Source organism: Haloglomus irregulare, assembly GCF_007421925.1.
GTDB classification, from domain to species: Archaea; Halobacteriota; Halobacteria; order Halobacteriales; family Haloarculaceae; genus Haloglomus; species Haloglomus irregulare.
Window position 1 is genome coordinate 55,214 of record NZ_QMDX01000011.1, and the last position, 57,206, is coordinate 112,419.

The window sequence follows — 57,206 nt, forward strand, 5'->3', positions numbered from 1 at the left end:
CTTGGCGGCCATCGTTTCGGCGAGGTCCATCGCGACCCTCAGGTGCTCGTCGGTGGGCGCGACGCGGTTCACGAGCCCCCACTCGTGGGCCGTCTCGGCGTCGATGAGGTCGCCGGTGAGGAGCAGTTCCGTCGCGCGCTTGCGCGGGAGTGCCGCCAGCAGCGGGACGGCCGGGCCCATGCAGAACAGACCGACCTTCGGTGCCGTCGCGCCGAGCATCGTCCCCGTGGCGGCCACCGCGAGGTCACAGGCCGCGACGAGTCCGATACCGTTGGCCGCGGCGTGACCGTGCGCGGCCGCGACGACGGGCGTCCCCAGTTCGTGGATGGTGTGGAACGGCCCCTCCATCCGCGCGACCCACTCCTCGTGCTCAGCCTCGCTGGCGTCGGGGTCGTACTCCGAGAGGTCGATGCCCGCGGAGAACGCGTCGCCGGCGCCATCGATGACGATGGCGCGGACGTCCTCGGTCCCGTTGAGGTCCCGGAGTGCCTCGTCCAGTTCCGCCGCGAGGCCCGTGCTGAACGTGTTCATCGCCTCGGGTCGGTCGAGCGTGATCCGGCCGACGTGGCCCTCCTGTCCGACGGTGACTGCGTCGTAGCCCGAATACGTGCCGGTGCTCATGTGCCGCACTATCGACGGGATGTGACTTAAATTCGGAGGCTTCCCGGCGTCCGGACAGAGGACGCTGACCGGCCGGCGCCGTCGATATACCGCACCGGGCGAGGGCGAGCGCGGGGGCCACCCGGGGGGGAGCTCTCAGAAGGTGGCCAGCTCCCCGTCGATGACCCGCTCAGTGATGCTCGTGACGTCCGCGAGTTCACGATCGATGATGCGGGCCACGTCGGCCTCGATGTCGGCGACGGAGACGCCCTCTGCTGTGACGAGCGAGGCGTCGGCGACGTGGGGGTCATCGATCGGTTCGCCGATCTGACTGAGCAGGCGGACGCGGATCTCCCGGATGCCGGTCACCTCGTCGACGACGCTGCGGGCGATCTCCGTCGAGAGGAGGTTGTAGATCTTCCCGATGTGGTTGACGGGGTTCTTTCCGGAGGTCGCCTCCATGCTCATCGACCGGTTCGGGGTGATGAGGCCGTTAGAGCGGTTCCCGCGGCCGACGGAGCCATCGTCGCCCTGCTCGGCGCTGGTGCCGGTCGTGGTGAGGTAGATGGAACCCTCGTCGTAGTCGTCGGCCGTGTTGACGTGAACGCGGACGTCGCGGTCCGTGATATCCGCCGCGAGGTCGTGCACGTACCCGCGGATGCCGGAGACGACGTCGTCGTATGCATCGAGGTCCGCGACGTAGCTGTCGACGACGGCGGCCGCGACGGTCACGTCGATGTGGTCGTCCTCGCGCTTGCCCATCACCTTGATATCCGGGCCGACGGCCGGCTCCTCCTCGGCGTACGGGCCGTTGAGCCGTCGCTCGGTCTCCAGCACGACCTGCTCGGTCTCCGTGAGTGGGGCGTGCCCGACGCCGAACGAGGTGTCGTTGGCCATCGGCATCCGTCGGCCCTCGTCGTCGAAGACGCCCTGCAGGTCGCCGCTCCCCTCGCCCAACTTCACGTCGACCACGACGTCCGTCCCGAAGGCGAGTTCGGGGAACTGCTCCGCGAGGTAGTCCCGGGCGGCACGGAGTGCGATGGTCTCGGTCGGGATCTTCCGTCCCCCGTACTCCTTCGTGGCTCGACCGGTGATGAGGAGGTAGATCGGTTCCAGAACCTCGCCGCCGCCGAAGGCGGGGGCCGCGTTCCCCGCCACCAGCTGCGTCTCGTCCGTGTTGTAGTGCAGCACCTCGCCCACCCGGTCGAGATACTCGCGGGCGAGCGCCCCGGAGACGGCCTCCGCGATGCCGTCGCAGATCGAGTCGGGATGGCCGAGTCCCTTCCGCTCGACGATCTCCACCTCCTGGTCCTCCACAGCGCGGCCCACGACGGGCTCAACACGGATGTTCCGGTCGGTCATTGTCTTCCGGTATCCCTGGGGCAGTCGTATAACTTACGGAAACATCGGACCGCGAATTGATTACCGCTGGGCATCACACTGGCCGTTCGGGGTCGTCTGCCCCGTCGTCGGCCAGCAACAGGCCCAGGTAGGAGGTCCGGATTCCCGCGTCCGGGTCGAGGCCCAGCTCCTCCATGACCGCGACGGCGCCCTCGCGTGCGGTCTCGACGTTCCCGGCGTCGGTCTCGGTCTCCACCTCGACGAACTCGCCGAGCCCGTCGACCCGGTCCAGCGTGACGGTGTAGTCCTCGAACTCGTGGAACCGGCGGTCCTTCTCGACGGTCGCGGCGGGCTCGAACCCGAGCCCCGAGAGGATGCCCTCGGCCGCCGCGTCGTCGGCGACGACGGTCTCGTGCTCCCGGCGCGTCTTGGACTCGGCCTCCACCAGCGGCCCCTTGTAGGTGAGTTTCGTCGTCGCCTCGCCGCCCCCGTCGCCCCCGTCGCCGTCCGCGGGAATGGCGGTCTGTCGCCGGAGCCGGAGCGCCTCGTCCGTGCTCGCGAAATCCCGATGCGGGGCGTCGTAGTAGGTGTCCACCTGGCGCACCCGGCCGGCGTCGGTCGCGCCGACCGCGGCCAGTCGCTCGCGGACCCGGTCGTGGTCCGCGCGGACCTTCAGCTCCACTTCGTACATGTACGAGGGGAACGGGGCGGCCGGCAAAAACACCCCGGTGGGGCCGGGCGCCGAAGGAATCGCGGGCTGCAGGCCCGAAACGTGACCGTTAAGGGTGCGTCGGGAGTCGGTCGTGCCATGAGCGACGAATCCGACGAGACCGTCGAGGAGACGGGAGCCGAGACCGAGGCCGAGACCCCCGAGGACGCCGCGGCCGAGGCCGACATCGACGCCGACGAGGCGTCCGGGGAACCCGCCGAGGGGCTCCAGGAGGGCGACTTCGTCCGTATCGACTACACCGCCCGGACGGTCGAGGGCGACCAGCTGGTCGACACCACCGACCCCGAGGTCGCCGAGGAGGAGGGCGTCGGGGACCAGGGCACCTTCGAGCCTCGCGTGGTCGTGCTCGGCTCCGGCCACCTGTTCGAGTCCGTTGAGGACGCCATCATCGGCCACGAGGTCGGCGAGTCCGGCTCCGTCGTTATCGGCGCCGAGGAGGCGTTCGGCGAGTACGACGAGGAGCGCGTCCGCACCGTCTCCGCCGACAAGATCGACGAGGACGACCGCTACCCCGGCGCCCGCGTCCAGATCGACGGCGAGCAGGGCGTGCTGGAGACCATCATCGGCGGCCGCGCCCGCGTCGATTTCAACCACCCCCTCGCCGGCGAGGAGATCGAGTACGACTTCGAGGTCCTCGAGGCGGTCACCGACGAACTCGAACAGGCACAGGGCCTGCTCGGGATGTTCCTCGACATGGAGCTGGAGATGGACCTCGAGACCGACGAGGTCGAGGAGACCCGCGTCGAACAGCCCGACGAGGACGGAGAGGCGTCGGAGACGCCTCAGGCAGGCGGCGAAGCCGTCGACGCCGATGATGATGCCGAACCCGAGACGGTCACGGAGACCGTCGAGAAGCGCACCCTCTACGTCGAGTCCACCCCGCAGCTCGGGATGAACCAGCAGTGGATGATGCAGAAGACCCAGATCGCCCAGGAAATCATCGACAAGACCGACGTCGACCGCCTCATCGTCCAGGACGTCCTCGATGGCTCCGGCGGCATGATGGGCGGCATGGGCGGCATGATGGGCGGCATGGGCGGCGGCGCGCCCGGCGGCGAGGACGTCGACGAGGCCGACATCGAGGCCGCGCTGGAGGAGGCCGACATCGACGCCGACGAGATCGCCGAGGAGATCGAATAGCGCCGTTTCGGCCTCGGTGGCCTTCGGCCGCCTGCGGGCACCGGCCGGCTATCTGATCGCCGGCGGAGCCGACGGTCCGCTCGGCGGGAGGCCGCTCAGTATCCCGGCACTCGGGCGCTGCGCGCCCTCGTGCCGGTGAGACCGCGCTCACTCCGCCCGCGCGGTACGCAAACAGGAGTCGCATTGGCGGGCGCTTCGGACTTCGACTTCCTCTTTCCCCTCGAGGCGGTATATCAGTAGTATAGGCCATACATGATATGTAACTGCCGCGTAATCCATCAGTACAGTCCTGAGCGGAACTACATCGAGAATAAGATTTCAATCGTAGAGATAACCCCCCGATGCCTGTCGCGCGGACGCCGCTGGCGGGAGGTCGTCCCGCGGCCCGTCGAACCCGGAGCGAGCGCTATCGCGGACTTATCGCCTGATGTCGCCGCGCAGCTCCTCCTTCAGGCTGGAGAACTCCGCCACGCGCTCGGCGTGGGCGTTGTGCTGGTGGATGGACTCGTCGTTGGACTGCTTCATCGTCACGATGGCGTCGTCGGGGAGGTCGAAGCGTTCGACGGTGCCCTCGGCGAGCGACCGGACGCAGTCCTCCACGAACTTCGCGTTCGAGTGGGACTCGTAGGTCATGTGGTCCTCGTCCGGCCGCTTGGCCATGTTGTAGATGCGGGCGGACATCGAGTCCCGGGCCACGTCGATGAGGTCCTCGAGGTCGACGTCGGGGGACCCCGCGCTGCGGACCGAGAGGGTGGCGTGGCCGCGCTGGGAGTGACCCGGCTGGGGTACCTCCTCGAGGAACTCGTCGATGACGTCATCGTCGACCCGGAGGCCCTCCAGCGTCTCGCGGGCCCGGGCCTCGCTCATCCCCTGCGAGCAGGGGCAGACGGTCATCCCGGTGACGGTTGTGCCGATCTCCTCGTGGGTGCCGTCGCCGTTGGCGGTGGCGGCGGCGTGGATGTCGGCGGTGAACTGGGTCTGCCGGTCGCTGGCCGGCGTCGCCTCGCGCTGGACGTACTCGGCCTCCATCTGCACCTCCGCGCGGGAGGTGTATTCGTGGCGGCCGAGCAACCGCTCGGCGACATCGCCACAGACCTCCTCGACGCGGACGTGCCGGTCCTCGAGGGCCTCCTCGATGATCTCGTCGACGACCTCCATGTTCCGGCTCATGTCGATGCCCTTCCGCCACTTGGGCAGGTCGACGTACACCTCGAACTCGGCCATGAGGACGATGGGTCGGCGCTCGGCCCGGTCGAGCTTCACCAGCTTCTCGACACCTGTCACACCTACGCGGTTCAGTCCCACGCTCACCTCCGGACGCGACGCCTGCACGTCCGGGAGTTGCTGACTCATTAAAGCTCCTGAGGGGCGGGACGCTGTTAGCACTTACGACACCGGTGGTGCTCCGGCTCGGTTCCGTCCGGCGATTCGCCGCGAGCGGCCTCGATCCAGCCCCCCGAGCGCCGCGAAGAGGTCGAGCGGCGGCCCGGCCACCCGAAGCGGCTCGCTCGCGCGGCGGACCGTCGCGTCGCTGTCGGCGCCGAGCACGAGGGACGGCATCGGCGACCGCGCGCACGTCTCCGTCAGGACGAGCGCGTCAGCGGTAGGGTGGACCAGTGGGCTGCCCTCGCTGCGGTCGTAGGCCGTGCTACCGGCCGGCGTCGCGGCAAGCATCCCGTCGGCCTGACCGCCGGCGTACAGCGAGCCGTCGACCCGGATCTCCAGACCGACGCCGTTCGTGCGGCCCCGCTGGGGCCCCATGACACCGATCTCGATGAGTGCCGGCGCGAGCGACCAGCCCTCGCCCTCCGCGACGACGCGGGGGGGTTCATACACCGCGGGGGCCCCCGGTCAGGGATCTCCGAGTCGACGCCTCTGACCGTGTCGACGGCCTCCTCCGGCGGAACGGCGTCGAGGAAGCCGACCTCGGCCAGGATGACCTACAGCATCGGCGTCGTCCCGGCATCGCGTGCGGCGAACAGGACGGTGCCGTCGCCGCCGATACTCACGACGAGGTCCCGCTCATCCATCCGGTCGACCGGCATACCCGTCCCGGGTCCATCGCCCGCCTCGGCGGTGGCCCCGTCCGGCGCGACGGCCGCGTTCGGGACGGCCCGCGGACCCGCTCCGCGAGTTCGGCCGCTCGCGGGTTGTCGTGCCGGACCACGATGCCGAGGCTCGTGCGACGCCGATTCGACCACCGCCGATAGTACCCCCGCGAGACGCCGCGCGGGGGTCGGGGGTCCGTTCGCCGGGCAAGCTATATGCGTAGCGACAGTAGAAGACATCAGTATGAGCGCTCGCGTCCACTGTGGGGGGCCACCGTGAGCGACGACGGGGACGACGACTGGTTCGAGGGCGGCCTCGATGAGGAGGCCGCGTTCGAGGAGGGTGGTGCCGCCGGAGATGGGGGGCCGGGCAGCATGCCCGGTGGCCCGGGGGGTGGCGAGGAGCTGTTCGAGGAGGACTTCGCGTCGGCGTTCGAGGGCGGCTCCGGCAGCGGCTTCGACGAGGAGTTCGAGTCCGACATCCCCCGTATCGACCTGGGAATCGAGGGGCTCGACGAGATGATTCAGGGTGGCGTCCCGGAACGGTCGCTGCTGGTCGTCATCGGGTCGGCCGGGACCGGGAAGACCACCTTCGGCCTCCAGTTCCTCCAGCAGGGGCTCCAGGAGGGCGAGCGCACGGTCTACATCACGCTTGAGGAGTCCCAGGACGCCATCGTCGAGGCAGCCACCGAGAAGGGGTGGCCGTTCGAGGAGTACCTCGAGGACGACCGGCTCGCCATCGTCGACCTCGACCCGGTGGAGATGGCGAACTCCCTCACCTCCATCCGCGGGGACCTCCCCCGGCTCATCGACGATTTCGAGGCGGACCGGCTGGTGCTCGACTCCGTCTCACTGCTGGAGATGATGTACGACAGGCAGCCCGACCGCCGGACGGAGGTGTTCGACTTCACCAAGGCGCTCAAGCAGGCCGGCGTCACGACGATGGTGACCAGCGAGGCCGACCAGGACAACCCATACGCCTCCCGGCACGGCATCATCGAGTACCTCACCGACGGCGTCTTCGTCCTCCAGTACGTCCGCTCGGAGTTCCGCGAGACCCGGCTGGCGGTGGAGATACAGAAGATCCGGAACGCCAACCACTCCCGCGAGACCAAGCCGTACGAGATCACCAGCGAGGGGATCTCCGTCTACCAGCAGGCGAACATCTTCTGAGTCAGTCCCGCCGACCGACGACCCGTGACTGCGTGTGCTCGGGGAACAGCGCCGCGACACGCTCGGGCCCGTGTTCGTCGCGGATGACCGCCCGGATGGCGGTCTCGTAGTCCCCCTTGGCCAGCTCCTCGCTCGGGCCGACAGCGACCTCGAGTCGGGCCTCGGCCAGCCGGTCGACCGCGGCCCGACCGAACCCGCGCAGCGGCACGAGGTAGTCCAGTCCGTGGCGGTCCTCGAGGCTCCGGACCGCCGGCCGGTCGAGCCGCGGGGTCCGGTCGTCGCGACGGGTCCCGTCGGCGACGGTCGGGCGGACGTCGGATGCCGCGGCCACGGCCGACTCGGCGACCGCCTCCAGCGCCCGCTCGTGGACCGACTGGATGGCGCCCCGGGGGAAGCCGTCGGCCACCACTCGCTCGGCCGCCCCCCGGACCACGGATTCGGGGACGGAGACCACGCGATGGGGGAGGCCGAGCGCGTCCGCGGCCTCGTGACCGTGTTCGGTCCCGTCCGCCACGCCGCGGCCGGGCGCGGGCGCCGCGTCGACGCCGAACCCGACGGTGACGAGGGTGACGTCGTAGAACCGTTCCAGCAACAGCGCCGCCAGCGCCGAGTCCTTGCCGCCGCTGAAGAGGACCCAGACCGGCGGGTCGGGACCGTCCGCCCGGTCCGTCGGTGGCACGCTACCGCCGCTTGATGTCGAAGCTCTGCTCCTCGGGCTTGAGCTCTTGGAGGAGCTCCTTCATCTGCTCCTCGTCGATGCGGCCGTTGAGGCGGCCGGAGCGGTGGAGGGCGACGACCTGCTGTTCGACCTTCTCGGCGAACTCCGGCTTGCTCATCCGGATGGTGTTGAGCCGCTTGCGGGCGCCGTCAGTGAGTGCCTTCCGGAGCATCGCCTTCTTCTGGGCCTCGGCCTGCTGGCGCTGTGCCTCGGCAGCCTCCCCCTCGGCCCCGCCCTGACCGCCCTGCTGCTGCTTTAGCTCCTCCATCTTCTTCTGTCGCAGCTCCTCGATGTCTTCCTCGTTACCACTCATGGGCTCACGTTATGCCGTTCGCAGGAAAACCGTTTCGCCGCGGTGAACTGTCGGTGCCGCCCCGCGGACGGACGCGGAGCCGTGGCCGGCTCACTCCTCGCGCTGGCGCTCGCGCATCCGCTGACGGGTGAACTGCGGCGTCGCGCTGACCGTCCGGTTCCGCCGGAACGACCAGACCACCAGCGCGAGCACCACGGCGGTCCCGCCCGCGGTCAACAGCAGTATCCGGGTGCCGACGACGTCGCGGAAGCCGTACGCGAGCGCGGTCATGACGACGCCGGTCGTGGCGAGGAGGCCCCCGAGGACCCGGTAGGCCAGCCGCCGGGCGACACCGCCCCCGTCCCGTACCGTGGCGGTGGCCTCGACGCTGCCGCTCGCCAGCCGGTCGAGGGCCCGCTCGGCGCCCGTCGGCGCCTGGAACAGCGCCAGCGCCACCCGGCCGGCCCGGTCCAGCCCGATCTCCAGCAGCTGTCGGGCGGACTCCCGGCCCTGCTCCTCCCGGATGTAGTCCGTCACCACCTCGATGAAGTCGAACTCGTCGTCGAGCGTGTAGCAGACCCCCTCCAGGATGGTCGAGGCGCGGACCATCAGCGCCAGGTCGCGGGGGAGCCGCATCGGGAACTCCCGGAGGGTCCCCTGGAACCCCTCGACGAGTTCCCGCACCTCGTTGACGTCGATCTCGCCGCCGCGGAGGTTGTCGAAGGCCAGCTGCATCCCGGCGCGCATGAACGCCCGGTCGGCGTCCGGGTCCAGCGCCCCCATCCCCTCGAACGCGTCGAGCACGCCCTCGATATCCTCGCTCGCGACCGCGACGTAGAACTCGAACAGCTCGTCGCGCCGCCGCTCGGAGAGCGTCCCCGTCAGCCCGAAGTCGTAGAACACCAGGGTGCCGTCGGCCTGGACCGCCAGGTTCCCCGGGTGCGGGTCCGCGTGGAAGACGCCGTCCTCGAGTATCATCCGGATGTACGTCCGGAGCAGCCGCTCGGCCAGCTCCGTCGTGTCGACGCCCATCGACCGGAGCGTCGAGACGTTGGAGATCTTCGTTCCCTCGACGTACTGGGAGACGATGACGCGGTCGGTCGTCAGCCCGGCGACGACCGGAGGGATGCGAACCCCCGGGTCGTCGGCGAAGTTCGCACGGACCAGTTCCTGCCGGCGCGCCTCGTGGGCGTAGTCCATCTCCTGGCGGATGGTGGCGGCGTACTCGTCGGCGAGGTTCTCCAGGGTGAACCGCTGGCCCGGCGGGGCCAGCCGCGTCACCAGCGGCAGCAGCGTTCGGATGATGCGCAGGTCCGCCTCCACTCGCGGCCGGACGCCCGGACGGAGCACCTTCACGGCCACGTCTGTCGGGCCACGCCCCGCGGCCCCGCCCTCGTCGAGTCTGGCGACGTACACCTGGCCGATGCTCGCGCCGCTGATGGGCTCGCGCTCGAACGCGGCGAACACCTCGTCGACGGGGCCGAGTTCGCCCTCCAAGACCTCGCGCGCTTCGGGCCACGGCGCCGGCGGGACGCGGTCCTGGAGCGCGGCCAGCTCCTCGACGTACGCCGGCGGAAGGACATCCGGGCGGGTCGACAGCATCTGACCGAACTTGATGAACGCCGGCCCCAGGTCCAGCAGCGTCTCGCGCAGCTTCCGCGCCCGTCGGCGGTCATCGGCCTCCGTGCGCTCGCGGCCGTCGCCGAACAGGAGCCACCGGCGACGGTCCCGCAGCAGCGCCACCGCGAACGGGAGGAAGGCCCCGAGCACCACGAAGAGCCGGTAGAGCGAGCGGAGTCGGGTCCGCAGTGGGAGGGAGTCGTCGCTGACGCCCCCGACGAGCTCCGGCTCGGGCAGTTCCGGGTCGAGGCCGTCGCTACCCGTGTCGACGCGTTCGCCCGGGCCACCCGGCGCGTCCGCCGCACTGCTCACACCCGGAGTCGGGTCCGGCGGCCGCATAAAGGGCCTGTTCGACCCATGACGGCGGTCGCCGCCTGGCCGTCAGTACCTGCGGCACCCGGGGCCGTCCCCTCCGGATGCACCGATGGGACACAGGTCCGGAACGCTCAACTTCGGTGCCCCCGCGACTGCGGATATGGCCGCCACCGAGCGGTTCGATGTCGACCTCAGTCCCCAGCGGGCGTGGCTCGCAACCCTCGCGGTCGCGGTCCTCACGCTCGTGGCGGGTGCCGTCGCACTTCCCCGACTCGTCTGGGACCGCTTCCTCTGGCACTACTTCTGGGGCCCCGTCCTCGCCGACGCGCAGGGGGCCCGCTGCGCGGTGATGACCGATGCCGGCCCGGAGCTGCTGTTCCAGGAGGCTCGCTGTTCGGCGGCCCGCAACGCCGGCAGCATCGTCGCGGAGCCGGGCTACACGCTCGTCTCCGAGGCCGGCTACGCCGTCACACTGGTCTTCTTCCTCGTCGGCGTGCTCTACCTGCTGCGCGGGCTGGAGGTTGGGGAGACGCTCGACCTCTTCTTCGCGCTCACCCCGTTCATGTTCTTCGGGGGCGCGCTCCGCGTCGTCGAGGACGCCAACGACGCCGCGCAGGGGGCCGAGGTCGCCTCGCTGCTCGCCTACCCGGCGAACACGCTCATCATCAGTCCCATCATCTACTTCACGGTGTTCGGCATCACGCTGGCGTCGCTCGTCGCCGGCGTGGCCCTGGAGCGCCGGGGCCGACTGCCGAGCTACCACCGGTTCGTGTTCGGCGTCGGCACCGTCGTCCTGCTCGTCACCGCCGGCTTCCTCTTCTGGTTCGTCCCGACGTCGCTGGCGGATGTCGTCCCCGGCGCGGGGGTCTACCCGCTGATGTCGCTCGTGACGCTCGGTCTCGCGGCGGTGCTCGCGGTCGTCATCTACGCCGGCGCCGAGCGGTACGCGCCGGTCATCAACGAGGGGACCGGCCGCGTGGGGCTGGTCGTGCTCTTCGGCCATGCCGTCGACGGGGTGGCGAACGTGCTGTCGGCGGACTGGCTGGGCGTCATCGGCGTCCCCGTCAACTACGGCTCGAAGCACCCGGTCAACCGCATCATCGTCGACGTGACCGAGGGGGTCCAGCCGGAGTGGCTCTCGGCCGCCATCGGCACCTCCTGGCCGTTCCTGCTGGTGAAGCTGGTCGCGGCGACGGCGGTCATCTACGTGTTCGACCGGACCATCTTCGAGGAGAGCCCGCGCTACGCGGTGCTCCTGCTCGTCGCCATCCTCGCAGTCGGGCTCGGCCCGGGGAGTCGCGACATGCTCCGGGCCACGTTCGGCATCTGAATCCGGTACTCAGGCCGTCTGATCCGCCATGGCGCCGTCCGCCAGCGGGAGGCGGACCTCGACGACCGTGCCGCCGCCGTCCCGTTCGCCGACCGACAGCTCGCCGCCGGCACGGGTCACCACCCAGTTGACGAGCCAGAGCCCGAGCCCCTGGCCGTGCCGGAGCGGCGTCTCCCGGCCCTCCTCGAGCGTCAGCCGCTCCATCGTCGGGAGCCCGGGGCCGTCGTCGGCCACCCGGAGCAGCCCCATCGTGGCACCGTCGTCGTCCGTCCGGGCGACGGAGACGCGGGCGACGGAGCCATCGGCCGTCCCCTCGGTCGCCTCTGCCGCCTGGCAGGCGTGTTCCAGCACGTTCTCGACCAGCTCCGCGACGGCGTGTCGCAGACCGGTGCAGGCGACCGGCACCGGCCGCCCTCCCACGTCCATGGTGACGTCCGCGTCGGCGTCGTCCAGCAGCCGGCACTCGCGTCGGGCGACCGCCCGCAGGTCCGTCGCGTTGGGGTCGCCGTCGCTGGCGACCACCTCGCGCACCGCCCGCGCGGTGTCGCTGATCTCCAGCAGGTTGCGGGCCCGCTCCCGGATGCGCCCGGCGGCCCGAGCCGCGTCCCCGTCGCCCGCACGGCCGATGGCTCCGGCCTCGCCGAGGACGACGTTCATATCGTTCCGGAGGTTGTGCCGCAGCACCCGGTCGAGGACGTCGATGAGCTGCTGGCGCTGGTGCCGATCGGTCACGTCCCTGACGACGCAGACGAACCCGTCGTCGAGCGCGGCGAGCGAGAGGTCCTGCCGGAAGGTCGACCCGTCCCGGCGGCGACCCTCCGCCTCGCCACGCCAGGAGCCGACGGTCCGAACCGCCGGCATCGCCTCCTCCGCGAGCCGCCGGTGTTCGGTCCCGTCGTAGAGTCGCGACCAGTGCTCCCCGACCAGCTCCTGGCGGTCGTACCCGTAGAGCTCGGCGTGGGCCTCGTTGAGGAACAGGTAGTGGCCGTTGTCATCGAGCAGCGCCATCCCGTCGATGGCGCCCCGCATCGCCGCGGAGTGCTGTTCGAGTGCCCGCCGCCGCTCCGTCGCCTCACGCACCGCACCCCGGACGGCGACGACCTCGCCGTCGCGGGTGACCGGCTCCGCGTTCATCTCCGCCCAGAGCGGCTCGTCCCGGCTGAACCGGAGCGTGATCCCGCGCACCGTCTCACCGGATAGGACGGCGTGGAACGCCTCGAACGCGTCCTCGAGGTCGGGGTCGGTGATATACCGCTCGAAGGAGGTGCCGACGACCGTCGACTCCGACTCCCCGGTGAGCCGCTCCACGCCGCCCGTGACCGCCGCGACCGTGCCGTCGGGCTCGAGTCGGAACGCGTAGTCGACGCCCAGCTCGGCCACGGCGTCCATCTCGATCTCTTGATAGCCGTCGAACTCGGCCGCGTCGCTCCCCGAAGCCCTCGTCTCCGGCACGCCGTCCTCCGCCGGTGTCATCGGCGGGGATTACCCCCCGGGTCGGTATTAATGCCGGGACCACTCCAGCGGACCAATGCCGCAATACCGGGTGGAAGGACCGGTCGCGTCCCTCAACCCGATACCCCCCACGACCGACGGTGGGAGATATCCGGTCATTTACCAACCAGTTCAGGGGAAAGGGTGTGGTGCGCGGTCGAGACGGGGGTCGCAGCCGAAAGCCGGCGGTACCGACCGCGCCCGGTCACCGAAGTACGGGGTGCCGGTGAACAGCGGCTGCGCCCCAGGGACCAGCACCCGGACGGCCTCGAAGCCGAGGCCCGCGACGTCCCGGGTCGTCAGTCTCGCGCCGTATGGCTCGAGCCCCGCATCGGTCACCCGCTCGACCAGCGCGTCGAGTTCCGCCGCGCTGGACGGCGGGTCCGCGGCCCCGACCGACCCCAGCGGGACAGTGGTCTCCGGGTCGTGGAACGCCCGGACCCCTCTGGGCAGGTCCGCCGCGCGCGCCACCGTCGGCTTCTGCTCGGTCGCACCCTGGCGGCCCATCCCCCGCAGTTCCAGCCAGTTCTGGACCGCCTCGGCCAGCGCGTCGCGGGCGGCCGCCCCCGGGTCGAGGTCGGCGGCCATCCCGGCCGCGAACCGTGGCCAGTCGCCGCCCTCGCGGTGGACCGCGCAGGCGACGACCGGCACGTCGACGTCCTGGGTGAGCAGGACGGCGGTCGTCTCCAGTCCCTCCGAGCGGGCGCGTCGGCGGAGCGCGTCGAACTCGTGGAGCGGACCGTCCGCCCCGCGCGCCGCGTCCGCCTCGACCGCGAGCCCGAGCGGCTCGTACGTGGAGTACCAGGCCAGCATCGCGGCGTCGCGCTCGATGGCCTCGTAGAGACCCGACAGCAGCGCGTCGACCCCGCTGCCGAACCCCAGCCCCGTCGTGATGGCCGGACGGTGGCGGGCCCCCTCGGGCGGCGGGAAGACCACGAACTCCGCCGGTAGCCACGCCCGCTCGCCGCTCGCGAGGGCCTCGCCGGCGACCCACGGCACGGGCTCGCTCGGGTCGGGCCGCGCCCAGTCGCCGTCCGCGGGGTCGGGGCGGACGAACCGCTCGGGCGGGACAGCCCCCTCGACCGCCGCGGGCGGCGCACGTTCGAACCCGTCGGTCCGGTAGGCGGCGGCGGCGTACCGTTCCAGCCCTTCGCCGATCGCCTTCCCGAGCGCCGCGTTCCAGTCGGCCGCGACCCCCGCCGCGAGGCCGTCGGTCCGGCCGTCGCCGAACGGGATGGCCGCCAGCTCCGCGAGGTAGTACGGCGCCGGGAACGACTCGGCCTCGCTGACCTCCCGGACGGGGCCGACCCGCCGGTCGACGGCCCGCTCCAGCCGGTCGACCGATTCGGCGAGCGAGCGGTCGAGGGGCTCGCGAACGAGGTCCGGCCCCGGCGAACCGTCCGCGCAGGCGCATCCGGGCACCGGGAGCACACGACGCTCGGCGTGGGGAATCTCCACGACGCTGCCCAGCGCGACCGTCCCGCGGCCCGCGACGAGGTCGGCGGCCGAGCGCCCGGCGAGCGCGCCCGCGAACCGGCTCGTCGCCGCGCCGACATCGGTATCGCCGGTGCCCCGTGTCGCGTCCTCGCCAGCCCCGGCTGCCGCCCGCGTCCGGAGGCAGTCGAAGCAGGCCGTCCCGGGGCCGAACCCCCCGACCGCGGCGTCGACGTCGGGGAGTCGCTGTCCGCCGACGCCACCCAATTCGACCGCTAGCCACGGCGTGCCGGCGTCGTGGCTCTCCCCGGTCGCCGCGTCGAACGTGTCGGCTCCGACGGTCCCGACCACGACACCCAGGTCGGCCGCCGCGAGGTCGTCCGCCTCCGTGTGGGTCACGGTCGCGTCCGTGTCCGCGAGCGCGGCCGCGACCGCCTCGGCCGCCGGCCCCTCGCCCGACAGATGGACTTCGGTCACGGCGCCGCCCCCATCCGTCGCGTCGGCCCGGTTCGCTCGTACATGGGCCACGAGGGGACCGGACGGGACCTGTCGTTTGCGGTCGCGGGCGGCGGCCGGGCCCGCCCGGCCTTCGAAAGCGGTATCAACGAACCCGGTAACGTCCGGGTATGAGCGACGACGAGGAGACGGAGGCGCCCGTCATCGAACTCGGCGAGGGGGCCGAGGTGGCGGGTGCGCCGCTGGCCCGCGTGAGCCACCGGCTCCACTACGGCATCGAGCACAGCGAGGTCCTCCGGCGCGAGGGCGACACCGTCATCCGGACGCCCGACGGTCCCCGCGAACTCGGCGACGTGCTGGACGCGGTCGACGCTACCTACTTCCAGACCCGCAACGCGTTCGAGGCGGCCGTCCGCGGCGTCATCGGTACCGGTCCCGTCCCGACCGCGGAGGACTGACGGCCGGACGGGTCGCGCACAGGCCCTCGGAACCGTTTTCGCCGTCCCCGCCGCAGACCCGACATGGCACTTCCCATCGATCCGACCCAGTTCGACGCCGAGGACATCGGCGAGAAGCGCACCACCCTCCACATGGACCACGAGGAGGCCATCGAGCACGTTCGCGAGGCGTTCACCCGGGAGGGGTTCGGCGTGGCGACGGAGTTCTCGCCGAGCGAGCTGCTCAACGGGAAGATCGACGCCGACCGGGACCCCTACCACGTCCTCGGCGCGTGCAACCCGAACATGGCCGACCGGGTGCTGGACGCGAGCGACGGGCGGGCCGGCGGCCTGTTCCCCTGCAACGTCGTGGTCTGGCAGGAGGAGCCCGGCGTCCAGACCGTCTATCACGTCTCCATCATGAAGCTCGCCCGGCTAGCCGGGATGGCGCCCGACGACGAGGTGATGGCCGACATCATCGGGGACACGGGCGAGCTGGTGGAGGCCGCGTGGGCGAACCTGGACACCGCCGAGTGACCACCGTTCTCGGAGGGTTCCGGTCGTATCGGGATACCCCCCGGTCGACAGTATCCGTGCGCTGGATGCGGGAATCGAGTTCAGCGGACCCGTGCCCTGCTTCGACTGCCCGGTACGGGCCGTCGGTCGGGCGAGGGGGCGACTGTAGCGATGCCGTCGATTCGGGCGACGACAGCGACGATGGCTGGGTGCTGGATTCCTCCCGCGTAGAGCGGTCGGCGGCTCGCAGGTGGGCTCCAGTGGCATCCGTGCCGACGAACCGACCGGCCCGTCCCCACGCGGGACCGAACTCGATACCGGTGATCTCGAACCGGGTTCCACCCCCGGCGCTGTCGGTCAGATCAACGTCCCAGCCGTGGGCCCGTGCCACCTGTTCGACGATACTCGGCCCGAATCCGGTCCCGTCCTCGGTCGTCGAGTGGCCCGCCTCGAACACGTCCTCACGCTCGTCGTCGGGGATACCGGGGCCGTCGTCCTCGACGTAGAAGCCGGCGTCCAGCGCGCCGACGGTGACCGTCACGTCGTTGTCCCCGTGTTCGACCGCGTTCCGGACGAGGGGCTCCAGGAGCTGCTGTACGCGGCCCCGGTCGGCGCGGATTCGCCGGTCGACTTCGGAGACGAGTGTCGCCGCTGCGGTCGTCACGTGTCGCCGACACGCCTCGACCGATTCCAGCCCGTCCGCCTCCTGCCCGCTGTGGACGAGCCGCAGCAGGTCCTCGACCAGCGTGTACATCCGGTCGTGTGCGTCGGCGACGGCGGCCAGATGCTCGCTGGAACACTCCTCGCGGGCCAGTTCCAGATGTCCCCCGGCGACGTTCAGGGGGTTCCGCAGGTCATGTGAGACGACCGAGACGAACTGGTCCGGCTGCTGGTTCCGGCTCCGTAGCGCCCGTTCGCTCCTCCGCAACTCGGCCCGCCGTGCGATGGCGTCGAACGCGGCAGTCGCGTTCGCCCCGAGGACACTGATGGTCTTCCGCTCGTGGGCATCGACCGGCTGGAGCGGGCGAGGGGACGCAGAGGAGCCCGTAGTCCCCGGGTGGGACGAACAGTTCGGTCCGGAGCGTCGTCCCCTGTGTCGGTTCCCGATCGATCGTCGACACGTCGGCGTGGTACTTCGTGGAGCTGTTGACGAACGCGGGCTACGCCAGGCTCCCCGTCGCGAGCGGCGGGAGGTCCTCGACGGCCGTCTCCAGCTGCTCCGTCCAGACGACGGGTGGTAGCTGGTCCCCGTCGCTACCGATCCCGTGGACCGCGCGTCCAAGCCGGCCGGACCGTTCGCCCGGGCTGTTGTCGACCGTGTCCAGTCGACAACGTAGAGGGTGTCGCCGATGATGGCGAACAGGAGGCGCAGACTCAGCGAGGATGACGAACCCTGGACCAGTGGGCGGTTGTGCGAGTGCGAACGTCGGGGCGGCCATGACCGCGTGAGGGCGAGTGGGCCGTCAGTCGAAGTCCGAGAGGGTCACCGGACCGCCGTCGCCACTGCCACCACGGGAGCGGTCGCCGCCGGGGTCGGCGCGTGCGGGCCCATCCCCGACCACCCCTTCCGGTGCGGTGTCGAAGTCCGTGAGCGCGGACTGCAACCCCGCGACCATCCCCGAGTTCCGACGGAGGGTGTTCATCGGGATGGGGAGTCGGTCCCCCACCTCGCGGACGGCGTCGTGGAAGGTCTCGGCGACGCCTGGCTGGCCGTCGCGGAAGGCGTTTCGGACGGTCTCGCGGACCTGCCAGACGCCGGCAGGGCCCCAGTAGTCCGCTGTGACGTGGCGGAGGACGAGCACCTTCGCCTGGCGGTCGCGGTCCCGGAGATGCTCCAGGACGCCCAGGCGGGCGGCGTAGTAGGCGCCGGAGGTCTCGTCGACGTAGCTGGTACGGCCCTCGAACCCCTCGCGGTCGGAGGCGATGCGGTAGCCCCGGTCCTCGTGGGGGTTCCAGACGCTGCCGGGGGCCTTCATCTCGACGAGTTCGAACTCCCAGTCACCGGGGGCCAACAGCACCCAGAACCGGTTGCCGAGGAACTCGTTGTACCAGACCTCCACCTCGTCGACGGTGTTGGCGTTGCCGAGGCCGCCGCGCAGGAAGCCGCCGATGGTGTCGTCGACCGCGGTGATGGACCAGCGCGTCGGCACCATCCTCCGCTCCTCCGTCCGCCCGAGCGCGCCGGCCGAGAGGATGGTCTTGACCTCGTAGACGTCGAAGCCACGGTTGTAGAGGTAGCTCATCGCACCCTCGGCCTTCCAGTCGTCGTCCTCCAGGGTCTTCTCGACCGCGCGCGGTACGTGAGGGTTCTCGGTCAGTTCGGCGTGTTCGGCCTGCGCGCGAGGGCCGGTCGGCGTCGCGATGTCGTCGAAACCGACGTCGAGGTCCAGGTCGAGCGGGCCGTCCAGCCCGACCTCGACGTCGACCGGGCGGTCGGCGATGGCGACCTCGCGCTGGACGCCGGTGAAACCGGTCCACTCGTCGGCGACGTGGACGTTCGTGCGCTTGGTCGAGTTCAGCAGGTTCGTCCGCGCCTCGAACACGTCCTCGATACCGAACCCCTCGCGGTACCAGTGGCTCCCGGTCTCGTAGCGGGCGGCGTTTTCCCCGTCGCCGACCGGCGCGAGGACGCCCGTGGAGACGTCCGGGTACTGGCTTCGCCCGACGAAGATGGACGGCGAGGTCGAGCCGAACAGGGAGTCGCCCTGGACCACCTCGTCGAACCGTTCCTCGACCCCCTCGAGGTGGTCGGTGATGGCGTAGGACTTCTCCTCGGCGAGCTGTCGCTTGAGCGCCTGCGTGCCGCCGTCCAGCCCGTCCATGAACTCGTCCAGGCGCATCAGTTGGCTACCCGAGCCTGGGACCGGCAGCCGCTTGAATCGTTCGACGGGGGCGACCCGACCCCGGTATCGTGGCTGGTCGAGGTGCGAGCGGCGACGGCGAACCTGTGGGCTCAGGCCGCGTTCTCGTAGGCGCTCCCCAGTCGCTCGATGACGCGGTGCATCGGCAGCGGGACACCGGCGTGACGGGCGGCGAGCGCGAGCGGGAACACGAGGATGCCGAGCAGGATGCTGAACTGGTACAGGACGAGCAGCGTCGCACGGCGTACCGTATCTATCATCTGGATAGCTGTTGGGGTGGGTACTGACGTATAACCCTTCCTACCGCCCGGATGGGACGAACCCACCGCTGTCATGCGGTTTTCGCGATTCGTCCGCGACCGGGCCGCGCGGGCTCGCCCGACCCTCGAGGCCCGAATCCACGGGGTGAGGGAGCCGACACGTTCGCATAACTTATCCCGATGCTCGTGATGAGGTGTCCCGACGTGTGCGGGGCATTCGTGGCCGTGGACGGTCGGAATCCGGCCCCGGCGCGCGAGCCCTCCGCCGCTTCAGACGGGGAAGCCGACGTAGAGGATGCTGGCGGCGCCGACCCCCGCGCAGAGCAGGAAGCTCGCGCCGAACCCGACCGCGTTCCAGCGGAGCACCTTCCGCCCGTCGAGCGGGCCGAAGGGGATCATGTTGAAGCCCGCGAGGACGGCGTTGAGTGTGACACCCAACTGGCCGGCCTGGAGAAGGAAGCCACCGTCGGCGAACAGGAAGACGGGGAGGAAGAGGCCGGCGAGGACGACGTTCGTGAGCGGCCCAGCCAGCGCGATGCCGGCGCTCTCGCGGGGCGTGATGCGGCCGCTGTGGTAGACGGCGCCGGGGGCGGCGAAGAGGAAGCCGACCAGCGCGGCCGCCAGTGCAAGCCCCAGCATCGTGTAGTCCGCACGGAACTCCGCGGCCTGGCCGAAGCGTATGGCGACCACCTTGTGCGCCAGCTCGTGCAGGAGGAACCCGACACCGGCGGTCAGCAGCGACAGGACGAGCAGCTCGACGAAGAGGCTCGTCCCGACGAGGGCCAGCAGGCCGACCGGGCTGAGGCCGGCACCGGAGGTGACCAGCAGGAACAGCGTAAAGGCCATGCCCAGCGCGAGCCAGGCGATGAGGAGGTCGCGCGTCTCGCGGGCACTGAACCTGATTCTGCCGACCCCGGCACGCGCCCCGCGACGGCCGCGGCTCACAGCAGCCCCCCGGCGATGAGGTCGACACTGTTGCGCGCCCCGGCCAGCATCAGGCGGACGATCTCCGCAGTGCCGCCGATCTCGGCGAACAGGAACGGGATGAGCACCGTCGCGAAGAGGATGCTCCCGACGAACGAGCCGATGTTGGTCGCGGCCACGATGACGATGAGCTGGAACAGCGGCACGTCGAGCATCCGCCCGAGCAGTTCGGGAACCGGCGTCTCCGTGTCGTCGAGCAGGTCGTTCAGGGTGCCGATGTCCGCGACGTTGACCGTGAGGTAGCGGAGCTCGACGTAGCCGGCGAACCAGCCCGGCGCCAGCAGCGGGTTGACCGAGGTGAGCCAGGCGACGGCGCCACCGACGCCCGCGCTGGACCAGTGTGCGCCGGCGAGCTTGGCGAGCCCGAACGAGAGCAGCCCGTTGACCAGGAACCAGGCGGCGAACAGCCGGACCAGCAGGCCGCTGGAGGCGCCGGGGACCCCGGTGTACGCGGCGGTTGCCAGCAGCACGAAGAACGCGAGAAAGCCCAGTGTGAACAGGTAGCCGAACAGCTTGTAGACGGAGAACCGCGAGGACTCCTGCCGGCCGACGAGCTCCGCCATCGGGGGCAGTGTCTCGGGGGTGGCGAGGTAGTCCTCGACACCGGCCTGGTGACCCGCGCCGATGACCGCGACGACGTGGTTGCCCGCGTCCCGCAGCGCGACCAGCTTGTGGGCGATGAAGGCGTCTCGCTCGTCGATGAGCGCCTCGGCGCCGCCCGGCGAGAACCGGCGGAACTCCTCCATCATGGCCGTCACGACATCCGTGTCGGTCAGCTCGTCCGGGTCGAGCGTCTCCGCGGTCGTCGCCTCCTCGGACGGTGCGGTCGCCCGGAGCCCGACCCCGAGCACCAGCGCCGCACCGAACCCCACGAGCGCACCCGTCAGGATGGCGTCGGCAACGCCCGGGAACGGCGTGCTGGGGGGAACGAGCGGCGCGCCCCCCACCGCCCCCGCAACCAGTGCAGCGAACAGCCCCACCGTGGCACCGACCGTGGCGCCGACGGCGAACGGGTCGGCGACGCCGAAGGCGAGTCCGCCGAGCAGTCGCAGCTTCTCCAGCGACGACAGCCGGGCCCAGAACCGCTGGATGGTCACCTGGATGTCACGGTCGACCAGTGCCACGTCGATGCCGAGCGCCTCGCTCGTCTCGACCGCCGCGAGCATCTCCGCGCCCGGCTCGACGTCGAACCGGTCGCCCAGCCGCGTCTGGACGTACGAGAGCATCCAGTAGGCCAGGAACTGGAAGACGGTGTTCCCCTGGAGCAGGTCCGCCGCGTCGAGGTCGTCCGGCGTCTCGCCCTTCAGCTGACGGAACCGGCCCTCGTCGAGCTCGACGGCGACCACGTCCGGCCCCTCGGCCTCGATGACGCGCTCCACCTCGTCGACGCTCTCCTGGGAGACGTGTGCGGTCCCGACGACCCGCACGCTCCCCGCACCCGCGTGCTCGGCGTCGCCGGCGTCGTCGGCGACGGCCCCGTCACTCATGTAGCCAGTTCGCGAGGCGAGCCGCTTACACCTGTCGGAGTCGCCCCTGCCCTCCGTGCCCCGCCGGTCCGGTGGCGACGGACGGCGGTTGGGTAGAATCGACAGTCGGTGGGCAGGAGTTTTAACTCCTCCCGCGGAATCCTCCTTGCAATGGAGCCGCCATTCGGACTCACCGCTACGGGTGATTACACGACATGACGACTGTGCTCATCGTGGACGACGAGCCGAACGTCGTCGAGGCGTACGGGCTCTGGCTGGAGGACGAGTACGACGACGTCCGGATGGCGACCGGCGGGCAGGAGGCACTGGACGCCATCGACGGGACGGTCGACGTGGTCCTGCTCGACCGCCGGATGCCGGAGGTCTCCGGCGACGAGGTGCTGGCCGGGATCCACGAACGCGACCTGGACCCCCGGGTGGCGATGGTGACCGCCGTCGACCCGGACTTCGACATCGTCGACATGTCGTTCGACGCCTACCTCACGAAGCCGGTGACGAAGCCGGACCTCGTGAAGACGGTCGACCAGCTCCTGTCGCTGGAGGAGTACGAGTCGGGCGTCCGCGACCAGTTCGCGCTCGCCGAGAAGCGCGCGGTCCTGGAGACGGAGATGACCGAGGCCGAACTCGCCGAGAGCGAGGAGTACCAGGAGCTCCTCGAGGAGCTGGACCGGCTCGACGCCGAGACCGGCGATAGCGCCAGCGAACTGAGCCACGACTCCTTCGCGGCCGCGGTGCGGGACCTCGTCGACGAGTAGTCGGCGACGGGCTGCCTGTGTTGAATCGCGGACGCACGGCTCCGGGAGAAGAATCAAAACGGGCTGAGAGGGATTTGAACCGCGGTCGGACGTGCTCACTGTGTTGCGCGCGACCTCCCTGATTCGAATCCCTCTGTCCGGTTCGTCGGTCTCTCACTCCGTTCGAGAACTCCTGCACGGGCTGAGAGGGATTTGAACCGGAGCAAGACGTGCTCGCTCACCGCCTTCGCTGTGCGCGACTTGCAGGGTTCAAATCCCACTCATGCCGGCTCCCTCACCACCTCGCTGTCGCTCGGTGGTCCGGTACACGGGCTGAGAGGGATTTGAACCCTCGACCGTCTGGTTAAGAGCCAGACGCTCTGCCTGGCTGAGCTATCAGCCCTCACCTGATGTAGCGAAGTACGACGCTAAAGGGTTGCGCTTCCCGGTGGTTCCGCGGCGTTCGAGCGGAGCCTGGACGGCCGCGCCGGCGGCCGATTCCTGCCGTGACCGGGCGCAGCATGACCCACGGTCACGAGGGGCGCGGCCGAGGGCGGGGTTTTTATATCCCGACACCGGACTCCCGCGCACAATGAGCAGCGCCGTCCCGATGGCCTCGATGTCTACCTACGCCATTCTCGGGTGTGGGAGCGTGGGCCACGCCGTCGCCGAACAGCTGGAATCCGAGGGGAAGGACGTCCTCATCATCGACAACGACGAGGGCCGCGTCGAGGCGCTGCGCGACCAGGACCTCGACGCCCGGACCGCCGACATCGCCGAGACGGACGTGGCCGAGGTCATCGCCGACCGGGACGTGGTGCTCGTCATGTCCGCGGACATCGAGGCCAACAAGACCGCCGTCCGGCACGTCCGCGAGCGCGGCGGCGACCAGTTCATCGTCGTCCGTGCCTCGGACCCCGTCACCGCGGACGAGCTCACCGAACTCGGGGTGGACGTGGTCATCAACCCCTCCGAGGTCATCGCCGACTCGGCGCTGCGGGCACTGGAGACCGGCGAGCTGGAGCACCGCGCCGAGCGGCTGGCGGAGGTGCTGCAGGGCGGCGAGCGGCTGGCCATCCTGGCTCACCGGTCGCCGGACCCAGACTCGATCGCGAGTGCGGTGGCGCTGCAGGCCATCGCCGAGTCGCTGGGCGTGGAGGCGGTCATCCGCTACGAGGGGGAGATCGGCCACCAGGAGAACCGCGCGTTCGTCAACCTGCTGGGTATCGACCTATCGCCGCTGGCCGAGGACGACCTCTCGGCCTACGACACGCTCGCGCTGGTCGACTACGCCCGCGTGACGGAGTACACCCTCGACCGCCAGCCGGACATCCTCATCGACCACTTCGAGCCCGAGCTGGAGTACGACGCCCGGTTCGCCGACGTGCGGCCGAACGTCTCCTCGACCTCGACCATCCTCACCAAGTACATCCAGGAGTTCGACCTCAACCTGAGCGAGGAGGTCGCCACCGCCCTGCTGTACGGCATCCGCGAGGAGACGCTGGATTTCAAGCGTGACACCACGCCGGCGGACCTGACCGCCGCCGCGTACCTCTACCCGTTCGCCAACCACGACACGCTGGAGCAGGTCGAATCGCCCTCCCTCTCGCCGGAGACACTGGACGTGCTCGCCGAGGCCATCCGCAACCGGGACGTCCAGGGGTCCCATCTCGTCACGAACGCGGGGTTCATCCGCGACAAGACCGCGGTCTCGCAGGCCGCACAGCAGCTCCTCAACCTGGAGGGCATCACCACGACAGCGGTGTTCGCGGTCACCGACGACACCATCCACCTCGCGGCCCGCTCGAAGGACATCCGGATGAACATCGGTGCGGTCCTCTCGGACGCTTTCGGCGGCATCGGCGAGGCACGAGGGCACGCGACCGACGCCACCGCCGAGATCCCTCTCGGCATCTTCACCGGCCTGGAGGGCGACGGTGCGAGTCGTGATACGCTGCTGACGCTGACGGAACGTGCGGTGAAGGCGAAACTGTTCGAGGCGATGGGCGTCGACGTGGAGATGGAGGGGAACGGCTCGGAGTCGTCGAACGGCGGTTAGTGACTGGCTGCCAGCGGCTCCTCCTCCCCGTTGGTGCCGTGCATCCGCTCGACGATGTCGTTGACGAGGATGACGTCACCGACCGACCGGACCCACCGGTAGGGGAGGATGACGCCGCGGCTCCCGTTGACCTGTTCGTTGAACAGATCGTAGTTGAGCTGCGTGAGCGCGAGCCCGGTCACGGTCCGGCCGTCCACGTCCAGGCGCAGGTCCTCAACCTGGCCGACGAAGACACCGTCGTTGGAGTACACCTCGCGACCGACCAGCGTCGTGATCTCCTGTGGTTCCTCGGTCATATGCGAAGGCGCTCGGTGTGCCCGGTCATCAAGCTTCCCCGCGCGTCAGACGCCCGTCACCCGGCGGTCCGACGGGGTCACGAGGGATGGGCGGGACGAGGGGACGTACGACCGGCTGCCACGGCGCCCGAACGGCCATTCGCGGGGGGTGAGACGGCGGGCGGTTGTTAGGGGCGAGGCCAGCCGTTCCGGTCGCTCCACCTCGTCGGAGGCCGGGGGCTCCCTCGGCACTGGGGGCCGACGAGCGCGGCCCCACCCAGTCCGACGCGGACGAGGACGACCGCCAGTATCGCGGCGTTCCGGCGCACGGGCGGGGGTGTGGCCGGGGAGATCATAACTCGTCGCCCCGGACCGGTGGGTTGCCCGTCGATGCGAGCCCTGGACACGACCCCGAGGTTATTAAGCCGTTAGATGCCCTCCACCGTCGTATGAGCGAGACGAACGAGGGCGACGACGACCTGGAGGAGATCCGCGAGCGGAAGCGCGAGGAGCTGCTGTCCGAGGACGGCAACGGTGGCGGCGGGACGACGGACGAACCGATACATATCGACGGCGCCGACCACCTGGAGTCGGTGCTCGCCGAGCACGACGTGGTGCTGGCGGACTTCTACGCCGACTGGTGTGGGCCCTGCAAGATGCTCGCCCCGACCATCGAGGAGATCGCCGCGGAGGAGGACACCACGGTCGTGAAGATCGACATCGACGCGAACCAGGACCTGGCCCAGCGGTTCGGCGTCCGCGGCGTCCCGACGGTCCACCTGTTCCGCGACGGCGACCCCGCACAGGAGTGGGTCGGCGTCAAGGAGAAGGGTACCTACGTGAGCGCCATCCGCGCGGCCTGACGGCGCCAGCGGCGGCTCAGGCCTCGCCGAGGAAGCCCGCGACCCGCTCGATGACCTCGTCGGGCCGCTCCCGGGGGGGCCAGTGCCCACAGTCGGGGAGCACGACGCATTCGCCATCGGGCGCGAGGTCGGCGGCCCGCTCGGACCACGCCGGCGGGAAGACGTCGTCCGCGGCGCCGTGGAGGAAGAGCACCGGCTGCTGGAGCTCCGGGAGCAGGTCGACGTAGGTCGTCGCGTAGCCGCTTCGGGTCACCTCGGCGGCCCGCCAGCGCCGGAAGGCGTGGCCCGGGTCCGGGCGCTGCAGCAGCGCCGCGAAGGCCGCGTGGACGTCCTCGCCGATGGTCGCAGAGTCCGCGACGAGCCCCTCGAGGCTGGCCCGGCGGAACCCCTCCGAGCGCCGGAGCAGCGCGACCGACAGCCGGTTCAGCGCCGGCACCTGCGCGACCGCCCACGAGAGGCGGCCGCGCGGGAGTTCCGTCCCCAGCCCGAAGCTGTCCAGCGCCACGAGCCGCTCGACGCGGTCGTCCGAGAGTGCCAGTCCCAGCGCCACCCCCCCCCGCCCAGCGACAGGCCACAGCAGTCGACCCGCGAGACGCCCAGCGCGTTCAGGAACGCCCGCATCGTCTCGACGTGGTAGGCCGTCGAGTAGGCCGCCACGGGCCGGTCGCTCCCGCCGTAGCCCGCGAAGTCGGGCGCGATGACCGGTTGGTCCAGCGCCGCGGCCAGCGGCTCGATGACGCCGCCCCAGGAGAGCCGCGCGGCGTCGATGATGCCCCCGTGGAACAGGAGGACGGGCGGCCCGCCGTCGGGGGTCCCCGGGTCGGCCCGCAGGTAGTGGATGCCGACCCCGTCGGCGGTCGCCCGCACCTCGCGCAGTTCGGTCACGACCGTCTGCTGGGACCGGGACCACTTGACGGTTGGAGTCGCCCGGCGAGGGCCGGGTATCCCACGTACTTCGTCCGTTACTCGGTAATGTCTCCTCTCTGATCAGTATCGGGGCTTTCGCCACGAAATCGGATCGGAAACGAACGGGCGTGCAGTTGAGCGTCCCGGCGGAGGAGCAGTCCATACGGACCCGAGTGACCTGCGCGTACTGGCGACGGACGCGGTGGTGTCGACCGACGGCGGGGTCGTCCGCCTCCAGCGCGACCGCCCGCCACACGAGGGCGAGTGGGTGCTGCCCGGCGGGCTGGTCGAGCGAGTGCGCCCGGGCGGCCTGCGCCCGCGAGGTCCGGGAGGAGGTCGGGCTGACGGTTCGTCCGGTCTCGTTCGTCGGCCTGTTCGACGCCCTCCGCCGGGGGCCGCGCGGCAACGGCTCGGCGGCGTACCTCTGCGTGCCGCGGGGGGACGCGGAGCCGACGGCCCGCGAGGAGCCCCGTCGGGCCGACACCACGACCCCGAGAGCCCGCCCTCGGAGGCGGTCGTGTCGGCTGGCCCGACACAACGACGCCGGTGGCGGACCAGCACGCGGGCGCCGTACCCGCGGACGAGGGGGCCGACACGAGGTGGCTCCCGACGGCGCCGGTCGCCCCGGTCAGGAGTACGTACATACCACACCGCAGGGCCCGCACCGTGTCGGGTCGGTTGGCAGTCCTGTCCCCGGCGACCGGACGGTCGACAGGCCGGCCGGGTGCGGGAGCGGGCCGAGTCGGACTGCCACGAGCGAAAGCGGACCGTGGTCGTCAGTCGTTGGCCGTGGCGGCACCCGTCGTGGCGACGTCACGGCCCTGGAGCTTGCCGATGCGCCAGCGCAGCGCGAGCACCGCGCCGAACCCGGCGACGAGCAGTCCAGTCACCACGTAGAGCGCGTTCGTGTACGACCCGGTGGATTCGAGGACGACCGAGGCGAGCTGCGGACCGGCGACGCCGGCGAGGCCCCAGGCGGTCAGCGCGTAGCCGTGGATAGCGCTGACCTCCTTCGTCCCGAACAGGTCGCTGAGGTAGGCCGGCAGGCAGGCGAAGCCGCCGCCGTAGCAGGTGATGACCAGGAACATCAGCCCGGCCAGCACCCAGACGCCCACGACCTGTGGCATCACCGCGAACGCGACGACCTGGATGAGCATGAAGACGGCGTAGACGGTCGTCCGGCCGATGTAGTCCGACAGCGAGGACCAGAAGATGCGACCGCCGCCGTTGAAGATGCCGATATACCCGGTGATGAACGCCGCGGTGGTCGCGGTCGCGCCGCCGATCTGCTGGAGCATCGGCGAGGCGAACGCGAGCAGCATGATGCCCGCGGTGACGTTGATGAAGATGATGAGCCAGGTCATCCAGAAGCGCGGGGAGGTGCGCGCCTCGGCGGCCGTGAACTCACGGAGCCCGGAGAGGGCGCTTTTGGCCTCATCCTCGGCGTTGTCCACGTCCTGCATCCCCTCGGGGACCCAGCCCTCCGTCGGCTTGGCGAGGTAGCTCGCGCCGGCGGTCATCAGCACGAAGTAGAGTGCGCCGAGGCCGTAGAAGGCCATCGCCACACTGAACTCCTGGATGAGGAAGTTCCCGAGCGGCCCCGTCAAGAGGGCACCGGCACCGAAGCCCATGACCGCGAGTCCGGTCGCCATCCCACGTCGGTCCGGGAACCACTCGACAAGCGTCCCGATGGGGGAGATGTACCCGATGCCGATACCCATGCCGCCGATGACGCCGAACGTCGCCAGGAACAGGGGCAGGTTCCCGAGTTGCACGCTGAGTCCGGACCCGACCATCCCGAGCCCGTACAGCACCGCCGCCGCGAGTCCGGCCTTCCGCGGCCCGTACTTCTCGACGTACTTGCCGAGGAAGGCGGCAGTGATGCCGAGGACGAACACGGCGATGGAGAACGCGAGCGTGACCGTCGACGTGCTCCAGCCCTGTGTCTCCTGCAGTGGTATCTGGTAGATACTGTACGCGTAGATCGACCCGATCGACAGGTGAATCGATACTGCCGCCAGCGCGATGAGCCAGCGGTTGCGGTTGGCTTTTACACCGGACATTACAATTACCACCCAAAGAATACTGGATCTTCAAGTTTCCCGAAGGTTCGAGCCGAACCGGATTATAAATCATGTCAAAATCCGCGTGAGAGAAAGTCGGTTTATCAGGAACGATCGGCCTCTCCCGGTTCCGGTTCCCCGTCTAGCGTAACTGGTTTAGGAGGGTCGTCCATGAGGATATGCCGTGCCAGAGCCACGCCAGTCCGTCCTCCGCGTCGACCTCACGGGACGGACCGTCGAGCGAGCGCCCGTTCCCGAGTCCTGGCGGCGGCTGTTCCTCGGCGGCAAGGGGCTGGGTGCCCGCTACCTCTACGAGGAGCTCGAGGCGGGGGCCGACCCGCTGGGACCGGCGAACCTCCTCGGGTTCATGCTCGGGCCGCTCTCGGGGTACCTGCCCGGGGAGACCCGGTACGCCGCGGTCACGAAGTCGCCGCTGACCGGTGGGTTCCTCGACTCGTACGCCGGCGGCGAGTTCCCCGCCAGGCTCGCGGGGACACGGCCGGGGTGTCTCGGCCTCCTCGTCACCGGTCGCGCCGACGAACCCGTGACGCTCCGGGTCACGCCGGACGAGTGTGCCGTCGTCGCCGCCGACGACCTCGTGGGGGCCGACGCCGAGGCGGTCGCGGCCGCGTTCCCGGACGCCGCGGTCGCCTGCGTCGGGCCGGCCGGCGAGGCAGGTGTCGCGTACGCCACCATCGCCTCCGACGGGGGAGACCACCACGCGGGCCGCGGCGGCGCCGGGGCGGTCATGTTCGCGAAGAACCTGAAGGCGGTCGTCGTCCGCGGCGACCCGCCGGAGCCGACCGGCGACCTCGCACGCCTCCACGACCGGTACGCGGCGACCTACCGCGACCACGACACCGGTCGGTGGCTGGCGGCCGGCGGCACCATCGAGAGCCTCGACTTCGCCGAGGAGACCGGCCTGCTCGCCGCCCGCGGGTGGCAGGAGAGCGGGTTCGACGGGAGCGAGGCCATCGGCATCGAGGCGGCGGAGGCGGCCGCTATCAGCCGGGAACACCCCGACGGCGACCACCCCGGCGGGTTCAGGGTGCCGGACGACGACGGCGGGACGGTGCCGCGCGGGGCCGTGCCGATGACCCTCGGCGCTGGCCTCGGCATCGACGACTTCGAGGCGGTCGCGCGGCTGGGCGGCATCTGTGACCGGCTCGGGATGGACGTCATCAGTGCCGGGAACGCCGTCGCGTGGGCCATCCGTGCGGACGAGGCCGGCCACGTCGAGGCCGACCTCTCCTTCGGCGACGTGGACGGTGCGGTCGCGCTGTTGGAGCGCATCGCCAGCCGTGCCGACCCGCTGGCCGACGCGCTGGCCGACGGCGTCGCGGCCGCCGCCGAGACCCACGGCGGCGGGGGTCTCGTCCCGACGGTGAAGTCGATGGCAGTGCCGTCCTACGACCCGCGGCGGGCGGGGAGCATGGCGCTGGCGTACGCGACGAGCGACCGGGGCGGCTGTCACCGGCGTGCTCGCCCCTTCGAGGAGGAGGTCTTCGAAGGGGAGTGGTCGCTCGAGCGCCAGGTCGCCGCGGTCACGACCGCACAGGACGTGCGGTCGGTGCTCTGGAGCCTCCCGGCGGACGACTTCCTCGGGGAGACGTTCGAGGACCTCGGCGCCGAGTGGCTGAGCGCGGTCGGTCTGGAGTTCGCGCCCGCGGAACTGTACCGCCTCGGCGAGCGGGTCTGGACGCTCGTGCGGCTGTTCAACGTCCGGGAGGGGGTCACCCGGGCCGACGACAGCCTCCCGGCGCCGTTCCGGGAACCCATCCCCGGAACGGGCGGTGCAGAGGCGCGCATCGACCCGGACGACTTCCAGTGCGGGCTGGATCGCTACTACGCGGCACGCGGTTGGGGCGTCGACGGCAGGCCGTCCGCGGCGGCGCTCGACCGCCTCGACCTCGCCGACGTGGTCGACGAGGCGACCCCCGTCGCCGAGACGCCGCTTTCGGAGGCGTGAGCGGTCCGGCGACCGGACCCGGTCAACGCAGTTGCATCTCCTCGGCGCGCGCTGCTGCGAGGTCGGTGATCTCCTCGACACTGCTGTCCGAGCGGTCCGCCAGGACGCGGACCAACATTCCGAGTTGGACGGCGGCCGCCTCGCGCAGTTCCTCCGCCGCCTCGGTGTCGTTCCCGAAGTAGTACTCGTGACGGCCGTCCTCGTGGACGAGGCCGGCGTACACCGACCGGAGGTCGCCGTCGGTCATCGCCTCGGCCGCCTCGGTCCTGATCTCCTCGAAACGCGGGTTCGCCATCGTCGGTACGCAGTCGGGCGCGCCCCCTGAACACTTCGGTCGTAGGGGACGGGCCGGACTTGCCTCGATTTGCAAGCCGAAATCACGTGAAAACTACTGGGATCCACGGTCGGACGCCAGCCACATTTTAATATCCCTCAATAGTAAGGGGAAACGATGATTACCGACGAGGGAGCGACCGCCCGCTCCGTCGTCGTTCGCGTCGCGGCCGATGTGGCCGCTGGCGACGGCGACATCGTGGCAGAGGCCGCCCGCAACGCTGCCGACTCGGTCCCGGTCGTCGAGACCGGTCCGACCGGTATCGCCGGCGTCGAGCCGCTGGTGTTGGCGACGGTCACGGGACGGACGGCCTTCTACCCGGCCCCGGACAGGGCCACGGTCCGGGAACTGGTCGACGTCATGGAAGCAGGCGACCTCCCGACCGCCGACGCCGCGGCCGTCGTCGGCCACGAGGAGGGGGCCTCGTCCCTGCCGGTCCCGGACGACGGGGCACTGTCGGTCGGCCGCCGGGCCGTCCTGGGGCCCTGCGGGTGGGTCGACCCGCTGGCCCCCGGGGCCCACGAGTTCGTCGCCGCGGAGGACGACGCCGGGGCCGCCGCGGAGCTCGGACTGCTGGGCCGGGGCCGCGGCGACGCCGTCGCGGACCACCCGGTCACCGAGGCCTGGGACCTGGCCCGCGAGACCGACGGCGACCCGGTCGTGGTCGTGAACGCGAACGAGGCCGACCACCGGCCACGCGCCGACCGGACCCTGCTGGCAGGTGCACCGCTCACGGTCCTCGACGGGGCGGCGGCGGTGGCACGGTACGTCGGGGCCACGGACGTGGTCCTCCACCTGAACGAGAGCGACGCCACGCTGGTCCAGCACGTCCGCGAGGCGGTGGCGCGTGTCGACCTGCCGGTCGACCCGCGGGTCGTCGCCGGGGCGGACGAGCACCGCGCCGGCGCACCGACGGCCGCCCTGGAGGTGCTCGAGGGCGCCGAGCGGATCGAACCGCGCCTCCAGCCGCCGACGCCGGCCGAACACGGGCTGTACGGCCGCCCGACGGTCGTCCACACGCCCCGGACGGTCGCGCAGGTCCGGCACGCGCTCCGGGCCCCGGCGGCGTTCGCACCCGAGGCCACCGACCCGGGGACCAGACTCGTGACGGTCACGGGCGACGTGGCCGCGCCGGCGACGGTCGAGCTCGGTACCGACGCGACCCTCGGGACAGTCCGCGAGGCCGTGACGGTCGACGGCCGGTTCAAACTAGCCACGGTGGGCGGCGTCTTCGGCGGCGTCACCGGCGACCTCGACCTGCCGCCGGGCGCGCCGGCGCTCGACGCGGCCGGCCTCGGTACCGACGGGGTCGTGGAACTCCTGACCGAGGGAACCTGCGTCGTCGCGGAGGCGGGCGAGCGCGCGCGGTTCGCAGCGGAGGCCAACAGCGGGCGGTGTGTGCCCGGACGGGAGGGGACACAGCAGCTCGCCGAGTTGCTGCGTGACATCTACCAGGGCTCGTTCCGGAGCGACGACATCCGGGAACTGGCCCGCGTCATGCGCCGGACGAGCAACTGCCAGACCGGTGCACACGCCCCCCGTCCGGTCACGACCGCGATGGACGAGTTCGAGGCGGAGTTCCGCGCACACGCCGACGGCCGCTGTCCGAGCGGCATCTGCGAGGAGAACCTATGAGCACTGACAAGCCACTTCCAAGCGTTCCAGAACTCGACGACCAGCAGCCACAGACACCGGTCACGGAGGATTTCGAACCCGGGACCGCGAACGACCCCGAAGTCGGCACGACCGGTGGGGACCCCACCACCGTCACCATCAACGACGAATCGGTGACCGTCGGCCCGGGTTCGACGCTCATCGACGCCATGGAGGCCCTCGACGACGACATCGTCTCCGTCGGGCCGGGCACCGATGCCGTCGACGGCGACGAGGACGTGCCGGCGCTCTGCTACTACGACCGCGGCGGCGACTGCAGCGACGAGATCGGCCCCCGGAGTACCTGCCGGACCTGCACGGTCGAGACCGACGAGCACGGCCTCGTCTCGGCGTGTTCGTTCCCGGCCTACGACGGGCTCTCCGTCGAGACGGACACTCCCGACGCCGAGGAGAGTCGCAGCGTCAACCTCGACCTGGTCCTCTCGAACCACAACCTCCGCTGTACCACCTGCAACGGCAACGGCCGGTGTGAACTGCAGAACACCGCCATCAGCGAGGGCGTCGACCACCCGCGGTACGGCGTCTTCGACGACCGCGAGGAGTACGAACCGGTCGATGACACCTCGTCGTTCATCCAGATCGACCGCAACAAATGCATCCTCTGTAATCGCTGTGTCGAGGCCTGTAACGACGTACAGGTCGAGGGCGTCCTCCGGATGGAGGGCCACGGCGAGGACACGCGCATCGGCTTCCAGTCCGACGCCGACACGATGGCCGACTCGGAGTGTGTCTCCTGTGGCCACTGCGCGACGGTCTGCCCGACTGGGTCGCTGACGGAAAAGGGCATCGGCGGCGCCGGGACGCTCCCGCTCCCCGGGTTTACCCAGCGCAACTCCATCGGGACGGTCATCAAGCACGAGCCGGCCGAGACCATCGACGACACGGACGCCCCCAACCGCTCGCCGGACCCCGGTAGCGCGGGCGCACCGGCCGAGACCGCCGCCGCGGCCGGTGACGACGACGGCCTCGCGGCGTTCATGTCCGACGCCAAGCGCCAGGCTGGCGACCTCGCGACGAAGTACGGCAGGAAGGCCTTCCTCGCCGGCGAACACACCGCCGAGAGCATCGCGGCGAAGACGCTCCCCGAGGGGCGGCTGTTCGACATCGCCGACGCAGTGGGCGACTACCGCCTCGACAGGATAGACAAGCAGGAGACGACCTGTGGGTTCTGTGCCGTCGGCTGTCGCTTCGAGATGTGGGGCAAGGACGGCGACTCGCTGGGCGTGGTGCCGGTCGACGACCCCGACGACGCCCCGGCGAACAACTTCTCGACCTGCGTGAAGGGGAAGTTCGGCCACGAGTTCGCCAACAGCGAGGAGCGGCTGACCCGGCCGCTAGTCCGCGACGACGACGGGGAACTCCGGCCGACCTCCTGGGACGAGGCCCTCGACCACGTCGCCGAGAACCTGCGTGCCATTCAGGACGAACACGGCGTCGACGCGGTCGGCTGTCTCGCCTCCTCGAAGGGGAGCAACGAGGAGGCCTACCTCGTCCAGAAGTTCGCCCGGCAGGTGCTCGGGACGAAGAACATCGACAACTGCGCCCGGCTGTGCCACGCCTCGACGGTCGCCGCCCTCCAGCGGACGCTCGGCTACGGCGCCATGACCAACCGCATCAACGAGGACATCGGCGAGGCCGACGCCTACCTCATCTCCGGGTCGAACACCACCGAGTCCCACCCGGTGCTGGCGACCCGAATCAAGCAGAACGTCCGCGACGGCGCGGACCTGGTCGTGTTCGACCCGCGCGAGGTCGGCATCGCCGAGCACGCCGACCAGTACACGCGGACGAACCCGGGGTACGACGTGACCTGGATCAACGGCCTCATCCGGTACATCATCGAGCACGACCTCCACGACGAGGCGTTCATCGAGCGCAACACGAAGAACTTCGAGGAGCTGAAGGAGAAGGTCCAGGCGTTCACCCCCGAGAAGGTCGAGGAGCTGGCCGGCGTCCCGCCGGAGGAGATCGCCTCGGCCGCCGAGACGCTGGCCGCGGCCGACACCGTCGTCTTCGGCTGGGCGATGGGGATGACCCAGCAGAGCACCGGCACGGAGAACCTGCTGGCGATGGCGGACCTCGCGCTCGCGCTCGGGCAGGTCGGCAAGCCCGGCGCCGGACTCTCGCCGTTCCGCGGCCAGAACAACGTCCAGGGCGGCGGCGGCGACATGGGGACCCTGCCCGGGAGCCTGCCGGGCTACCAGGACCCGGCCGACGAGGAGGTCGCCGAGAAGTTCGCGGCCGAGTGGGGCGAGCGCCCGCCCGATGAACCCGGCCTGAAGGTGCCGGAGATGCTCGCGGAGGCCCACGAGGGTAACCTCCGCGGGATGTACGTCGTCGGCGAGAACCCGGCGCTCTCCGAGCCCGACATCCAGCATGCCGAGGAGGCCCTGGCGGACATGGACTTCCTCGTGGTGCAGGACATCTTCATGACGGAGACGGCGGAGCACGCCGACGTCGTCCTGCCGGCGGCCACCTCCCCGGAGAAGCACGGCACGTTCACGAACACGGAGCGGCGAATCCAACGGGTGCGTCCGACGGCCGACCCGCCGGGAGAGGCCCGCCAGGACTGGGTCATCACCCAGGCGCTGGCCCGCCGGCTGGGCTACGGCTGGAACTACGACCATCCGCGGGAGGTGATGGACGAGATCAGCTCGCTGGTGCCCATCTACGGCGGCGTCAGCTACGACCGGCTGGAGGCGGGCGAGGAGCACGGCCTCCAGTGGCCCTGCCCGGACGAGGACCACCCGGGGACGCCGTACCTCTACGACTACGAGGACGGCGAGTTCGGGTTCGAGGACGGGAAGGCGCGGTTCGTCCCCGCGGACGGCGGTCACCCCGGCGAACTCCCGGACGAGGCGTTCCCGCTCACCCTCACCTCGGGTCGGGTGCTCTACCACTGGCACACCGGCCAGATCACCCGCCGGGTCGAGGGGCTCATGCACCACGTCGGCGAGAGCTTCGTCGAGATACACCCGGACACCGCCGCGAAGCTCGACGTCGCCGACGAGGAGTACGTCCGGGTCGAGTCCCGACGCGGCGACATCGTCGTCAAGACACAGGTGACCGACCGCGTCGGGCCGGGAACGCTGTTCATCCCGATGCATTTCGCCGCAGGCGCGGTCAACGAACTGACCGCGGAGACGTTCGACCCGACGGCGGGCATCCCCGAGTACAAGATCTCCAGCGTCCGGGTCGAGCCGCTCGGCTCGGACGCCGATGAACGCGTACTCACGACGCCGGACGCGGGGGCGACCGCCCGGCGACCGAGCGACGATGACTGACCCCGGGGCGGACCCGGGGGCCGCGTTCCGCCATCGGCTGCCGCTCGGCGAGGACGCCCTCGACCGTTCAGTGCGACCGCTGGAACGACCTGACGAGGTCGAACAGTCGCTCCCGGGGCGGTTCGAGGTGGACGAAGTGGGTGCCGCCGTCAATCTCTGCGTAGGCGTTTGACCCTGGCGCGCCGCCGAGTCGGTCGTACACCCCGAGCGCGTCCGGCCGGACCGAGGTGTGGTCGGCGGTCCCGCGGACGACGAGCGCCGGGGTCTCGACGGCGGCAGGGTCGTATGGGGTGTCGCCGTCGGCCGCCGCGAGGATGTCCGCCAGGCAGCCGTTCGGGACGCGGACAGTCGCCGTCGTGGAGTCGGTCGCGTCGTCGACGACGGAACCCGCGTTCGCGACGTAGGTCGACCAGAAGGCGTCGAAGCCGGCGAGCCACCGGTCGGTGTCGGCGTCGGCCGGGGCCTGCGCGGCCCAGCGGGCTCGGGCACCGTCACGCTGGACCGTGCGGAACGGGCCGTCGAACGCCAGCCGGTCGCGAACCGCCGGCGAGAGGTCGTAAACGGGAGCGTGGAGCGCGACCGACACGACGGGCGGGTCCGTACGGGTCGCGAGGTAGCGCCCGCAGACGAGCGTCCCCCAGGAGGTGCCGACGAGATGGAGCCGGTCGACGCGGTCCGTGGCCCACTCGACGGCAGCGGCGAGGTCGCCCGCGGCCGCCGCCGTGCGGGCCGGCGGCTCGTCGTCGGGGCCGGGGTCGACGGCGTGGCTGCTACCATAGCCCCGGACATCGAGCGCGAACGCCGCGTCGCCACGGGTCATCGTCCACGGCCCCCAGCCCGACGGCCCGTCGAGTCCGGACCCGAAGATAGCTCGCCCGGGGTAGGTGGCACCGTGGACGAACAGGACTCCGTCCGTCGGCTTCTCCGGCCTCCACTCGGTCACGCGAAGCGTTCCCGCGGGTCCGGCGATATCGTGTGCGGTCGCGGGAACGGGCCCTGTCTCGGTGGGCATACGCCCGCCGGGGCGGCGAGCGTCAAAGCGGTTCCGGCGGCCGGGCACCGGAACGACCACGACGACGGCGTGACCGCCGCCCTCGGACCGGCCTGGGTTCGTACCGGAGCGGGCCCGATGACCGCGTTCGACCCCGTCGTTGGTGACGGCTCGTTCACGGCCGCCCCCGGGTGAGCCATCGCTTTCCGATCCGTCCGGCGGTGACCCGCCGGCGTGTGTCCCGGGTCTGCGGGGCACGTGCATGCCGGCGTCGACGGCCGACGGTCGGACCGCTCGCGAGCACACCCGGTAGTACGACCCCGCGTCCCGGGAGGTGAGACAGGGTCCCGGACGGGTCAGAACCGCGTTCGGATTATCTCCTCGGCGCGTCCTGCCAACTCCGCGTCGAAGGTCCACCTCCCCCGCCACTCGTTCCGGCCGGTTTCGAGCGCGACGAGGGCGACCGACTCCGCAGCCGAATCCTCCGGGACGAAGATCACGCTCCACGCCTCCCGGTAGCCGCGATGGGTTCCCGTGTGGGTGGTGAAGCCCGGCTCCTCGGGCACGTCCGCATCGCCGACCCCGTAGACGTGAACGTCGACGTCGCTCTCGCGGAGCCGTTCGTAGACCAGCCGCGTGCCGTTCTCGTGCTGGAGGCGCGAGAGCTTCTGGAAGGTCGAGCGGAACCGCCCACCGTCGGCCAGCAGCGCACGGCGCTCGATGAACCGGGAGATGATTATCAGTAGCAGTTTCTGCTTGTTGGAGGCCGGATACCCCTTCAGGTCGAACACGACGCCATCGAGTCGGGTGATCGTCGGCGGGGCGACGTTCCGCTCGATGCCGCTCGTACCGGTCCGATACAGATCACCGTTGACCACCAGGCAACACTGCATCAACTCGGCGACCGTCGAGGTCGCGATGACCCCCGTATCGTCCAGCAGTAGGACGACGTCGGAGTCGGTGTCGGGGATGTCGGTCTCGGTCACCGCTACCGTCTGTTCGCCGAACGCCTCCTGCAGCAGCCGCATGACCGCCTCGGGTCGCGTCCGGTTTACCACCACCAGCGAGCGTTCGGCCTGGTCGCCCCGTTCGAGTATCCGTGACAGGGCCTCGACCGGGTCCGTCCGACTCCGTCTGCTCGACATGTGGTTCGAGTCGGCATTCCGCCGCCACCTACTTAAACGGGTGCCGCGTTCCGGGGTTCGAAACGGCGCGGACGGTCGAGCCGTCCCTCGATTCCCCCGACAGACTGGGGGAGCGGTGGAATCACCGAAGCCCCGGGGCCGCGCCGGGGTCGGGGACGACGTGGCCCGGTACGCCGGCCCGTCCGCGTCGAACGATACGTATGCACGATTTCGCCGGGGACTGCTGGGACCGACGCGACCGGGGAACGCCGTCGCGTCGGGCGTACTGACGTTCATCGGCGCGTTCGTCACCGGGCTGAGGGGGCCACTCGGCGGGTCCGTCCTCGACATCGCGGTCGTTCCCGTGTGCGAACTCGGAGCGGAACCCACCAGTGGGTGGCTCAGGGATCAGTCGATCACATCGAGAACGCTCAAACCGCCAGTAGCACGTGAACCCCTCGGGCAGGTCGCGCCCGCTCGGCGGACGACGACTGCTCACCTGTGATGGACACGTTCCGCTTCGGGGACGTTCCCGTAGTCAGTTCGGTTGATGACGCTGGTCGGGGAGTGCCGACGGTTCTCTCCGACGGAACGGCATTCCCGGGCCCGATTCCGTCCGGATACTGCCGCTGTGAGGAGACATGATTTAAGAGCCTCCGGAAACTATGTTATCATATGCCATGCAAAATCGACTGTAACGAGTGTGACCTCGAGAAGCGCTTCGAGGACTGCGTGACCGCCCACAAGCGTGCAAAGGAACACGAGGCCCGTCGTGGCGATCACTTCGTGACGCTGTACGACCCGCCGCCAGGGTGAGAGGGTGAGTCGGTACCCGTCCGCAGTGGCTGCCGTCCCTGGGGCAGTGCTTTCCGAGCATCCTATTCCTACCCGCTCCGGTCCACGGTGAGAGTAGTTACTGCCGCGTTCCGATCGCTTGTCCATCTCGGAGCCACGGCCGGGCCAACTACACCCCCTCGGTCGATAGCTCTCGTACCCCTCATCCCGGGCGCAGTCCTTCCGCACCCCCTACTCGGGCATTGGAACGGGGGGTTCGGCGACCACACCCGAGGAGGCCACCGACGAAATCGGCGCTGATAACCGGACCGAGGTCACCCGGAGCAGGGGCATCAGGGGACCGATATCGGGCGAGTGCTACCGGACGCGCTGTCCGACGGTCACGCGGAAGCCGTCACCGCTGGGTGAGCGACGGAACCGGGTGGTTGCTGCTGAAGAAGATCGCGGCGGAAGCGATGACGACGAGGAGCGGGAACTGGACCCGTGGACGTGTTTGGGGGTTGATGATAGGTCCTCGGAGCAGTTCGTGTGGTGGTCTCGGGCGTTCCGAGGCATCGAACGACCCTCAGCTGTCGCAGTGAGCCCTCAGCGGATCGGGGCTGCGATATCGTGAGAGCGTTGCCTCGTACCGGGCAGACGCGGTGAGTGGCGGACGTATTGGGCTCTACAGCTAAACGAAGCGAGTGCCTCGGGGCTTGACCCCGGGGCGGTTCACGGGTGAGGACGCGCGGACTCAACGGTACCCGAGCGCATCAAGTCTCTCCCGGTCGCTTTCCGCTCCGTATACCCGAGATACGGGTAGCGGTTCGGGTGGGTCGAGTGTCGGGTCGTGGCTCCGCGCGCCGCCGCCCGTCGTCGTCGCCCACGGTACGGTCAAAAGCGCCGGCACTGGGGTGTGCATCGGGTGCCCGTACAGCCCCCATTCCCCGAAGAGGTTGCCGTGGTCGGCGGTGATTGCGACCTGTCCGTCCACGTTCGTGACGAGCGTCGCGACCTCCGGAAGCACATGCCGGAGTGTCGCCTCGTACGCGTTCCAGACCTGCTCGGTCGTGATTTCGCCACGGCGCAAGAGGACCCACGGGCTCACCGTGTCGCTGTGGGCACTGGTGCGGGCCAGTCCTTCGTCGTCCGCTATCGGGTCGGCGATGAAAGGGTGGTGGGGTTGCATGTAGTGGACGACCAGCCGGTCCGGAGCCCGGCCCCTGGCCGTCGCGATCGCCCGGTCCGTCACGGCGCTCGGCGGCACCGTCCCCAGCTCCTCGTTCCAGGCGTACTTCCATACCTCATCGAGCGCGGCGAAGGCGTCGGCCTCGACGTACCGGTCGGTCCAGGTATTACCCGTGACCATGGCTGTCCGCGCCGTCTCCGGGTGGCCGTTGAACGTCTCCTCCAACCATTCCGAGGAGCAACTGCCAACGGATCGCATCGAACCCACGTCGTCAAGCAGTTCGCTGTCGGTAGCCACCGACTGCAGCAGGTCCGCCCGGCAGGCGTCCAGTACGATCAAAACGTCCCAATCACGCTCGAAGACGTTCGTTCCGCTGTCGAGCCGCCGGCCTACTGCCTGGAGTGCGCGGAGGTAGGCGGTTCCGAGGCGGCTCATTCCTGGCTCCATTATCCAGTGGTTGATCTCGGAGCGTCAAAACGGTACTGCCGGGACTGGGCCCGCCAGCCGAGGGACGTGGCCGGGATGCAACGCCTGTGAGGACACACAGTCGGTTCAGTGGCGTGGGACAGCCGGTCACGGGACCGACCAGTGGGTGCGTATCGTCGCGCACGGAATCTCCGAGTGGCCGTCGTCAGCGACCTTCTCCACGCCCGTTGATGCCCGCCGCGGCTCGCACGCTACTCGGCACCGGGGACGCCTCTCCGGGGTCTGGAATCGGTCTCGTGGTCTCAGGGCGGGGTGTTCGATGCGACCGGCTCAGGACTGCCGGTCCGTCGCTGCATACCGTCTCACGAGCCTGCTCACGCGCGAACAGGCACGAGGGATACGGTCCCCCGAGTCCTGCAGCCTCGCCCGGTGGGTCGGCCCCTTCCAGTCCCACCTGACGGGGGAGTTGGCAGCCCGTCCCCACGTATCCGGTCGTACTGATCGGGACAGTGAGCGACCGGAGCGAGTGTCCGGGAGGAATCCATCAGGTCGATGAACCGGACGCCTGGGCGTTCCTCATGGGTAAAAACGCGACCGAATCAGTATCGGTGGGACCGCGTTCGTCCTGCGGTACATGCCCGAACGGTACGGTGGTGGACCATCGTCTACCGTCATAACTAGATGTACGTGCGCCAATACGTGGACTAATGAAGCATAATGGGAAGGTCACCCGGAGAGACGTACTCTCCGGGGGCGGTGCAGCCATCGCCCTCGGGTTGGCCGGCTGCACCCAGGGGACCGGCGACGGCGGTGGACAGTTCGGAGAGTCCGACCCCCTGTTGACCAACGACCGGTGGGGGAAAGGCGAGACGTCGCTCACCTATCGGACCAGCGAATTTTACACGCCGATAGAGGCGGAGAGTAGCCAACCGGCGGCGGCGCCGGCACTGCGTGAACAACACGAGGCGTGGGCCGAGGCGCACCCGGAGTACCGGATCGAGGTGGCGTATCCGGCCTTCGACCAGTGGAAAGACGACCTCGTTCTCGATGCGTCACAGGGGAACGCCCCGGACGGGTCGACGATCGACTCTTCGTGGGTGGCCGATTTCTACGAGTATCTGCAGCCGCTGAACGATTACGTCGACGACATCGACGACTTCTTTCCGTTCGTCAGGGAGGCCACAGTTCAGGACGGCGACCTGCTGGCGGCGTGGAAATACACCGGCTGCCGATGTCTCTACTATCGGCAGGACCTCATCGACAGCTATGGCGACGGTGACCCGCCGCGGACGTGGGATGACATGCTGGGGCTCGGGCAGGACATCGCCGACGGGGAGGACATCACGCCGTTCATGTTCCGGAGCGAACCGTTCGACAACTTGCCGTACTTCTGGGGGCAGGGCGGCGAACTCGTCGACGACAACGGGGCACCGGTGCTCGACGAGGACGGCAACCGGCAGGCGATGGTGAACGTCCTCTCGTTCATCCAGGACCTCGTCGAGACCGGCGTCACCCCACAGCGGGTCGCCAACATCTCCGACGTCGAGGACCTCCCCCGGGAGGGGCGCAACGACCAGCTCGCGATGTTCATCGGCAACAACGACCTGATCGAACGGGAGTTCAAGAACGTCGTCGAGGACGACAGCTGGCAGCGCTGGCAGGTCGCCCAGATCCCGATGAAGGAGCCCGACCAGTTCGCCACCGGCGTCGGCGGTTGGACGGAGGGGGCGTTCATCGAGGGGGACGGCGGCAAGGCAGCGGCCATGAAGGATTTCATCTCGAAGTTCGTCGAACCGGATGCGATGGCCCGGTACTGTGCGGCCACCAACTTCCTCCCGACGCGGGAGTCGGCGTATGAAAGCGAATTCTACGGGGAGGACGCCATCGAGTACCAGGACACGTTCCGAGAACTCCTCAAGGACGGCGTCGCGCGGCCGGCCGTTCCGATCTATTCGACGATAGCGGACGAGTACGGCAGCGCCATCGAGCGGGTCGTGACCGACCAGGCAGAGCCGGAGGAGGCCGTCGACAGGATGATCACTGCGGTCAACGAGGAGTACGACGGGTGATCGCGACGCCGTGGCTCACCGGAGGGACGTCTGAAGACGTGCCAGGCTCCGGCGTGGTTGCCGTGGATGTCGGACCGGTAGAACGGGTACGGGCCGCTCTGACGCGACGGACCGGGTGAGATCCATGGCTACTGCTGGAGAGGATGATTCGGTCGAGTCCGGCATCGGGCGGGTGACCGACCTCGTGGGTCGTCTGATCGACAACCCGCTCCCGTGGTTGCTCCCGACGCTGGCGGCGCTCGCAGTGTTCCAGTTGTACCCACTGGTCGAGGCCGTCCGGCTGAGTCTCACGAACGAGGTGCTCACCGCCACCGGCACCGAGTTCGTGGGTCTCGAGAACTACGTGGACCTGTTCACGTCGACCGGATTCTGGCAGATGGTCAGTGTCACAGCGGTGTTCGCCGTCTCCAGCATCGCGTTGCACACGCTGTTCGGACTGATCCTGGCGCTGGCAATCGATTACGGCGTCCGTCGCGGGCTCCGGGGGCATCTCACGACCCGCGTCTCGGTGTTGCTAGCCTGGATCGTTCCCGGGGTTATCATCGGGCTCATCTGGAAGGTCATGCTGGTCGAGAGCCAGCTCGGGGCGGTCAACTACCTCCTGGGGACGGTCAGCATCGGGCCGGTTCCGTTCCGGTCGGACCCGACATTAGCGCTCGTATCGACCATCATCGCGGGGACCTGGCGCGGAACGGCGTTCGCGATGATCATGATCTACGGCGGTCTCCAGCGGATCCCACAGCGGCTCTACGAGGCTGCACGGATCGACGGCGCCGGGCGGTGGGCCAGGTTCCGCCACGTGACCCTCCCACAGCTCAAACCGGTCCTGTTCGTGACGATCGTCCTGGTGACGATCTACGCACTCAACACGTTCGACCTGATATTCGCCCTCACTAACGGCGGGCCCGGCCAGGCGACGGAGGTGTTCGCACTGTTCATGTACCGGAAGGCGTTCACGGATTACGCGCTGGGTGAGGGCGCAGCAGTCGCCGTGGTCCTGCTGGGGATCAACCTCCTGTTGACCGTCGTCTACCTGTACGCGTTCGACATCGGTGCCGAGATATGACCGAAGATCACGATCGAGCCGAGGACGGTGGGTCGGGCGACAGTTACGACGGGGCGCGGAACCGTCCACCCCGGAGTGATGGCGGTACAGCGGAGGAACCTGCGGCCGGGGGGAGTCGGGCCGACGGCGGGACGACCAGTGCGTCCGGGACCGTCGCCGAGCGGCTGCCCGGAGCGCCACTGGAGGAGGCCAGAGACGCGCTCGCGGATACCGACCGACGGCTCCTCGACGCGGTCGTGTACGGCCTCTATGCGGTCGCGATGCTGTTCTTTGCGTTCCCGGTCCTGTGGATCGTCTCGGCTAGCGTCCGTCCACAGGGTGAACTGCTCACGTTCCCGTTCCGGTTCATCCCGCAGGAGGTGTCGTTGACAGCGTACCAGCGCGTGTTCAGGGAGGGGATGGTGACGTGGCTGTTCAATTCCACGGTGATCACGCTCGTCGGCGTCGGGAGCATCATCGCCGTGTCGGTGCCGGCCGCGTACGCCTTCTCGCGGTTCAGGTTCCGTGGGCGGCGACAGCTGCTGGGGCTCGTGCTCCTGTTCCAGATGATCTCATCGATCATCATCATCGTGCCGCTGTACTCGGTGATGACCACCCTCGGCCTCATCGAGACGCGGGTCGGGCTGATACTGTTGTACGTGGGCATCCAGACGCCCTTCTCCATCTGGCTGCTGAAGGGGTACTTCGACACGATCCCCGAGGAGTTGGACTACGCCGCCCGGATCGACGGCTGCAACCGGCTTCAGACGCTTCGGCACGTGCTCCTCCGGCCGATCGCTCCCGGTATCGCCGTCGTCGCGATCTTCAATACGGTGTTCCTCTGGTCCGAGTTCGTCCTGGCGTACACCGTCCTCGGAAGCGAGCGGAGCCTCTACACGATCTCGATCGGTGTCTACGAGTTCCAGAGCCAGTTCGGCAACGACTGGCGAGCGATCGCCGCCGCCAGCGTCGTCGGCATGCTTCCGCTCGTGACCGTCTTCATCGCGCTCCAGCGGTACTTCGTCAAGGGACTTATCAAGGGGTCACTGAAAGGAGAATGACTGCGAGAGATCCGAGCAACAGCGACGGTAGCCCTCATCTCGAACTGCAAGACCTCAGAAAGGAGTACTCGGAACGGGTGACCGCCGTCGACGGGCTCTCCCTGTCGCTGTCTCGCGGCGAGTTGCTCGTCATGGTCGGCCCGTCGGGCTGCGGGAAATCGACGACACTCCGATGTATCGCCGGATTAGAGGACCCAAGCAGTGGGCATATCCGCATTGCGGGTGACTCGGTTGTCGACCGTCCGCCCGAGGCCCGGAACATCGCGATGGTGTTCCAGAACTACGCGCTGTACCCACATAAGACCGCGCGGCAGAACATCGGGTTCGGGCTCCGGATGACGACGAATCTCCCGGGGGAGACGGTCCGCGAGCGCGTCGAGGACGCCGCGGAGACGCTCGGGATCACCGATCTGCTGGAGAAGAAGCCCGCCTCGCTGTCGGGCGGCCAGCAACAGCGGGTCGCCCTCGGCCGGGCCATCGTTCGCGACCCGGACGTGTTCCTGCTCGACGAACCGCTGTCGAACCTCGATGCGACGCTCCGGTCGGAGATGCGCACTGAGATCCAGACGCTCCAGCGGGAGCTGAACGTGACGACGGTGTACGTCACACACGACCAGACGGAGGCGATGACCATCGGCGACCGGATCGCCGTCCTCCGTGACGGCCGACTCCAACAGCTCGGAACGCCGATGTCGTGTTACCACGAGCCGGCGAACCGGTTCGTGGCGTCGTTCATCGGCGAACCGTCGATGAACCTGCTCGAGTGCCAGTTTGACCGGCCGAACCGGTCGTTCGAGGGAGCGGTGAACTATCCGGCCGACGACGAGCTGGCGACGGCTGCAGCGGCCGCGACGAGTCCAGAGGTGACGCTCGGTGTCCGGCCCGAAGTGCCGACGCTGTTCGGTCCCGAGGCCGACGCCACGGGCCCGACGTTCTCCGGGACGGTCGACGTCGTCGAGCCGGTGGGGGAGCGGTCCTTCGTGTACGTCACGCTCGAATCGGGGCCGCAACTGGTCGTCGCTACCACCGGTGGGGCTCCGGTCCGCGAACGGGAACCCCTCCGAGTTGCCGTCCCACGCGACGGCGTCCACCTGTTCGACGGAGTGACCGGCGAGGCGCTCCGGCATCCCGCACGGGACGAACGCGACCGTCCCGTCCCGAGCGGCGCGGACTGAGGCCGTCGCGGATGCAGTCCCGCTCCGAGTTTCGGGATCGAAGGGACAGGCCCCAGGAGGTGTTGTGACTCACCGAGTTCCGCGGAAACGAGGCCTGAGGGATTTGAACCGGAGAGGGACTCGCAGCGCTCGTCTCTCAGGGTTCACATCCCCAGTTACGTTCACCACGCCTCGCTGCCGCTCGGCGGGTTCACGAGGCCTGAGGGATTTGAACCCCCGGCAACGTGGTCCGAAGCCACGCACTCTGTCCGAGCTGAGCTAAGGCCCCTCATGAGGGAGAAGCGCCCTGCCGGACATAATTCTGTCCATAGACAGCCGCGTCCCACGGCGGAGCCGACCCCCGAGACGGACCGGCCACCGGGCCGGGCGAACCCGGCTCCGACGCTGGTGGGCCTTCCGAGCGGTCGTCGTTCGGGCCGGCCTCTCGGACGCGATCGTCGCCGTCGGGATGAGTGAACCCGGCCGCGTTCCGCGGCCGGGCGGCACACACCAGCAGTGTGGTTGGGACACAGTACTAGGTCGTGTGCCATCGGAACCCTCAGGGTGTAGCCGTATAGTGGTTTTGTGATTAATCGAGTTACCGTGCCCCGCGTGGGGACATCCGCGCTGTATCCGGAACCGTCGCCCGAAACGCCGAGACTGGAGAAACAACGGGAGAACGGCCACGAATTTCGGGATATAGCGCGGACTATCGATAATACCGCATACGGTCGGTTCTCCGCGAACACGCTCAGGGTTCCAGTGCCAATACCTATGTTTCCAGGGGCCGAACCACGTACATAGTCCGGTTTGCCGGGCGGTTGGGACACATGGACGGTACCGAGAGCGCCGAGCAGGCGATCGAGCTACTCCAGCAGTTGGGTCTCAAGGAGTACGAGGCATGCTGTTTCGTCGGGCTGACCCGTCTGGATACGGGGACGGCCAAGCGGCTCAGCGAGATCACGGAGGTTCCACGGACACGGGTGTACGATGCCATCCGTATGCTGGAGGCCCAGGGGCTGGTCGAGATCCAGCACTCCAGCCCCCAGCGGTTTCGCGCCGTCCCGCTCGGGGAGGCGACCGAGACGCTTCGGGACCAGTACGAGGAGCGCGTCGAACGGCTCAGCCAGTCGCTGGAGGACGTCGAGGCCGTGGGCGAGGGGGACGAGTCGCCCGTTCAGCAGGTATGGGCGATGGCCGGACGGGACGCGATCGAGAACCGGACCAACCAGCTCCTCGGCCAGGCGGACGACGAGATCGTGTTCGTGGTGGGCGATGGGTCGCTGCTCACGGAGGAGCTCATCGACAGCCTCAACGCGGTCCCGTCGGACATCGAACTGCTGGTCGGGGCGCTGACGGAGCCGCTGGAGGCGGAGATTCGCCGGGGCGTCCCGGAAGCCACGACGTTCGTCTCCGGGCTGGAGTGGTTGCACGGCGAGCGGGCCACCGAGGAGGCGACGGCCATCGGGCGGCTCCTGCTGGTCGACCGGTCGACCATCCTCGTCAGCTCCATCGTCCCCGAATCGAAGGAGGAGCAGGCGATCTTCGGCGAGGGGTTCGGGAACGGGCTCGTCGTCATCGCGCGCCGGCTCATGGCACAGGGGCTGTTGGGGACCCGCGACCCCGCGCAGTAGGGGGCTCGGGAACGCGACCGCTCGGCACTCCCGACCGGTCGACCTCGGTCGACCCGGCGCGTCGCGGGGGTAAGCGACGCGTGATGGTGCCATGTGACCGGGTCGAGGGACCCCGTGGGCGGTCGAACCCGCGACGACGTCCACCGCGCCCGTCCCCGGCAACGTGGGGTGGAGCCACGCACTCCGTCCGGACCGAGCTACCACCTCCTGATGGCGCACTCCCACCGGGACGGTCGGTCAACCTCCCGTCGGGTCACGCGCCGCGGCATCCGTTCCACGCCGTTTATGCCCCGACCCCGACAGCCGACCGGTATGCGCGGGACTGCCCGGGGACTGCTGGAGCTCACGCGACCGGGGAACGCCATCGCCTCGGGGCTGCTGACCGTCATCGGGAGCTTCGTCGCCGGCATCGCGGGCGGGGAGGCGGGACTGCTCCTTCCGGTCCCGCCGGAGTTCCGGGTCGCCGCGGCCGTCTGCGCGACCGTCCTCGCCGTCGGCGGCGGGAACGCCATCAACGACTACTTCGACCGGGAGATCGACCGCATCAATGCTCCCGACCGGCCGATCCCGCGCGGCGCCGTCTCCCCCCGTGGCGCGCTCGCGTTCTCGCTGGCCCTGTTCGTGCTGGCGGTCGCGCTCGCGCTGACCCTGCCCGCGCTCGCCATCGCCATCGCCGTCGTCAATCTGGTCGCACTGGTGGCGTACACGGAGCTGTTCAAGGGCCTCCCCGGGGTCGGCAACCTCATCGTCGCGTATCTCGGCGGCTCGACGTTCCTGTTCGGCGGCGCGGCGGTCGGCGGCGACCTCTCGACGGTCGGCGTCCTCTTCGCGCTCGCCGCGCTCTCGACGTTCGCCCGCGAGGTCGTCAAGGACGTCGAGGACGTGGCCGGCGACCGCGAGGAGGGGCTCCACACGCTCCCCATCGCCGTCGGGGAGCGCCGGGCGCTGGTCGCGGCCGCCGCCGCCCTCGGCCTGGCGGTGCTTGCCAGCCCGCTCCCGTTCGTCGTCGGCACGTTCGGCGTCGTCTACCTCGTCCTCGTGCTGCCCGCGGACGCCGTGATGTGCTACGCTGCCTACGAGTCGTTCGGCGACGCGACCGCGGGGCAGTCGCGGTTGAAATACGGGATGTTCCTCGCGATGGCCTCGTTCGTCGTGGGGCGTGGGTTCGCGGTGGTATAGAACCCGAACGCGCCGCCGAGGTCATCGAGCCGTATCCGACTGTTCCCGGGAACGGAGTACCGACAACCGTTATGACGGGTCTGTGGCGTTTGTCGGGGTGGTGTCCGGGTCCTGACTCCGTCGGGAACCTCCAGCCGTGGTGGTTCCAGCAGGCCAGGCTGTTCCCGGATTCCCACGCGAGCGCTTCCTGATGCCGGAGCCGGTCGACCGCCCTCTGGTCGGGAGCGCGTGGGAAGCGGTTCACCCGCGAGCCCGCGCGTGCCCCGGAATGTCTGGCGATGCAACCGCGAACCCCCGGGAACTGTGCCCCCGCCGCGCGCCTTCGCGAAGGGCGCTCCTGGTGGAATCGGAGTGCGAGGGCCTCGTAGCCGTTTCCGTCGGCTACGGTGTCGGTCCGGTACACCCGCTTCCTCGTTACAACTCCTGTCCTGCATGTCAGACGTTCACCAATCTTTATAATGACGTCAACCGACGGCCAGGGCGTGGTTTACGAGACAGGCAACCGGACGATAGACGACGCCGCCGAGCGCGTGCTGGCGGGCGAGCAGCTCGGCCGCCGGGATGGACTGGCACTCATCGCCCAGCCCGTCGACGAACTCGCGGCCGCCGCGGACATGGTCCGCCGTGAGTTCTCGGACGGGACGGTCGACGCCTGTTCCATCGTGAACGCGAAGGCGGGCAACTGCGCGGAGGACTGTGGCTTCTGTGCACAGTCCGCCCACTTCGACACCGGTATCGACACCTACGGCTTCCTCGAACCGGAGGAGATCCTGGACGCGGCCAAGCGGGCCGAGGCCGACGGGGCCCAGCGGTTCGGCATCGTGGTCGCGGAGAAGGGCGTCTCCAAGGAGCAGCGACCGGACGAGTGGGAGAAGGCCCTCCGGGCCATCCGGCTCGTCCGCGACGAGACCGACGTGGAAGTGGACGCCTCGCTGGGCATCCTCACGGAGGAGGAGGCCGAGATACTCGTCGAGGAGGGGCTCAACCACTACAACCACAACATCGAGACCTCCCGGCGCTACTTCTCGGAGATCGTCGAGACCCACTCCTTCGAGGACCGGCTCCACACGCTCCGCGTCGCCAAGGAGGCCGGGATGGACCTCTGTGCGGGCGTCATCCTCGGGATGGGCGAGAGCCCGACCGACCGCGTGGATGCCGCCATCGAACTGCAGGACATCGGCGTCTCCTCGTTCCCGGTCAACATCCTCAACCCTGTGGCGGGGACGCCGCTGGGCGAGGAGCACGACACCGCGCTCATCTCGACGGAGGAGGTCATCAAGACCATCGCCGTCTACCGGCTGCTCCACCCGTCGGCGCGGGTCCGCCTGACCGGCGGCCGCGAGGTGAACCTGCGGGGCGACGAGCAGCACCTCCCCTTCGAGGCCGGCGCGGACGGGATGCTCACGGGTGACTACCTCACCACGGAGGGCCAGGACCCCGCCGACGACATCGAGATCGTGCGCAAGGCCGGCCTGGAGCCGAACAAGTCGGTCAACGACTTCGACGAGGAGGCCATGCGAGCCCGACACCGGGACGAGGGGCCGGCCACCGCGGCCGGCTCCGCGACCAGCAACGCCGGGCTCGATGACTGATATCCGACGGAACCGGCAGATAACCGACGAGATTCGGATTTCCAACGCGAAACCCGACTATATCCAATGAACGACACGACGTTTGCGGTACTGGGCACGGGCGGCATCGGGCGGCGAGCACTCGAGGTCTCGGAGGACAAGGACGACCTGACGCCGGTCGCGGCGTGTGACCGTCACGGCGTCGCCGTCGACCACGGCGGCCTCGACGTGGACGAGTTGCTGGCGGCGACGGAGGGCAACATCGCGAGCGACGGCGGCGCCACAGTGGATGACGGCGGCGCCAGCAGCGGCGTCAAGCAGGCCGGCGAGGAGAGGGGTGTCGCCGCGTCGGTCCAGGCCGAACCGACGGAGACACCCATCGACGACGTCATCGCCGAGAGCGGGGCCATCGACGCGGTGCTCATCGCGCTCCCGAACCTGGAGCACGATTTCATCCCGCGCGTGGCCGAGCGGTTCGCCGCGGCCGACTACGAGGGCGTCCTCGTCGACGTGCTCAAGCGGAGCCGGGTCATCGGGATGCTGGACGACCGTGAGGAGACCCTGCAGGGCTCGGGTATCACCTTCGTCTGCGGCGCGGGCGCCACGCCCGGCTTCCTCACCGGTGCCGCGGCGCTGGCCGCGCAGTCGTTCGTCGAGGTCCACGAGGTCGACATCTGGTGGGGTGTCGGGCTGAAGTCGGGCTACGAGGACAACCGCGGCACCGTGCGCGAGGACATCGCCCACCTCGACGGCTACGACATCGAGACCGCCCGCGGCATGACGGACGCGGAGATCGAGGACCTGGTCGACGAGCACGACGGGGTGCTGGAGTTCCACGACATGGAGCACGCCGACGACGTGCTGCTCGAGCGCGCGGGTGTCTGTGACGCCGAGGACGTCACCGTCGGCGGGGTGCTGGACCTGCGCAACGACCAGAAGCCCACGACGACTACCGTCACCGTGACCGGCGAGACGTTCGACGGCGAGGTCGCCACCAACACGTTCGAACTCGGAGACGAGACGAGCATGGAGGCCAACGTCAACGGGCCCGCGCTGGGCTATCTGAAGGCCGCCGTCCGGCACAACCGCGCCGGCGACTACGGCGTCTTCGGCCCGGCCGAGCTGATGCCCGGCTTCTGAGTCACGGCCACCCTTCGATGAGTTCAGACCGACACCGACCCCAGGCAGCCGAGACCGACCCGCCCGACCGCGGGTTCGACCCCGAATCCCGGCTCCGGAGCCGCGCGGCCGCCGACCTCCGGCGCGACCTCGCGCCCGTCGACCGCGTCGGCCCGCGGGCTCGCACCGCGCCGGACCCGGGTGGTGACGCGCCGGCATGGGACGGGGAGCGCCTCGTCCTCGCGTCGAACGACTACCTCGGTCTGGCGGGTGACGACCGGCTCGCGGCGGCCGCCGCCGAGACCGCCCGCGAGGTCGGCACCGGCGCCGGGGCCTCCCGGCTGGTCGTCGGGGACACGCCCGCCCACCGGGCGCTGGAGCGCGACCTCGCCGCGACCAAGCGGACCGAACGCGCGCTCGTCTTCTCGTCGGGCTACGCCGCCAACGTCGGGACCATCGCCGCGCTTGACCCGGACGCCGTCTTCTCTGATGCGCTGAACCACGCCAGTATCGTCGACGGCTGCCGGCTCTCGGGTGCCGACGTGGAAATCTACGACCACGGCGACCCGGAGGCGTTGCGGGGGGCGATGGGCCAGCGCGCCCGGGACGTCGACACGACCGACGAGTCCTGGCTGGTCGTTACGGACTCCGTGTTCTCGATGGACGGCGACGTGGCGCCGCTCGCCGCGCTCTGTGACGCCGCCGACGCGTTCGGCGCGTGGACGATGGTCGACGAGGCCCACGCCACCGGCCTCCACGACGGGGGCGGCGGCATCGTCCAGCGCGAGGGGCTGAGCGACCGCGTCGACGTCCAGCTCGGGACGCTCTCGAAGGCGCTCGGCGCGCAGGGCGGCTACGTCGCCGGGAGCGACCCGCTGGTCGAGCACCTGCTGAACGCCGCGCGCTCGTTCGTCTTCTCGACCGGGCTGGCGCCACCAGCGGCAGCGGCCGCCCGCGAGGCGCTCCGGATCGCCCGCGAGGGCGACCGGCGCGACCGGCTCTGGAACGTCGTCAGCCGGACCCGCGAGGGGCTCGAAGCGATGGGCTACGAGGTGCTCGGGGGGACGCAGATCCTCCCGGTCCTCGTCGGCGACCGCGCGGACGCCGTGGCGCTGGCCGACCGGCTCCACGAGGCCGGCGTCGTCGCGCCGGCTATCCGCCCGCCGACGGTGCCGGAGGGGACGAGCCGTATCCGCCTCGCTCCGACCGCCGCACACACGCCCGACGACGTGGACCGCTGTCTCGCGGCGTTCGAGGCCGCGGGCACGGAGTCCGGTCTCATCTGAGGCGCCCGTCGAGGACGAGCAGCCGGGATTCAATACCCGCCGTCACCAGCCCTCGGACATGTCGAACATCGCCGTCCTCGGGACGGACACGGGTATCGGGAAGACCGTCGTCACCGCCGGGCTCGTGGGACGACTGCGCCGAGAGGGTGTCGACGCGGTCGGCGTGAAGCCCTGCCAGACGGGCCACCCCCCGGACGACGACGCCGGGTTCGTCCGCGAGGCCTGCGACGACGAGTCGGCTGCCGTCTGCGGACGCTACCTCGGTCCCGCGCTGGCCCCGGCCGTGGCCGCCGACGAGGCCGGCGAGACCCTCTCCTACGACGCCATCCGTGGGTTCTGTGCGGACGCGCTCGGCGACGCCGAGGTCGGGGTGGTAGAGGGGATCGGCGGCCTGCGGGTACCGCTGGCCGACGGCCGCGAGGTGGTGGACCTCGTCGCCGATCTCGGGGTGCCCGCGGTCGTCGTGAGCCGGTCGGGACTCGGGACGCTCAACCACACCGCCCTGACCGTCGAGGCACTGGAGCGGCGCGACGTCGAGGTCAGGGGGGTCGTGCTCAACGAGTACGAGGGCGCGACGCGTGCCGAACGGACGAACCCGTCGGTCATGGAGCGACAGACCGGGCACGACGTGGCCACGCTTCCGCCGGCGGATCTCGCGGACCCGGCCGCCGCGGTCGACCTGGTCGCCGACCTGCCACGGTACACCGGTGGCTGACCGGTTCGCGTCGGGAGAAGTCGAGCGAGGTCGGCACGCGGAGGTGTGTGCCCCGCGTGTGACACTACGGAGCCAACCCGGCTCCATCAGTAGTTGGGGCGGAACCGGTGATAAGTCCCGGGGACGACCGCCCCACCCGCGCACGGTTGTCCTCGGCCCCACGGGTCCCCCCGCGACCCGGCGGGGGCGAACGCTCTTGCCCCGGGACGTCCATCCTCCGGACATGTACGACCCGATCCTGGTCGCGGTGGACGGGAGCGACGCCGCGGGGCGAGCCGCCGAGGAGGCGTTCCGGCTGGCACGCGAGTTCGACGCCACCGTCCACCTGCTGTACGTCCTGGACGAGTCGGCGTCCACCCTGCTGTTCTCCGCGGAGTCGCTGTCCAACCGCTTCGACCGGCTCCGGAGCGACGCCGATGAGTTCCTCGCCGACCTCGCGGCCGATGCAGGGGACCTCACCGTGGAGACCGCCGTCATCCGAGGGATGGGCGTCTACCGTGGTATCGTCGGCTACGCCGAACGGGAGGGGATGGAACTCATCGTGATGGGCTCTCGCGGGCGCCACGGGCCGGCCGGCGTCCTGGGGAACACGAGCGAACGTGTCGGTGCGAACACCGACATCCCAGTGCTGCTCGTCCCCGGACCGGAGGAGCCGCCGGACGACGAGTCACCGGCGTGAGCGAGCCCTCCAGGCCGTTCCAACCGTGCCCGGTACGGCCCGGTTCTGGCGTCGGGGCCAGGATCGGGGCCGGGCGCGCCGCCATCGGTCGCCTCGAGTGACGCCCGAGGACCGAGGGTGAAGCTGCGGCCGCCGTCAGCCGACGACGACGACGGCGCCCTTCATGCCGACCGACTGGTGCGGGGTGCAGTAGTAGGTCCCGACCCCGGCCGAATCGAAGGTGAACTCGTAGCTGTCGTCCCTCCGTGCGCTCCCGCTGTCGAGGTCGAAGTCGGACCCCTCGGCGGCCAGGACGTTGTGGTTGCCGGCCACCCAGTCCCACTCGACGGTGGTACCGCTCTCGACGACGATCGCCACCGGCGCGTATGCGAAGTTCCCACCGTTACCCCTGGCACCGACGTCGACGGTGACGCTACCGCTGCCCATCGCGGTGATGCCGTCGTAGTTGTCCGCCGCCGGGTCGGCGGTGAGGTAGTCCTCGACACGGGATTCGGCCTCGGCGGGGATCTCGATGTCGCTGCTGCCGCCGTCGCCACCGTCAGTGCCGTCGCCACCATCGCCGCCGTCACCACCGCTACAGCCGGCCAGTCCCGCCGCCAGGGCCGCACCTGTGGCGGCGAGTACGCGCCGCCTGCCTGGTCGTTTCATGTTCAGAGGGAGTCGGTGACAGCATAAAACGAGGGCGTTCTCCCCCCGTGAACGTCGGCCGAGCGGCGCCCGGAACCGCCGCCGGGGCACGCGAGCGTCCGCTCAGAACCCGGCGCTCACCCCGGCCACAACTTTCCTGTCCTCCGTCTCCGGGACCGCGGTCCAGACCTGCTGGTCCGCCTCCTCGCCGACGTCGGGGGTGACCTCCGCCGGACCGACGGTGTAGGCGGTCCCGGTCTCGGCCTCCGGCATCTCGACGAACACCGTCCGGACCTCGTCCCCGTCGACCGGGTCGGCGAACTCGACGATGGTGTTGTCCCCGGCCTCCCGGACGGTGTAGTCGTCGCCTGCGACGGGGTCCCAGAGCTTCGGCAGATTGAGTCGGACCTCGGCGGCCGCCTCGGTGGAGACATCAAGGTCCACCCCGTTCGTCTGCCCGCCGGTGAACACGGCGCCGTCGTCGATGAGGTCGATCTTCGGGTCGACGACCGTTCGGGTACCGACCGGGGTCGCCGGGTGTGGAGATGTCGATTGCAAGCAGCCCCGCCTGCTCCGCGTTCGCGGCGCTCTCGCCCTCCGTTCGGCCCTCGGGAACCTGCCCCGCGGTCGCCGCGAACAGGCCCGCGACCGGCTGCTGGGCCGCGAACAGGTAGCTCCCGTCGCCGGAGAACTTCACGTCCATCACCGAGGTCGTGTTGTTCTCGTTCGGGACGAACGAGAGGACCGACATCTCCGCCCGCTCCAGCTCCTCACGTGATTCGGCGCGGGTGTACGCGCTCACGTCGAGGATGGCGATGCCGCGGTCCAGCGTCGGCGACTTGCTGGAGAGCAGGCCGACGGCAGCGATATCGCCCTTCACTCGGAGTTCGCTCACCCCGCCGTAGTGTGGGTCGTCGGGGCTTCCGCTGACGGACTCGCTACCGATCCCACCCAGCGAGTGGTAGCCGACGTTGGCCATCCGGAAGTCGTCGGTCGCGACGTGGCCGTGGTCCGGGTTCCCGTGATCACCGCTCTCCGGGTGACCGCTGGCGGCGCCTCCCGTCGTCGCGACACCGAGCGTCGCACCGACGCCCTTGAGAATCGCTCGCCGCGTCCGCTCGCTCAGGTCCGATGACTCCTTCCCAGGCATGGCTTACCGAACCCTGCCAGAGGGGTCTCAAAAGTGGTTCTGACAGACCCGTCCAAACGACAGGCCCGTAGCGACCTGTCCGACCGGAGACGGCCGACTCGCGACCGCAATCGTCAGTCGGACCGGCCGGTCAGGTCGGCGAGTCCGTCGCGGACACGGTCGCGCTGGTGGGCCAGCGCGCCGACCGCGCCGGCGGCCGTCCCGAGCACCAGCCCGTTCGGCTGGCCGACCACGTAGACCGTCCGGCTGCTATCGGCGAGGGTAACCCAGCTATCGCCGCCGTCGGCGCTGGCCTGGACCGGACCGAAGCTACCGTTGCCGCCCTCGTCGGGCGCCTCGGCGAAGTACCGTAACGAGTCGCCCGCCGAGGCCCCGTCGAACTCGACGTACGTCTCGCCGCCGTCGACCACCTCCGTCCCGTCGCCCTCGCCGGCGACCGCCCAGCCGTCGGGGAGTCGGTCGCGTAGCAGGACGTCCGAGTCCGCGAACGTCACGTCGAGTTCGATACCGTTGGTTCCACCGGGCCGGAACACCGGCGGGTCACCGCTCCGCTCGACGCCCACGATGGGGTCGGCGCCGCCGAGGGGGATGTCCTCGTGGCGCATCGCGTGGACGCCCTGGTTGATGTCCGCAGCGAAGGTGACGCCGTTGGACTCGACGGCACCCCAGATGTTCGGTGTGACGGCGCTGAGCCCCTCCATCGTGGACTCGCGGGGGACGCCCTTGTCCGGACGGGTCCAGCCGCGCTCCTCCAGCTTCCAGCCGGCGCTACCGTTCTCGTTGCTGTTGTCCCGGCCCTGCTGGCTCCCGCTATTCGGGGGGATGATCCGGAGGTACCGAAGCCCACCGTGGTAGTGGGCCTGGTGGACCCAGAAGCTCTCCGAACCGGTCCTCGGGTCGACGTGCTTGGCGACATCGGAGTTGTGAGGGGACAGCTCGAAGTTGTCGAACTCGGTATCGTCCTTGCCGTCGATCTCCGCGGCGTCCTGCCAGGTCCAGTCGTCCAGCAGTTCGATATCGGTGACTGTGGCCTCCTCTCCCTCGGGGTTCGTCCCGTCCTCGGGGTCGACGTGGTCGTAGATGCCGTTCGCGTCGGCGATGAGGACCGAGCCCGTGCTGTACGGGTTCCGCTTGTCATCGACCGGGTCACCGTCACCGGAGCCGTCGCGGTCGTTGCTCGGCTCCTCGTGGCTCGCGACCAGCACCCGGTTCCCGTCGATGAGGTCCGGCGCCGGGGTCGTGAAGTGGGCCTGCCGCATCGGGAAGTGGCCGATCTGTTCCAGCGCCGTCGGGTCGGAGGCGTCCAGCACCCGGACGCCGGCGTTCCAGTACGCGACGTAGACGGTCGGTCGGCCGGTGACGGGGTCGTCCTGGACCTCCACGTCGTGGCAGTAGAAGTCCAGCCCGCCGGTCGGCGTGACGTCGCCCTGAGCGTTGTTGTGCCCCTCGCCGTCGGGCGTCACCGTCCAGCGGTTGACCTGCGTGAGCGTCCCCGGCTGGCGGTCGAACCGGAAGACGTTGACCCCGGCCGTGCCGAAGTTGATGTCCTTGCAGGCGAAGACGTAGTCCGTCCCGTCGATGCGGTGGTGGAACAGGTTGTGGATGCCCGTGTTGAAGTAGTCGGCCGAGTCGACCAGCTGTGGGTTGTACGGGTCCAAGACGTCGATGGCGAGCACGCCGCCGGAGTTGGTCCCGGAGGTGCCGCTGTCGTTCGGGTCGTAGCCCGGGCCGGTCGGCGTCTCGTCGAACAGCGCGGTGATGGGTTGCGTGCCGACGAAGACGTAGTTCCCGTCGCCGGAGAGCTTCAGGTCCATGTACGCGGTCGCGGCGTTCGTGTTCCGGAAGAAGGAGACGACACTCATCTCCGCGTTGTCGACCTCCGCCTCCGTCTTCGCGTTGTTGTACGCGCTGATGTCGACGACGGCCATCCCCCGCCCCTCGCTGTCGCCGCGGGAGGAGAACATCCCGATGTAGGCGAAGTCGCCGTGCGTTCGAATCTCCGTGACGGCGCCCTCGTGG

General features: G+C 69.8%; 50 protein-coding genes, 2 tRNA genes and 1 pseudogene (2 of these 53 running past the window's edge). 24 read left to right on the plus strand and 29 right to left on the minus strand.

Annotated elements, in window-relative coordinates:
• From DP107_RS14860 to cyaB, 3 genes are all read right to left on the minus strand, one after another.
• Positions 1-621: the 5' portion of an enoyl-CoA hydratase/isomerase family protein gene (locus DP107_RS14860; RefSeq protein WP_144262930.1), read on the minus strand. It extends 186 nt beyond the left edge of the window; the window shows 621 of its 807 coding nt (coding positions 1-621); its start codon is at positions 619-621; its stop codon lies off the left edge, out of view.
• 135 nt (positions 622-756) lie between these two features.
• The gene (locus DP107_RS14865) at positions 757-1,962 is read right to left on the minus strand and encodes a methionine adenosyltransferase (protein WP_144262931.1); all 1,206 of its coding nucleotides are present in this window, start codon (positions 1,960-1,962) and stop codon (positions 757-759) included.
• 73 nt (positions 1,963-2,035) lie between these two features.
• A complete protein-coding gene (cyaB, locus tag DP107_RS14870) occupies positions 2,036-2,632 on the minus strand; it encodes a class IV adenylate cyclase (protein ID WP_144262932.1) in 597 nt (198 codons plus the stop codon).
• Positions 2,633-2,749: 117 nt separating this feature from the next.
• On the opposite strand from cyaB, the gene DP107_RS14875 reads away from it, so the two are divergent.
• The gene (locus tag DP107_RS14875) at positions 2,750-3,811 is read left to right on the plus strand and encodes an FKBP-type peptidyl-prolyl cis-trans isomerase (RefSeq protein WP_144262933.1); all 1,062 of its coding nucleotides are present in this window, start codon (positions 2,750-2,752) and stop codon (positions 3,809-3,811) included.
• A 417-nt stretch (positions 3,812-4,228) separates the two neighbouring features.
• Here DP107_RS14875 and mptA read toward each other — a convergent pair whose 3' ends face one another.
• The gene (mptA, locus tag DP107_RS14880; protein ID WP_144262934.1) at positions 4,229-5,164 is read right to left on the minus strand and encodes a GTP cyclohydrolase MptA; all 936 of its coding nucleotides are present in this window, start codon (positions 5,162-5,164) and stop codon (positions 4,229-4,231) included.
• A gap of 93 nt (positions 5,165-5,257) precedes the next feature.
• Positions 5,258-5,981 (minus strand): annotated as a pseudogene (locus DP107_RS14885) (NAD(+)/NADH kinase); the annotation flags it as partial.
• 94 nt (positions 5,982-6,075) lie between these two features.
• Between DP107_RS14885 and DP107_RS14890 the strand changes: the two are divergent.
• Positions 6,076-7,032, plus strand: a complete 957-nt coding sequence (locus DP107_RS14890; RefSeq protein WP_144262935.1) for a KaiC domain-containing protein — start codon at positions 6,076-6,078, stop codon at positions 7,030-7,032.
• A gap of 1 nt (position 7,033) precedes the next feature.
• On the opposite strand, the gene DP107_RS14895 is transcribed toward DP107_RS14890, so the two are convergent.
• From DP107_RS14895 to DP107_RS14905, 3 genes are all read right to left on the minus strand, one after another.
• Positions 7,034-7,711 (minus strand): DUF7411 family protein, encoded by a 678-nt coding sequence (locus DP107_RS14895; protein WP_144262936.1) that lies wholly within the window; start codon positions 7,709-7,711, stop codon positions 7,034-7,036.
• Position 7,712: 1 nt separating this feature from the next.
• Positions 7,713-8,063 (minus strand): DNA-binding protein, encoded by a 351-nt coding sequence (locus DP107_RS14900; protein WP_144262937.1) that lies wholly within the window; start codon positions 8,061-8,063, stop codon positions 7,713-7,715.
• 90 nt (positions 8,064-8,153) lie between these two features.
• Positions 8,154-9,974, minus strand: a complete 1,821-nt coding sequence (locus tag DP107_RS14905) for an ABC1 kinase family protein (RefSeq protein ID WP_238330895.1) — start codon at positions 9,972-9,974, stop codon at positions 8,154-8,156.
• A 163-nt stretch (positions 9,975-10,137) separates the two neighbouring features.
• Here DP107_RS14905 and DP107_RS14910 point away from each other — a divergent pair, with 163 nt between their 5' ends.
• Complete coding sequence (locus tag DP107_RS14910) at positions 10,138-11,307, plus strand: DUF63 family protein (protein WP_144262939.1); 1,170 nt, start codon at positions 10,138-10,140, stop codon at positions 11,305-11,307.
• A 9-nt stretch (positions 11,308-11,316) separates the two neighbouring features.
• Here DP107_RS14910 and DP107_RS14915 read toward each other — a convergent pair whose 3' ends face one another.
• Both DP107_RS14915 and DP107_RS14920 read right to left on the minus strand, forming a co-directional pair.
• Positions 11,317-12,780 (minus strand): PAS domain S-box protein, encoded by a 1,464-nt coding sequence (locus tag DP107_RS14915; RefSeq protein ID WP_144262940.1) that lies wholly within the window; start codon positions 12,778-12,780, stop codon positions 11,317-11,319.
• 150 nt (positions 12,781-12,930) lie between these two features.
• Positions 12,931-14,709 carry a YcaO-like family protein gene (locus DP107_RS14920; protein ID WP_144262941.1) on the minus strand — a complete coding sequence of 593 codons (1,779 nt, stop codon included), beginning with the start codon at positions 14,707-14,709 and terminating at the stop codon, positions 12,931-12,933.
• On the opposite strand from DP107_RS14920, the gene DP107_RS20195 reads away from it, so the two are divergent.
• The 3 genes from DP107_RS20195 to DP107_RS14930 all read left to right on the plus strand — a co-directional run bounded on the left by DP107_RS20195 (position 14,695) and on the right by DP107_RS14930 (position 15,662).
• Positions 14,695-14,862 carry a hypothetical protein gene (locus DP107_RS20195; RefSeq protein ID WP_185977337.1) on the plus strand — a complete coding sequence of 56 codons (168 nt, stop codon included), beginning with the start codon at positions 14,695-14,697 and terminating at the stop codon, positions 14,860-14,862. The two genes, DP107_RS14920 and DP107_RS20195, sit on opposite strands and share 15 nt — an antisense overlap.
• Positions 14,859-15,146, plus strand: coding sequence for a DUF5789 family protein (locus DP107_RS14925; protein ID WP_144262942.1), 288 nt, complete (start codon positions 14,859-14,861; stop codon positions 15,144-15,146). The genes DP107_RS20195 and DP107_RS14925 overlap by 4 nt, the downstream gene beginning before the upstream one ends.
• A 63-nt stretch (positions 15,147-15,209) precedes the next feature.
• The gene (locus DP107_RS14930; protein ID WP_144262943.1) at positions 15,210-15,662 is read left to right on the plus strand and encodes a DUF302 domain-containing protein; all 453 of its coding nucleotides are present in this window, start codon (positions 15,210-15,212) and stop codon (positions 15,660-15,662) included.
• On the opposite strand, the gene DP107_RS14935 is transcribed toward DP107_RS14930, so the two are convergent.
• From DP107_RS14935 to DP107_RS14950, 5 genes are all read right to left on the minus strand, one after another.
• Entirely contained in the window at positions 15,601-16,569 is a 969-nt protein-coding gene (locus DP107_RS14935; RefSeq protein ID WP_202877422.1) for a sensor histidine kinase, read from the minus strand. The genes DP107_RS14930 and DP107_RS14935 overlap by 62 nt on opposite strands.
• Positions 16,570-17,104: 535 nt before the next feature.
• The gene (gene nreA, locus DP107_RS14940; protein WP_144262944.1) at positions 17,105-18,481 is read right to left on the minus strand and encodes a DNA repair protein NreA; all 1,377 of its coding nucleotides are present in this window, start codon (positions 18,479-18,481) and stop codon (positions 17,105-17,107) included.
• A 113-nt stretch (positions 18,482-18,594) separates the two neighbouring features.
• Entirely contained in the window at positions 18,595-18,762 is a 168-nt protein-coding gene (locus DP107_RS20200) for a hypothetical protein (protein WP_185977338.1), read from the minus strand.
• Positions 18,763-19,032: 270 nt separating this feature from the next.
• Positions 19,033-19,608, minus strand: coding sequence for a zinc metalloprotease (locus tag DP107_RS14945; protein WP_394348549.1), 576 nt, complete (start codon positions 19,606-19,608; stop codon positions 19,033-19,035).
• Between the two features lie 95 nt (positions 19,609-19,703).
• Positions 19,704-21,233, minus strand: a complete 1,530-nt coding sequence (locus tag DP107_RS14950) for a TraB/GumN family protein (RefSeq protein ID WP_144262945.1) — start codon at positions 21,231-21,233, stop codon at positions 19,704-19,706.
• A 194-nt stretch (positions 21,234-21,427) separates the two neighbouring features.
• On the opposite strand from DP107_RS14950, the gene DP107_RS14955 reads away from it, so the two are divergent.
• Positions 21,428-21,988 (plus strand): response regulator, encoded by a 561-nt coding sequence (locus DP107_RS14955; protein ID WP_144262946.1) that lies wholly within the window; start codon positions 21,428-21,430, stop codon positions 21,986-21,988.
• 308 nt (positions 21,989-22,296) lie between these two features.
• On the opposite strand, the gene DP107_RS14960 is transcribed toward DP107_RS14955, so the two are convergent.
• Positions 22,297-22,370 (minus strand) — tRNA-Lys (locus DP107_RS14960).
• Between the two features lie 189 nt (positions 22,371-22,559).
• Here DP107_RS14960 and DP107_RS14965 point away from each other — a divergent pair.
• Complete coding sequence (locus DP107_RS14965; RefSeq protein WP_144262947.1) at positions 22,560-24,026, plus strand: DHH family phosphoesterase; 1,467 nt, start codon at positions 22,560-22,562, stop codon at positions 24,024-24,026.
• On the opposite strand, the gene DP107_RS14970 is transcribed toward DP107_RS14965, so the two are convergent.
• Positions 24,023-24,322: a PRC-barrel domain-containing protein gene (locus DP107_RS14970; protein ID WP_144262948.1), complete on the minus strand. Its 300-nt coding sequence runs from the start codon at positions 24,320-24,322 to the stop codon at positions 24,023-24,025. The two genes, DP107_RS14965 and DP107_RS14970, sit on opposite strands and share 4 nt — an antisense overlap.
• A gap of 428 nt (positions 24,323-24,750) precedes the next feature.
• Between DP107_RS14970 and trxA the strand changes: the two genes are divergently transcribed.
• Positions 24,751-25,164 (plus strand): thioredoxin, encoded by a 414-nt coding sequence (trxA, locus tag DP107_RS14975; RefSeq protein ID WP_144262949.1) that lies wholly within the window; start codon positions 24,751-24,753, stop codon positions 25,162-25,164.
• Between the two features lie 16 nt (positions 25,165-25,180).
• Here the strand turns inward: trxA and DP107_RS20860 are convergent, their stop codons facing one another.
• The 3 genes from DP107_RS20860 to DP107_RS14985 all read right to left on the minus strand — a co-directional run bounded on the left by DP107_RS20860 (position 25,181) and on the right by DP107_RS14985 (position 28,133).
• The gene (locus DP107_RS20860) at positions 25,181-25,669 is read right to left on the minus strand and encodes an alpha/beta fold hydrolase (protein WP_238330896.1); all 489 of its coding nucleotides are present in this window, start codon (positions 25,667-25,669) and stop codon (positions 25,181-25,183) included.
• The gene (locus DP107_RS20865; RefSeq protein ID WP_238330897.1) at positions 25,588-26,049 is read right to left on the minus strand and encodes an alpha/beta fold hydrolase; all 462 of its coding nucleotides are present in this window, start codon (positions 26,047-26,049) and stop codon (positions 25,588-25,590) included. Before DP107_RS20865 ends, DP107_RS20860 begins: the two co-directional genes overlap by 82 nt.
• A gap of 797 nt (positions 26,050-26,846) precedes the next feature.
• Positions 26,847-28,133 (minus strand): L-lactate MFS transporter, encoded by a 1,287-nt coding sequence (locus tag DP107_RS14985; RefSeq protein WP_144262950.1) that lies wholly within the window; start codon positions 28,131-28,133, stop codon positions 26,847-26,849.
• Positions 28,134-28,317: 184 nt separating this feature from the next.
• On the opposite strand from DP107_RS14985, the gene DP107_RS14990 reads away from it, so the two are divergent.
• Positions 28,318-30,102: an aldehyde ferredoxin oxidoreductase family protein gene (locus DP107_RS14990; RefSeq protein WP_144262951.1), complete on the plus strand. Its 1,785-nt coding sequence runs from the start codon at positions 28,318-28,320 to the stop codon at positions 30,100-30,102.
• 22 nt (positions 30,103-30,124) lie between these two features.
• Here DP107_RS14990 and DP107_RS14995 read toward each other — a convergent pair whose 3' ends face one another.
• Positions 30,125-30,397 carry a hypothetical protein gene (locus DP107_RS14995; RefSeq protein WP_144262952.1) on the minus strand — a complete coding sequence of 91 codons (273 nt, stop codon included), beginning with the start codon at positions 30,395-30,397 and terminating at the stop codon, positions 30,125-30,127.
• 156 nt (positions 30,398-30,553) lie between these two features.
• On the opposite strand from DP107_RS14995, the gene DP107_RS15000 reads away from it, so the two are divergent.
• Positions 30,554-32,071 carry an NADH-ubiquinone oxidoreductase-F iron-sulfur binding region domain-containing protein gene (locus DP107_RS15000; protein WP_144262953.1) on the plus strand — a complete coding sequence of 506 codons (1,518 nt, stop codon included), beginning with the start codon at positions 30,554-30,556 and terminating at the stop codon, positions 32,069-32,071.
• Positions 32,068-35,394 carry a formate dehydrogenase subunit alpha gene (fdhF, locus tag DP107_RS15005; RefSeq protein WP_144262954.1) on the plus strand — a complete coding sequence of 1,109 codons (3,327 nt, stop codon included), beginning with the start codon at positions 32,068-32,070 and terminating at the stop codon, positions 35,392-35,394. Before DP107_RS15000 ends, fdhF begins: the two co-directional genes overlap by 4 nt.
• Positions 35,395-35,461: 67 nt before the next feature.
• On the opposite strand, the gene DP107_RS15010 is transcribed toward fdhF, so the two are convergent.
• Positions 35,462-36,406: an alpha/beta fold hydrolase gene (locus DP107_RS15010; RefSeq protein WP_185977339.1), complete on the minus strand. Its 945-nt coding sequence runs from the start codon at positions 36,404-36,406 to the stop codon at positions 35,462-35,464.
• A 335-nt stretch (positions 36,407-36,741) separates the two neighbouring features.
• Complete coding sequence (locus tag DP107_RS15015) at positions 36,742-37,530, minus strand: histidine kinase (RefSeq protein ID WP_202877423.1); 789 nt, start codon at positions 37,528-37,530, stop codon at positions 36,742-36,744.
• A gap of 654 nt (positions 37,531-38,184) precedes the next feature.
• Here DP107_RS15015 and DP107_RS20205 point away from each other — a divergent pair.
• Positions 38,185-38,325: a hypothetical protein gene (locus DP107_RS20205; protein ID WP_185977340.1), complete on the plus strand. Its 141-nt coding sequence runs from the start codon at positions 38,185-38,187 to the stop codon at positions 38,323-38,325.
• A gap of 712 nt (positions 38,326-39,037) precedes the next feature.
• On the opposite strand, the gene DP107_RS15025 is transcribed toward DP107_RS20205, so the two are convergent.
• Positions 39,038-39,907 carry an alkaline phosphatase family protein gene (locus DP107_RS15025; protein ID WP_144262980.1) on the minus strand — a complete coding sequence of 290 codons (870 nt, stop codon included), beginning with the start codon at positions 39,905-39,907 and terminating at the stop codon, positions 39,038-39,040.
• A gap of 698 nt (positions 39,908-40,605) precedes the next feature.
• Here DP107_RS15025 and DP107_RS15030 point away from each other — a divergent pair.
• The 4 genes from DP107_RS15030 (at position 40,606) to DP107_RS15045 (ending at position 45,248) form a co-directional block, all read left to right on the plus strand.
• A complete protein-coding gene (locus tag DP107_RS15030) occupies positions 40,606-41,967 on the plus strand; it encodes an extracellular solute-binding protein (RefSeq protein WP_144262957.1) in 1,362 nt (453 codons plus the stop codon).
• A 124-nt stretch (positions 41,968-42,091) separates the two neighbouring features.
• Positions 42,092-43,033 (plus strand): carbohydrate ABC transporter permease, encoded by a 942-nt coding sequence (locus DP107_RS15035; RefSeq protein ID WP_144262958.1) that lies wholly within the window; start codon positions 42,092-42,094, stop codon positions 43,031-43,033.
• Entirely contained in the window at positions 43,030-44,073 is a 1,044-nt protein-coding gene (locus tag DP107_RS15040; protein ID WP_144262959.1) for a carbohydrate ABC transporter permease, read from the plus strand. Before DP107_RS15035 ends, DP107_RS15040 begins: the two co-directional genes overlap by 4 nt.
• Positions 44,070-45,248 (plus strand): ABC transporter ATP-binding protein, encoded by a 1,179-nt coding sequence (locus tag DP107_RS15045; RefSeq protein ID WP_144262960.1) that lies wholly within the window; start codon positions 44,070-44,072, stop codon positions 45,246-45,248. Before DP107_RS15040 ends, DP107_RS15045 begins: the two co-directional genes overlap by 4 nt.
• Positions 45,249-45,441: 193 nt before the next feature.
• On the opposite strand, the gene DP107_RS15050 is transcribed toward DP107_RS15045, so the two are convergent.
• Positions 45,442-45,516: transfer RNA gene (locus DP107_RS15050), tRNA-Arg, on the minus strand.
• Positions 45,517-46,057: 541 nt separating this feature from the next.
• On the opposite strand from DP107_RS15050, the gene DP107_RS15055 reads away from it, so the two are divergent.
• The 7 genes from DP107_RS15055 (at position 46,058) to DP107_RS15085 (ending at position 53,410) form a co-directional block, all read left to right on the plus strand.
• Positions 46,058-46,861, plus strand: a complete 804-nt coding sequence (locus DP107_RS15055; RefSeq protein ID WP_144262961.1) for a TrmB family transcriptional regulator — start codon at positions 46,058-46,060, stop codon at positions 46,859-46,861.
• A gap of 312 nt (positions 46,862-47,173) precedes the next feature.
• The gene (locus DP107_RS15060; RefSeq protein ID WP_144262962.1) at positions 47,174-48,040 is read left to right on the plus strand and encodes a geranylgeranylglycerol-phosphate geranylgeranyltransferase; all 867 of its coding nucleotides are present in this window, start codon (positions 47,174-47,176) and stop codon (positions 48,038-48,040) included.
• A gap of 482 nt (positions 48,041-48,522) precedes the next feature.
• On the plus strand, positions 48,523-49,632 hold the full coding sequence (gene bioB / locus DP107_RS15065) for a biotin synthase BioB (RefSeq protein ID WP_144262963.1): 1,110 nt from the start codon (positions 48,523-48,525) through the stop codon (positions 49,630-49,632).
• A gap of 66 nt (positions 49,633-49,698) precedes the next feature.
• Entirely contained in the window at positions 49,699-50,751 is a 1,053-nt protein-coding gene (locus tag DP107_RS15070) for a transcriptional regulator (RefSeq protein ID WP_144262964.1), read from the plus strand.
• 17 nt (positions 50,752-50,768) lie between these two features.
• Positions 50,769-52,016: an aminotransferase class I/II-fold pyridoxal phosphate-dependent enzyme gene (locus DP107_RS15075; RefSeq protein WP_144262965.1), complete on the plus strand. Its 1,248-nt coding sequence runs from the start codon at positions 50,769-50,771 to the stop codon at positions 52,014-52,016.
• 58 nt (positions 52,017-52,074) lie between these two features.
• Positions 52,075-52,731 (plus strand): dethiobiotin synthase, encoded by a 657-nt coding sequence (gene bioD, locus DP107_RS15080; RefSeq protein WP_144262966.1) that lies wholly within the window; start codon positions 52,075-52,077, stop codon positions 52,729-52,731.
• A 223-nt stretch (positions 52,732-52,954) separates the two neighbouring features.
• On the plus strand, positions 52,955-53,410 hold the full coding sequence (locus DP107_RS15085; RefSeq protein WP_144262967.1) for a universal stress protein: 456 nt from the start codon (positions 52,955-52,957) through the stop codon (positions 53,408-53,410).
• 135 nt (positions 53,411-53,545) lie between these two features.
• Here the strand turns inward: DP107_RS15085 and DP107_RS15090 are convergent, their stop codons facing one another.
• The 4 genes from DP107_RS15090 to DP107_RS15100 all read right to left on the minus strand — a co-directional run.
• Positions 53,546-54,058 carry a halocyanin domain-containing protein gene (locus DP107_RS15090; protein WP_144262968.1) on the minus strand — a complete coding sequence of 171 codons (513 nt, stop codon included), beginning with the start codon at positions 54,056-54,058 and terminating at the stop codon, positions 53,546-53,548.
• A 102-nt stretch (positions 54,059-54,160) separates the two neighbouring features.
• Positions 54,161-54,508, minus strand: coding sequence for a hypothetical protein (locus tag DP107_RS20210; protein WP_185977341.1), 348 nt, complete (start codon positions 54,506-54,508; stop codon positions 54,161-54,163).
• On the minus strand, positions 54,471-55,187 hold the full coding sequence (locus DP107_RS15095; RefSeq protein WP_144262969.1) for a hypothetical protein: 717 nt from the start codon (positions 55,185-55,187) through the stop codon (positions 54,471-54,473). Before DP107_RS15095 ends, DP107_RS20210 begins: the two co-directional genes overlap by 38 nt.
• A 113-nt stretch (positions 55,188-55,300) precedes the next feature.
• On the minus strand, positions 55,301-57,206 hold the 3' portion of the coding sequence (locus tag DP107_RS15100) for an LVIVD repeat-containing protein (RefSeq protein WP_144262970.1). The gene runs 179 nt beyond the window's last position; only the last 1,906 of its 2,085 coding nucleotides appear in the window; its start codon lies beyond the right edge, outside the window; it ends in the stop codon at positions 55,301-55,303.

Coding starts and splice junctions, on each gene's coding strand:
- DP107_RS14865 (WP_144262931.1), bottom strand. CDS start 1,962: ATGACCGACCGGAACATCCGTGTTGAGCCCGTCGTGGGCCGCGCTGTG.
- cyaB (WP_144262932.1), bottom strand. CDS start 2,632: ATGTACGAAGTGGAGCTGAAGGTCCGCGCGGACCACGACCGGGTCCGC.
- DP107_RS14875 (WP_144262933.1), top strand. CDS start 2,750: ATGAGCGACGAATCCGACGAGACCGTCGAGGAGACGGGAGCCGAGACC.
- mptA (WP_144262934.1), bottom strand. CDS start 5,164: ATGAGTCAGCAACTCCCGGACGTGCAGGCGTCGCGTCCGGAGGTGAGC.
- DP107_RS14890 (WP_144262935.1), top strand. CDS start 6,076: ATGCGTAGCGACAGTAGAAGACATCAGTATGAGCGCTCGCGTCCACTG.
- DP107_RS14900 (WP_144262937.1), bottom strand. CDS start 8,063: ATGAGTGGTAACGAGGAAGACATCGAGGAGCTGCGACAGAAGAAGATG.
- DP107_RS14910 (WP_144262939.1), top strand. CDS start 10,138: ATGGCCGCCACCGAGCGGTTCGATGTCGACCTCAGTCCCCAGCGGGCG.
- DP107_RS14915 (WP_144262940.1), bottom strand. CDS start 12,780: ATGACACCGGCGGAGGACGGCGTGCCGGAGACGAGGGCTTCGGGGAGC.
- DP107_RS20195 (WP_185977337.1), top strand. CDS start 14,695: ATGGACTTCGGTCACGGCGCCGCCCCCATCCGTCGCGTCGGCCCGGTT.
- DP107_RS14925 (WP_144262942.1), top strand. CDS start 14,859: ATGAGCGACGACGAGGAGACGGAGGCGCCCGTCATCGAACTCGGCGAG.
- DP107_RS14930 (WP_144262943.1), top strand. CDS start 15,210: ATGGCACTTCCCATCGATCCGACCCAGTTCGACGCCGAGGACATCGGC.
- nreA (WP_144262944.1), bottom strand. CDS start 18,481: ATGCGCCTGGACGAGTTCATGGACGGGCTGGACGGCGGCACGCAGGCG.
- DP107_RS20200 (WP_185977338.1), bottom strand. CDS start 18,762: ATGATAGATACGGTACGCCGTGCGACGCTGCTCGTCCTGTACCAGTTC.
- DP107_RS14945 (WP_394348549.1), bottom strand. CDS start 19,608: ATGGCCTTTACGCTGTTCCTGCTGGTCACCTCCGGTGCCGGCCTCAGC.
- DP107_RS14950 (WP_144262945.1), bottom strand. CDS start 21,233: ATGAGTGACGGGGCCGTCGCCGACGACGCCGGCGACGCCGAGCACGCG.
- DP107_RS14955 (WP_144262946.1), top strand. CDS start 21,428: ATGACGACTGTGCTCATCGTGGACGACGAGCCGAACGTCGTCGAGGCG.
- DP107_RS14965 (WP_144262947.1), top strand. CDS start 22,560: ATGAGCAGCGCCGTCCCGATGGCCTCGATGTCTACCTACGCCATTCTC.
- DP107_RS14970 (WP_144262948.1), bottom strand. CDS start 24,322: ATGACCGAGGAACCACAGGAGATCACGACGCTGGTCGGTCGCGAGGTG.
- trxA (WP_144262949.1), top strand. CDS start 24,751: ATGAGCGAGACGAACGAGGGCGACGACGACCTGGAGGAGATCCGCGAG.
- DP107_RS14985 (WP_144262950.1), bottom strand. CDS start 28,133: ATGTCCGGTGTAAAAGCCAACCGCAACCGCTGGCTCATCGCGCTGGCG.
- DP107_RS14995 (WP_144262952.1), bottom strand. CDS start 30,397: ATGGCGAACCCGCGTTTCGAGGAGATCAGGACCGAGGCGGCCGAGGCG.
- DP107_RS15000 (WP_144262953.1), top strand. CDS start 30,554: ATGATTACCGACGAGGGAGCGACCGCCCGCTCCGTCGTCGTTCGCGTC.
- fdhF (WP_144262954.1), top strand. CDS start 32,068: ATGAGCACTGACAAGCCACTTCCAAGCGTTCCAGAACTCGACGACCAG.
- DP107_RS15010 (WP_185977339.1), bottom strand. CDS start 36,406: ATGCCCACCGAGACAGGGCCCGTTCCCGCGACCGCACACGATATCGCC.
- DP107_RS15015 (WP_202877423.1), bottom strand. CDS start 37,530: ATGTCGAGCAGACGGAGTCGGACGGACCCGGTCGAGGCCCTGTCACGG.
- DP107_RS20205 (WP_185977340.1), top strand. CDS start 38,185: ATGCCATGCAAAATCGACTGTAACGAGTGTGACCTCGAGAAGCGCTTC.
- DP107_RS15025 (WP_144262980.1), bottom strand. CDS start 39,907: ATGAGCCGCCTCGGAACCGCCTACCTCCGCGCACTCCAGGCAGTAGGC.
- DP107_RS15030 (WP_144262957.1), top strand. CDS start 40,606: ATGAAGCATAATGGGAAGGTCACCCGGAGAGACGTACTCTCCGGGGGC.
- DP107_RS15035 (WP_144262958.1), top strand. CDS start 42,092: ATGGCTACTGCTGGAGAGGATGATTCGGTCGAGTCCGGCATCGGGCGG.
- DP107_RS15040 (WP_144262959.1), top strand. CDS start 43,030: ATGACCGAAGATCACGATCGAGCCGAGGACGGTGGGTCGGGCGACAGT.
- DP107_RS15045 (WP_144262960.1), top strand. CDS start 44,070: ATGACTGCGAGAGATCCGAGCAACAGCGACGGTAGCCCTCATCTCGAA.
- DP107_RS15055 (WP_144262961.1), top strand. CDS start 46,058: ATGGACGGTACCGAGAGCGCCGAGCAGGCGATCGAGCTACTCCAGCAG.
- DP107_RS15060 (WP_144262962.1), top strand. CDS start 47,174: ATGCGCGGGACTGCCCGGGGACTGCTGGAGCTCACGCGACCGGGGAAC.
- DP107_RS15070 (WP_144262964.1), top strand. CDS start 49,699: ATGAACGACACGACGTTTGCGGTACTGGGCACGGGCGGCATCGGGCGG.
- DP107_RS15075 (WP_144262965.1), top strand. CDS start 50,769: ATGAGTTCAGACCGACACCGACCCCAGGCAGCCGAGACCGACCCGCCC.
- bioD (WP_144262966.1), top strand. CDS start 52,075: ATGTCGAACATCGCCGTCCTCGGGACGGACACGGGTATCGGGAAGACC.
- DP107_RS15085 (WP_144262967.1), top strand. CDS start 52,955: ATGTACGACCCGATCCTGGTCGCGGTGGACGGGAGCGACGCCGCGGGG.
- DP107_RS15090 (WP_144262968.1), bottom strand. CDS start 54,058: ATGAAACGACCAGGCAGGCGGCGCGTACTCGCCGCCACAGGTGCGGCC.
- DP107_RS15095 (WP_144262969.1), bottom strand. CDS start 55,187: ATGCCTGGGAAGGAGTCATCGGACCTGAGCGAGCGGACGCGGCGAGCG.